The following is a 57,671-nucleotide window of genomic DNA, read 5'->3' as shown; positions in this document are numbered from 1 at the left end:
AACAGCTCAAAGCCATTTCAGGCAGCTTTAAACCCTAGCATTTGGTGTTTGGCGTTGGGTGTCAGTTAACCGATTAACCAGTTAACCAATTAACCAATGACCAATTAACCAATGACTAATGAACCAATAACTATTAAACCACAGCATTTCTTTTGCTCAGGGTAATACCCAGCGTCATGATGATACTCGAACCCAATACCACCAGGAATAGAAACGGCGTGCCTACTTCGGGTATTTTTAAACTTTCGGGCAGGTGCAAATACAATAATATACTGATTAAACCACGCGGTGCAATGTATAAAATAGGGCTGAGGCTTTCCCGCTTAATTAGTTTTAAAAACGCCAGCCTAATGAGGTAAATGGCGAGCAGGATGAAAAATCCGTTTGCGAGTACATTCTGGTTGTTCAGCTCGTTCAGGTTCATGGTAAAGCCAAATATCACAAAAAAGAAGGTGCGTAAAATGAAGGCACTCTCGGCCGAGAGCTGGTAGAGCTGCGATAAATCTGCCGAAAGGTTCTTGTACAAAAATACACTCCTGAACCAGGCATTTTGAATCGTATCGGCATTGTTTAGGAATAAACCCGTACTTAGAATGAGCACCAGCGAAGATAAATGGTACGATTGGCCAATGGCATAAACCAATATGAGGATGGCAATAATGAGAAAGAATTTAATGTGGTGTACCAGCCGGCCCATGATATAAAGCAACACCACGCAGGCAATAGCCGAGAACAGTATAATTAAAAAAGTGCTTAAACCCAGGCCTATCACCGCCGAAGTGCTGAAGCCATGGTTGGTAATGGCGAAGTTAAAGATAATTACCCCCAGTATATCGGAAAAGGAAGATTCGTAAATTACAAACTCACGGTCTTTATTGCCCAGGGCAGCGGCCGAAGGGATGGCAATGGCCGAACTGATTACACTAAAGGGAATGGCATTGGCCATGCAGGTGTATAAATCCTGATGTGTGATTTGATATATAATAGCCGTAATAACGGCAATAGAACCCAATAAAATGCTTAATGCCGACAGTAAAGCGGTACGGATGACTTTGTTTTTATGCTGGTCGTATTTCAGTTCGAGCGAGCCCTCGAAAACAATTAAAATTAAACCAACTGTACCCAGCATGGGTAAAATAGACAGGAAATTGAAGGTATGGATCTGGAGGTAATCGACCAGAAAACGCAGGCCTATACCCAGTAAAAGCAACAGTAAAACCGACGGTACTTTGGTTTTACTGGCCACCAAATCAAACAGATAGGAGAAGATCACCAATCCGCTTAAAATAATAAGTATGGTATAGGTTGTCATATTTTTCAGCCTAAGGTAAGCTGCTAAAATAAAACAAACAGATCAAGCACGAAGAAGTTTTATGTAAAAATTACGCTTTAAAGAATAGGGCTTTAAGTTCGCTGGCATCATCCGGATCCATTTTACCCCCTAAAACGAGGCGTAACTGGCGGCGGCGCAGGGCTCCATCATACAGGTCTATTTCCTCAGGTGTTTCGGGTATCAGCTCGGGTACAGGAATGGTACGTGCACTCTGATCAACCGCTACAAAGGTGTAATATGCTTCGTTGCTTTTCTGGCGTGCACCACTGGGAATGTTTTCTGCCCATACATCCAAACGTACTTCTACCGAAGTATTAAATGCGCGGGTAACCTTGGCCTCGATGGTAATTACGTCGCCAAGTTTAATAGGTTGCTTAAAAGAAACGTTATCAACCGATGCAGTTACCACAATGCGGTTGCAGTGTTTCTGGGCCGAAATTGCCGCTGCAATATCCATCCAGTGTAGCAGGCGACCGCCCATCAGGTTGTTCAGCGTATTGGTATCGTTCGGTAATACCAACTCATTCATGATGGTAAAACTCTCTCTGGCAAATTTCTTTTTTAAGCTCATTTGCCGGCAAAAATAAGGAAAATGTTGTTAAAATGGTATGTAAAAGAGGAAAGTCAGTCTATTTCAGCGGTGATCTGCGCAATTAGCGGGCAATTATGGTTAAGGTTTTTTCCCGCAGATGAAACGGATTTCCGCAGACTTATTGTTTTGTTCTTCAGCGGTGATTAGCGCAATCAGCGTGCAAGTTATGGTTAAGATTTTTTCCCGCAGATGAAACGGATTTCCGCAGATTTATTGTTTTGTTCTTCAGCGGTAATCTGCGCAATCAGCGGGCAATTATGGTTAAGGTTTTTTCCCGCAGATGAAACAGATAGTGCGCAAATTTATTGTTTTATTTTTCAGCGGTAATCTGCGCAATCAGCGGGCAATTATGGTTAAGGTTTTTCCCGCAGATGAAACAGATAGTGCGTAAATTTATTGTTTTATTTTTCAGCGGTAATCTGCGCAATCAGCGGGCAATTATGGTTAAGGTTTTTTGCCGCAGATGAAACAGATTGGCCTGCAGATTTATTGTTTTGCGGATCTGAAAAACCAATTGCGTATAAAACCTGTTATGTAATCAAAAATCTATTTGATGCAGAACCAGACCCTGATCCAATTTTTCCATTGGTATTATAACGAAGAACAAAAATTATGGACTAAAGTGGCCAAAGAGGCCAGTCATTTAAAATCACTCGGTGTAACCGCGGTGTGGTTACCGCCCGCCTACAAATCGCACAATGCAGCTTACGATGTAGGCTATGCCGTTTACGACCTCTTTGATTTGGGCGAGTTTGACCAAAAAGGCAGCTTGCCAACCAAATATGGATCGAAAGACGAATATGTACAAGCCATTGAAGCCCTGCACCAGGAAGGCATTGCAGCTTTGGCCGATGTGGTGTTTAACCATAAAGCCGGGGGCGATGAGCTGGAGAAAATTGCCGTCCGCACGGTTAACCCTGAAGACCGAAACGAGTTTACCAGCGATGTTTTTGAAATTGAAGCCTGGACGAAGTTTACTTTTCCGGGTCGTCAGGGTAAATACTCGGAATTTATATGGAACCATGAATGTTTTAGCGGGGTTGATTGGGCAGAAGATTTGCAGGAAACTGCCATTTACTCGATTCAAAACAGCTATGGAGAAGGTTTTGAAGCCGTACCTTCAACAGAATTTGGCAATTACGACTACCTGATGTTTAATGATATCGATTACCGCAACCGTGCCGTGATTGAAGAACTGAAATACTGGGGCGAATGGGTGGTAGAAACTACCGGTATAGATGGTTTCAGGCTGGATGCAGTGAAGCACATTAACCCCGATTTCATTATCGAATGGATCGACCACCTGAACCACAAATACAGCCGCGAATTCTTTATCGTAGCCGAAGACTGGAATGTGGAGGATATTGAAGGTCAGCTGGCTTATATCGAAACTACCGGAGGCCGCACACAGATTTTTGATTCGCTTTTACACCATAATTTTTTCCTGGCCAGCAAAGCCGGCGGCGAATTCGACATGAGTACCATTTTTGAGGGTACGCTGGTTCAGGTTAAGCCTGAGCTGGCGGTTACTTTTGTCGATAACCACGATTCGCAACCTTTACAGGCCCTGGAATCGTATGTGGAGTTCTGGTTCAGGCCATTGGCTTATGCTTTAATTTTGTTGCGTGTGCAGGGTATTCCGTGCTTGTTTTTCCCTGATTTATATGGCGGGATTTATGACGACAAGAATGAAGCGGGTGAGGATGTACATGTGGAGCTTGTAGGGATACCAGAGGTAGAAACGATGAGCAAAATCCGTACAGCTTTGGCTTATGGTGAGCAGCGCGATTATTTTGATCACAGTGATTGCATCGGTTGGACACGTGCCGGCGATGAAGAACACGAAAACAGCGGTTTAGCAGTGCTTTTAAGTACAGGAGAAGATGGTTTTAAACAGATGGAACTGGGTGCTCATTTTGCGGGTAAAACCTTTGTTGATGCTTTGGGCAACCGGGAAGAAGAGGTAACCATCGATGAAAACGGCTGGGCCGAGTTTTACTGTAAGGCAGGTAGTGTTTCGGTGTGGGTTTTGAAGGTTGGGTAGTGGGAATGGGGAGAGTGATTCGCTATAGGTTATCGTCATCTCGACTGAAGCGCAGCGAACGGAGAGATCTATAATTAGATTTCTCGGCTACGTTGCACTTCGCTCGAAATGACGATTGGGTTAAAATTTACAAAAAGTTATCTTCATTACGGTAGGCCGAAATTACGGCCAGTTCACCTTCCTTACCACCTTTCGAATTACCATGCTCCATCCCCATAACACCTTTATAACCTTTTTTATGAAGGTGTTTGAACAGGTTTTTATAGTTGATTTCGCCAGTGGTTGGCTCTTTTCGGCCCGGATTGTCACCGATCTGGATGTAGGCAATTTCATCCCAGCAGCGGTCGATGGTTTTGATCAGGTCGCCTTCGGTGCGCTGCATGTGGTAAATATCGTAAAGGATTTTACACGACGGGCTTTTAACAGCCTTACAAACGGCGTAGGTTTCGTTGGTTTTTTGCAGAAAAAGCTCAGGGGTATCGCTTAAAGTTTCGAGTACCATAATTAAACCATGTGGCTCAAACACTTCAGCGCCTGCACGCATGGCATCTATTACATTGGCAAACTGGTTGCCATAAGGTAAATTGCGTTCGTAAAAGCCAGGCACTACCGTCAGCCATTTGGCATTGCAGCGTTTAGCGGCTTCAACCGATTTTTTGCAGGTTTCTACAAACTTATCTTTAAACTCTTTTTTACCGGTAGTGAGCGATGTTTTCCAGTTATCACCACCATCAACCACAAACACGCCCATGCGCATGCCTAGTTTGGACAGGAGGTTTCCGATTTTTTCCTGTTCTTCAACAGGGCGGTTCAGGTAGCCGTTATCTTCTATTGAGCGGAAACCTTTATCGTACATAAACTGGATCTGATCTAAAAAGCTTTTGCCGGCATGGTTTTCGAACATGCCCTGGTGCGGAGCGTAATCGAGGTTAAAGGTCTTATCGCCAAAAGCAGTACTGGGCTTTTCGGCTGCAAAAGTATTGGTAATTCCTGCACCTGTGGTTATAGCACCAGCGGTGAGCAGGCTATTTCTGATAAATTCACTTCTTTTCATCGTTTAGTTTTTAAACTGAGGGGAGGGGATAATCAATTTTTTAAACCCTGTAGTTAGGGTGTCGGCTACGGTACCATCTTTTTTATGGTACACAAAATAAGCTTCGAGGTTTTTGTGGCGTTCAACAAAAGCCATAGCCTCTTTCAGGTGCATGGCCATCAGGGCATTATCATAACCATCGGCCGTAATGGCATCATTGGCATAAACGGTTACACTGATCATTTCGTTATCCAGCGGATAGCCGGTTTTGGGATTAATCAGGTGCGAGATTTTCTTTTTTCCGCTCTGGTGAAATTTGCGGTAATTGCCCGAGGTGGTGATGGCTCCTGTATTGATGGCCGCAATATGCCTGATTACCGGGGTTCCATCTTTATCAGGACCTTCAATACCGATTTTCATCGGTTGTCCATCGGGTTTTGGCCCTGCAATGCGAATTTCGCCACCCAGTTCGGCCACATATTGTTTAATACCTTTTTGGTTGAGGTATGCAGCAATAAGATCGACACTATAGCCTTGTGCAATCCCATTTAAATCTATCTGTACTGCTGGTTTGAGTTTAATGAGCCTGCCATCTTTTAATTTCAGGTTTTGCATGCCTACATTGGCCAGTATCGATTTAATGGTTGCCGGATCGGGTTCCGTTCGGTTTTCTTTAGGCCCAAAGCCCCAGGCCTGTACCAAAGGTGCTACCGTAATATCGAAAACACCTTTGGTATCCTGGTTAATTTCAAAGCTTCTTTTCAGCACAGCGCTCATAAAATGATCTAGTTTAACCCCGCTTTTGGAAGCGTTAAACTGATTGATCAATGTTCCCTTTTTGTAAAGCGACATGGATAAATCTATTTCATTCAATAAGCTGTCTATGCCCTGCTTAGTCGCCAGACTATCGCTGGCGTAATAGGTAATGGCATAATCTGTTCCCTGCGCGTAACCGCTTATTTTGTAAGGTTTAAGTTCTTGCCGAACTGTAAAACCTAAAAACAGGGTAATGAGCAGGAAAAGCAATTTATAAGGCATTACACTATCGGTTTAGATCACTTTGGCCTGTCCGGGCATCGCAATTGGATATAAACCTTTTTCATCAGGCATTAATTTAGGGTTGGCATCCCAGGCGAAACGCTCAGGCATTAAACTGATGTTAGATGCCAATGCCTCATCCCATTTAATGGTTTGGCCAGAATATGTGGCATAACGGCCAATAATGGCTGAAAAAGTACTGGTTGCTGCGTAATCTACGTTACTGAATTTATACTCTCCTTTTGAAACGGCATCGAATAATTCGTCGTGCTCGGTTTGGTATGGGTTAGCATTTCCTTTGGTATTGTGGTTATACAATTCTTTACCGCTGTAATCTTTCATGATAGCCTGGTTGCTGCCCGAAAGATAGATTTTACCTTTTGTACCCTGGAATGATTCATCAACACGGTTGCTGATGCCTTCGAAGTGCCTGCACTGACTGTGGATAATTGCGCCATCTGCATAGGTTAGCTCAATAGAGTGGTTATCGTAAATTTCACCATAATCTTTACCGGTACGCCATGCGCGGCTTCCTGTACCCTGTACAGAAATGGGGTGTGCATTTTTTACCCAGTTGGCAATATCGATGTTGTGTACGTGCTGCTCTACAATATGATCGCCGCATAACCAGTTAAAGTAGTACCAGTTTCTCATCTGGTATTCCATTTCGGTTTGGTTAGCGGTACGCGGACGTACCCAAACGCCACCACTGTTCCAGTATACCTGGCCGGCCATGATATCGCCAATGGCGCCATCGTTAATGCGTTTAATCGATTCGCGGTAATTGGTTTGGTAACGTCTTTGCAGACCCACCACCACGTTTAGTTTTTTCTTTTTGGCTTCTTCGGCAGCAGCAAGTACTTTTCTGATTCCCGGCGCATCTACAGCTACCGGTTTTTCCATAAAAATCTGTTTGTTTTGCTTTACCGCTTCTTCGAAATGGATAGGGCGGAAACCCGGAGGCGTGGTTAACAATACTACATCGGCTAGTGGAATGGCTTTTAAATAAGCATCGAAACCTACAAACTGACGGTCTTTTGGAACATCTACTTTTGCGCCGAATTTTGAACTTAACGATTGATAACTGTTATCCAGGCGATCCTGAAAAGCATCGGCCATGGCTACCAGTTTAATGTTAAATTTAGTGCTCAATGCCTGGAATGCAGCTCCGGTACCCCGGTCGCCACAGCCGATTAAGGCTATTTTAATGGTGTCAGATCCTGATGCGTAAGCTCCGGCCAATGGAATGCTGCTCAACATTGCTCCACCGGCAAGCATGGCTGTTGCCTTTAAAAAATCGCGACGATCTTGTTGATTAATTGGTTTTTTCATGTGTTTAGTTCTTTATTGTGGTTAGGGTGATTTTATTAATAGTCTTTAATAGGTAATTTGTTATAATAGGCATCAATTTCTGCCTTCGAAGGGGTTTTTACCGGTCTTACCAGACGCATGCCCACAAAAGGGGCTTCAGGGAACCACCAGTTGCTTTTTGGTATTTGAGGGTCTAACTGTTTCCAGCTTGGGTTTGATGCCAGTCTTGCGGTTGAGGTTAGGTTATTGGCTGTTTCATCGTAAGAGCCACCACGAACGGCATTAGGATAGAGCTTTTCTGGTGTGGCGACCGGGTTCTCGGCTATTTTACCTGCACTTTTTGCATAAAAATCGGGGATGTACTGATCGTAAGTCCACTCGCTCACATTGCCATGCATATCAAATAAGCCCCATGCATTTGGCTTTTTTAATCCTACCTGATGGGTTTTATTATCACTGTTGTCTTTATACCAGGCATAATCGCCGAGTTTGGCGGCATCGTTGCCAAAACCATAGGTAGTTTCTGAACCTGCTTTACAGGCATATTCCCACTCGGCTTCGGTTGGTAAACGGTAAAAAACACCGGTACGGACATAGAGCCATTTGCAAAATTGAATGGCATTATATTGGGTCATGGCTACTGCGGGCTGGTGTTCTTTACCCATGCCAAAAGTCATATCCAGATAAGGTTTGGTTGGGCGGGTTACAGCATCAACTTCGGCTGGAATGGCACCTTCACTGGCTTTTTTTTCGTAATCGCGGTACAGAAAAGGTTCGAAAATATCCCAGGTTACTTCATGCTTTCCGATCCAGAAGGCATCGAGTTTAACTTCATGTACAGGTTGTTCATCGGGTTTACCGGTTTTATTTCCCATTTTAAATTTGCCAGCAGGGATGGCCTGCATATCAAATTTTAATTTAGTCCCGTTAATAGATTGGGTGTACGAGCTGTTGGTGCTTTGTGCAAAGATTTGGGCACAAGGATTGGCTAATAATGCTACGGCAATTAATTTCTTAAACATATTTTTTGGTTAGAAACACTTATTATCTAGGTGTTTATCTGCTTATTCTGGTTTGCTAAAGTAAAGAACAACAGATAAAACAAAAGAAAATTAATGTAACAATAAAGGTAAGTATTGTAATATTAAAAGTCAAATTGACAATTAATGTGTTTGTGACGGTTTTAAAATCTATCGTCTGTCGCTAACTTTATTGCTGAGGTTGGTAAAGCCCACCAGGGTATCCCAACGGGCACCGGGACGGCGGTAATACACAAAAACCTGATAGCTGTTTTCGGTTTGGAAAAAGGCACCTTCAAATGGTTTGGTTTCCAGTGTCTTAGTGTCTTTGTTAAACCAGGCAAATTCGTAATCGTATAAGCCCTGTTTAAGCATAATGTTGCCATAAAACTGTTTGCGGCTGGCATCGTACAGCAGCTTGTTTTCATTGCTCATGGTGTAATTGTTAAAACGGCCAATTACATAAGCATCGCCATTAGCACTTGGTGCAGCTGCATTTAAAGTAAACAGTACGCCCATATATTCGGCTTCTGTTTTATCATCGCGGCCATCGGTATTGCGGATAAAAAAGTTTCCATTTTCATCGAACTGGTTACCAAAGGCACCAACGCTGCGGGGAGCATCCTGAAAAAGCATCACATTTACCGATTCTTTATCGCGGTAAATATCTTTTACATTATCGGCTTTGTATCGTAAACTCCGCGTATCGAACTTTCTGAATTCGTTATCGCCCCAAAAGTCATTGGTATTTAAATCGTTATATACCAATTGATTCGGGCGCACAAAGGCTGGTCGCGAGTTAACCTGTATGGTATTGGCATTGAAGTTCTGCATCACCACCGCTTTTAAGTCCTGGTAAGGGTTAGGGATGGGGAAGGCATGGTTAACCGTGAAATTAACTTTTTGCTTATTGTTGCGGTATTCTACCTGTAAGGAATTTGTTATTTCGGCTGCAATGGCCACCTGATTATCCAGAACATAAAAGCGCTGCGATATAACGGGTTTGTTTTTATCGCCATCTAAATAAACCTTTAGCACATAATTGCCGCCAATTTTAGGCTGAATTTGTGTATTGGGCAGGCTCAGTTCGTAATGGGTGTATTTTCTGGTGGTATTAGAAGAGTAGCGGTAGTTGATAATCCTGTCGTCGTTGAAGCTACCCAGGTAATCGATGGTAGAAATTTGTGAGGGTTTCCACTCCGCTGTACAATGCTCAATGGTGTACCAATAGTTTTTAGTGCCGGCGAGCAGATCATCAAAAGAAAAAGTAATGGTTTCTGAAGAGTTGAGCATGATAACCGGTAAACTCTGCTCTTTATTGCTGTTGTAGCACAATACGGTTTTGATATTGGGAAGGTAAATTTTGTTTTCGCTGGTAAACGTTTGATCGTTTTGGGCAAAGCTTAGCGTCGGAATAAAGAGTAAGAGTACTGCGATTAGTTTTTGCATGGTTAAAGCTACACAGTATTCGGCAGAGAAAAAAGGAATTTTGTGTGTGGGGCTTAGTTTAGCCACGGATGCAAGGAAAACACAGAGCCCTCAGAGTCATGCTGATCCGATGGCTATCGGATTTGCTTCAGCACCTCTCCAATATGAAGAGACCCTGAAATAAATTCAGGGTGACGACCATTTTAAAATGCCACGGAGGCACGGAAGCCACGGAGAAGTGTTCCGTGTAAATCGGTGCCTCCGTGGCTGATTAGTAGGCGTTGTGGTGAGAAACCGTCAGCTGGTAACAGCTGACGGCACTGCAAACAAAAAAGCCACAGATTTATCTGTGGCTTAATTTTATATCTGCGGCAAACTTAGCCCTCCAGTTCCATAATTTCGGTAGCCAGGGCTTCCCATTTGGTTTGGCTGTTGTCTAAATCCTGTTTAGCAGTCTGGTAACGGCTGTTGGCTTCGGCCAGTTTACCGGCGTTACTGTAAACCGCCTCATCGGCCAGTTCGGTTTCGATATTTTTAACCGTTGTTTCCAGTTCGGCAATCTGGGCTTCGATTTTCTTCAACTCATCGTTCAGCTTTTTTAACTGATTGGCCGTGTTAGGAGTGGTTTGCTTTGGCGCATCCTTTGGTTTTTCAGGCATTTTAACCGGAATAGGTTTCGATGCCGGAATTACACGCTTGCTATTCCACTCTTCGTATTCTTCGTAGGTACCCGGATATTGTTTAATCTTCTCGTTTTCGATAAACCAGATTTTGTTGGCTACGTTATCCAGGAAATACCTATCGTGAGATACGGCAATAAAAGTACCTTCAAACTGGTCTAAGGCCTGGATTAAAATATTAACCGACTGGATGTCCAGGTGGTTGGTAGGCTCATCCAGAATCAGGAAGTTAGAATCGGTAGTTAAAGATTTGGCTAGCGCCACACGGGATTTTTCTCCTCCTGAAAGTACTTTAATTTTCTTAAAAACATCATCCCCTGTAAAAAGGAAACAACCTAAAATACTACGCAACTCGGTATCACTGTGTTTAGGGGCAAAAGCCTGTAGTTCTTCTAAAATCGAATTCTCTAAATGTAACGATTCCAGCTGGTGCTGGGCAAAGAAAGTGGTAGAAACATTGTGACCGGTTTCACAGAAACCCTCAAACTTTTCTGTTCCGGCTATCATCCGCAGTAAGGTCGATTTACCTTTACCGTTTGCACCAATCAAAGCAATTTTATCACCTTTTTCAATTACCGCTTCGGCATCTTCGAGGATGTGTACATTGGGGTAATGCTTGGTAGCGTGTTCAATGCGCACCACGTGCCTGCCCGAAGGTTTAGTGAATTTGAAACTGAAATTAACCGTCGGGTTTTCATCATCCACATCTTCCACACGTTCCATTCTATCTAAAGCTTTCATGCGCGATTGTGCCATTTTTGCTTTAGAGGCTTTGGCTTTAAAACGCTCAATTAAACGCTCTTCCTGCTTAATTTTAGCCTGCTGGTTTTTAAATTCGCCTTTCTGAATTTCTCCGCGCAGTGCCTTTTCTTCTACATAATAGCTGTAGTTACCGGCATAAATGGTTAATTTCCCTTTACGCGATTCAACCGTGCGGTTTACAATTTTATCTAAGAAATACCTGTCGTGCGATACAATTACGATGGCGCCTTCAAAACCCATTAAATAGTTTTCTAACCACTTAATAGAGGGTAAATCCATGTGGTTAGTCGGCTCATCGAGTAATAAAATATCCGGATCTTGGAGCAGGATTTTGGCCAGCATAACACGCATGCGCCAACCTCCGGAGAAGGTATTTAACGGACGGTGCTGATCTGCTGTACTGAAACCCAAACCCGCCAGGATTTCGTTGGCCCGGTATTCGATGTTGTAACCATCTAAGGCCTCAAATTCCTGTTGTTTATCGCTTAGTTTAAATAAAACCTCTTCACTGTAATCGGTTTCGATTTTTTTAAGCAGTTCTTCAATCTCATCGTGCAGCTGGTTCTGGCGCTCGAAAGCTTCCATGGCCACGTGCAAAATGCTATGGTGCGATTCGTATGAAAGTAAATCCTGGTTGAGGTAGCCTATTTTCAAATCTTTCGACATGGAAATGGTACCCGAACTTGGCGCGTACTCGCCTACAATTAGTTTTAAAAGTGTCGATTTTCCTGTTCCGTTAGCGCCAATCAAGCCCGCTCTGTCGCCTGGTTTAATGTGCCAGTTGGCATCATCGTACAAGGCTCTCGATCCTATCAGGAATGTTAAATTATTTATTGAAATCATTTCGGCTGCAAAAGTACGAATTTTAAAAGGCTTTTTTAAGCCTGGTACTCAAATAGAAATGAATGCGCTTTTTAAAACGGTTTGCTTATAGGTTCATTTTAGCAGGGTATGGGGTTAAATAGCCCCGATAGAACGGATAGCCCGAAGTGGGGAGGATGGTGTGTAGTGGGCGGACTTTGAGTGATAGCGGGACAGGCATTAAAAAAAGCTGCTGCCACTGCGCTTCAAATAAGCAAAAGGATTGAGCTGGCTGAATTAACAAGGAATATGATATATTTATTACGATAGGACTTAAGAGGCGTAGCAACTATGGTGTATTTTTGGGCTACTCCAATAATTATGAACAACGAAAACATTAAAATAATCAGTAAAGAAATCCTTTCGGATAACTGGTATACCTTAAACAAGATTACTTTCGAGTACCGCAAAAAAGATGGCAGTATTGAAACGCAGAACCGCGAAGCCTACGACAGGGGGAATGGCGCAACGATTTTACTTTACAACAAGGCGCAGCAAACGGTTATTTTAACCAGGCAGTTTCGTTTGCCCACTTACATTAACGGCAATAGTGATGGTATGCTGATCGAAACCTGTGCTGGTTTATTGGATAAAGATAATCCGGAAACGGCCATAAAGCGCGAAACGGAGGAAGAAACGGGCTACCAGATTAAGGATGTTAAAAAGGTATTTGAAGCTTATATGTCGCCCGGATCGGTAACCGAAATCCTATATTTCTTTGTCGCCGAATACACTAAGGATATGAAAGTGAGCGATGGTGGCGGGCATCATGATGAGCAGGAAAACATTGAAGTTTTAGAAACCGGCTTTAGCGAAGCACTGAATATGATTGGCACCGGCGAAATAAAGGATGGTAAAACCATTATGCTTTTACAGTACGCGCAGATTAACCACTTGTTGGGTTAATTTAATCCTTGCTGCTGGCTTTAGCTGGCAGCAAGGATCAGTTTATTTTCCTTCAGGAGTTTCTTCCAGTTTTCCTTCCTTATTCCTTTTGAGCTTAACAACTGGTTTTTCTTGTGTGCCGGTAATGCTTAGTGGGATCCCAAATAAACCAAAAGGAGGAAGGCCCAAACGACCGCTTAAATTTAAACGCCCATCAAAACTCACCTGACCTTCGAAACGTGGCCTGAAACCTGCTACTTTCATTTTGGTTTGTTCGATGGTAATGATATTGTTTTTGATGGTCGATTTTACCTGTACATCTGATAAATCGGGATTGGTTAAGCTGTCTCTCTTGGTGGCTTTACTTACCGCGTTCATCATTTTGAAGCCCATTAAACTTACTTTTTTAAGGCTCAGTATACCGCCACCTTTTAATGATGGAAATACGGGGAACATCTGGTCGTTAAGCTTACCAGAGAGTTGGTAATCTAACCCTACAATACCTTTAACTTTTGATGCTGAGCTGGCCATTTCTCTAAACAGTTTAATTTCCTTGTAAGCCCGGGCAATATCAAATTCTTTTGCGGTTAAATGAAAATCAAATAAACCACTTTTCGGGCTTGTACTTTTGTATGAAGCATCCATACCTACCTGTGCGCCGGCAATGTTAAAGCCGGTTTGTTGTAAGCTTAGCGCACCATTATTAATATGCATGGTTCCCTTTGCATTTTTGATGTTCAGCCCATTGTATTTTACCTCATTGGCATTGGCCGAAAAAGTAACGTTCAGGTTATCGGGAATTAAAATTACACCATTTGAAGCCGTTGAACTGTTAGTGGCGCCATCTGAATACACCATAAATTCATCAGCCAAAATTTGCTTACTGCTCAGCTTAAAATTACCCTCGAGTTTGGCTTTATCATTTAAAACATAGTTGATTACGTTATTCAGGCTGCCGTTGAGTTTAAAATCAGACTGACCATAAGTGGCATTAAATTCATCAAAATTCATCTTGTCCTGGCGGAAAGAAAATACACCGTTTTTGATTAAAAAGCTTTTAGGGAATAAATCAGATTGGATATTCAAATCTTTAATACTCAGGGAACCGCTGTTTTGCAGTTTGCTATACCTGCCGGCCATGGCATCAGCCTGTAAACCTTTAAAGGAAACATTAGCGAAGATAACCCCATTAACCTGGTAACCTTTAACGGCAAAAAGCTTGTACATTTTACCGATATCAACCGTGCCTTTTGATGAAACGTTGTAGGCAATGTTCTCAAAATTATGCACGTCGGCCTTTAGTGTAAAAGGCTGACCTGCCATTTGAAAAGCAATCGGCTTAATGTTCAGTTTGGAGTTTTTTAAGGTTCCGTCGGTGTTAATCAGGTCGGCATCGATTTCAATCTGTTCTAAAGGCTGATCGAAATTTGGGGTTTTAATGCGGCCGTTATTGAGTTTAATACTGGCGGTGGTAACCGGGAAAAGCTTTTTGATTTTATTGTAAGGCCCCTTACTTTGTAGATCGATGTTCATGATGCCGCTTAGTTCGTAACCTTTAAGGGGATAAATGTTCTTGATATCGGCAAAGTTAATCAGCGATTTCAGCTGGATATCTACGGGCATATTTTCTGCAGTTTGCAGTTTGGCAAAGCCCCTGATATAGTTATTCAGCGCCTGGATATCGATATTTTCGATTGCCAGTTTGGTGTTTTTATAATCACCATCGGTATTAGAACCATTTATATTGAAGTTAACCTTATCAATAGCCGCGGGTAATGAAGGGTATTTGAAGTAACCACCCGTCATGCTCGCTTTTAGCGAAAATTTAGGCACGGTAGCAATAACGGTGTCTACCTGCCTGATGCCTGAACGTTGTACCTTTTTGGTGTATTTGCCATCGGCTTTGAGGTTGATATTTAAACGACCTTTGAGCTGCAGGTCATCCATATTCACCACCTTGGCCCATTTGGCCAAATCGATATTGGAGCGGGTATCGGTATAAATTTCGGGTGCCGATAAACCTTTAAGTTTGGTAACCGAAGCTACATAATCTTTACCTACGTTAAAATAAAGGCTATCCATATCAATCAGCAAACTATCGGGATTAAGACCAGGCAGCTTGGTTTTGAGATTTAAAAACAGGTTGCTGATTGGCTCGGGAGCATTGGGGTTTGAGATGTTACCATCGCGCACTTTCATGTTAAAAGCAAGCGTAGGCATGGTGTGTGTGGCTGCCAGGTATTTTCCAATAAGCGAGGCATTGATTTCGGCATAACCTTTAATTTTGGTTTTTTCTAACCTATCAGCAATTTCAGCGGGTAAGGCAGTGAAAATATTTTGTAAATCGGTTTCCTTTGCATTGGTTCTGAAGTCGATATCGTAACCATCTTTAAGGAAAGAAAAATGCCCCACAAAGCGGATGGGCAGCGAGTTAATCATCAGGTTATTCTCGTCGAAAATCAGGTTCAGCGAGTTGGTGTTTACCTTGGTAATGAGTTTCGCATTTATTTTTTTCTTGAGCAGATAAGGTGTATTGGCATAGTAAACATCCATTTGATCGATTGAGAGATTGCTCTTCAAATCGAAAATGGCATTGCTTAAATCGCCTTTTCCGGTATAATTAAGCCCTTGTGTGCGGATAATCATCGGAATAGACTTATCGTTATAAGTCAGGTTGCTGTTATTGATAAAGATACCCTCAATTTTTATGGCTGTTGCACTTTGTGCTTTAGGAGCAGTACTTTCTTTTTTGCTTTCATACACATTGTAGTTCGCATGACCTTTTTCGTCGGTAAGGATATTTATGCGTGCATCATCGAGGTAAAACTCATCAATTTTAACCTGTTTGGAGAATATCGAAAGCAGGTTGATACCCAGTGCCAGTTTTTTAGTATAAATCAACGTATCCTGTTGAAAAGGAGCCGATCCTTTCAGTAAAAATTCGTTCAGGTTTAATGTTAAAGAAGGGAAGTGGTTGAAAAAAGAAATATTGGTACTTTGAAACTTTACTTCGCCTTTTATGTTTTTATTAATGATTTGGGTAATCTCTTTGTTAACGGTTTGTGGGATTAAATAAGGGATAATAAATAAAAGTGCCAGTAGTGCCGCAAGGGTTATGGCCGTGATTTTTAAGAACTTTTTCAAGATATTAATATAAAGCGAGTTTCGGTTGCAAAGATACGCTTTAGATGAATTAGGAATAAAGATTTAACATTTTTTGTTTTACTGAATTTTTTAATACCTTTGTTCTGTAATAATAAAAGTTACAGTATGAATAGCAGTCATTTTTCTATATCGTTACACATTTTAACACTCCTCGATAAAGTGAACGGGCAGCTATTGAATTCGGAATATATTGCCGGAAGCATTAATTGTAACCCTGTTTTAGTACGGAAAGAGCTGGCTAATTTGCATAAACATGGTTTTGTACAAAGCAAAGAAGGGAAGGGCGGTGGCTCTACTTTAGCGAAAAGGCCAGCTGATATCAATCTGGGCGAGGTGTATAAAGCCGTTAAACAGAAAGGTTTGCTGGGCGAAAGCAAAAACGAACCTAATCCCGATTGTCCGGTAGGAAAACAAATTACCCAGCAGTTGAATAAATTGTATAACGATGCCGAAAATGCTCTGATTAAAGATCTCTCTTTAAAAACTTTGAAAGATTTTAGTCTGGGTTTTGATTAAAAAAATTTGATTTAAACTGTAATAAAAAATGTTACAATTTTGTAAGAGGAAACGGTTTGCAGTTGGCAATTTTCAGTTGGATCATGCTATTAACTATGAACTATTGACCAATGAACAGTTTTCAGTTGGCAATTAGTAGTTTTCAGTTGGATTGTGATATTGACAAATGAACCAATGACCAATGAACGAATAAGGAGTTCTCGGTTGGCAATTTTCAGTTGGACCATGCTATCAACTATGAACTATTGACTATGAACCAATGACCAATGAACCAATGACTAATGAACAAAAAATAAAACAATAAGCAGTGAGGGAGCTTAAAATCAATGTAATCCCCCAAATCTGTATAATCACTTAATAATATGAAAATAGCATTAATAGGAGCCTCAGGATTTGTAGGCAAAGCCATTCTAAATGAATTGGTAAACCGCGGAAATGAAGTAATCGCCATTGTGCGTGATACTGACAAAATTGAAAGTTCGGATGAAAAAGTAACGAAGGTAGCTGCAGATGTACTGGATACCGAAAAATTGACTGCCGCTTTAAGCGGTGCTGATGCTGTGGTAAGTGCTTTTAACGCCGGCTGGACAAACCCAAACTTATACAACGATACCGTTAAAGGTGCTGAGGCCATTCAGGCTGCGGTTAAAGCATCGGGTGTTAAACGTTACATCTTTATCGGCGGGGCAGGTACCTTGCAAATTGATGGGCACCAAATTGTAGATGGACCAAATTTCCCTGCCGAATATAAGCCGGGTGCAACTGCAGTGCGCGATTATTTCAACACACTGAAAAAAGAAACTGAACTGGATTGGTTGTTTTTTAGCCCGGCTATAGAGATGCACCAGGGCATCACCACTGGTCGTACTGGTAAATATCGTTTAGGCAAAACAAGTCCGGTGTTTAATGAAGCTGGCCGCTCTATTCTTTCGGTAGAAGATCTGGCCATTGTAATTGTTGATGAGCTCGAAAATAATGCGCATCACCAGGAGCAGTTTACCGCGGCATACTAGGGGAGCTGTTTTATTAACAATAGGTTGATAGTTTATGGTTCATAGTTTGACTGCCGAGTGATTTGGCTATTCAGCTATCAACTATGAGCTATCAACCTACAGTGAAGGTAATGCCAGGGTTTTGAAGATAGGAATCGACCTTTTCCATTTTTTTTATATTTTACTTATCTTCGTGGCATGTATCGCTTAATTAAACCAATATTCTTCAAGTTTGACCCCGAAAATGTACATTATTTTGTAGTAAAGCGGTTAAAATGGTTTAACGATAAGTTTCCTTTGGGTAAAACCATCATTCGCAGCAGCTTTGATTTTAATGTTAAAGGTCTTGAAAAAGAAGTTTTTGGGATTAAATTCCGAAATCCTGTTGGTCTTGCTGCCGGATTTGATAAAAATGGCGAATATGTAGAGCCCTTAAGTAATCTGGGCTTTGGTTTTATCGAGGTAGGTACGGTTACCCCAATGCCACAACCCGGAAATGATAAGCCACGGATGTTTCGTTTGCCAAATGATGAGGCTTTGATTAACCGTATGGGCTTTAATAACAAAGGAGTGGATGTAATGGCTGAGCGTTTACGCCTGCTAAAAGATAAGCATCCCGATATTGTTGTAGGCGGTAACATTGGTAAAAACAAAGCTACACCTAATGAGGATGCCGTAAGCGATTACATTAAGTGTTTCGACAGGCTTTTTGATGTGGTAGATTATTTTGTGGTAAATGTAAGTTCGCCAAATACACCGGGTCTGCGTGAGTTGCAGGAAAAAGAACCTTTAAAGAATATCCTCAATACCTTACAACAGCGCAACCTGAAAAACAATATTTCCCGGCCGATACTACTTAAAATTGCACCCGATTTATCCGATGCGCAATTAGATGATATTATCGAGATTGTAGCTGAGACCAAAATTGCAGGTATTATTGCCACCAACACGACCATTAGCCGCGAAAATCTGGCTACTGAGAAAGTATTGACTGATGAAACTGGCGGTTTAAGTGGTAAACCTGTTAAAGTGCGCTCAACCGAGGTAATCCGCTATCTTTCAGAAAAATCGAATAAAGCTTTCCCGATTATTGGAGTAGGAGGTATTCATTCTGCTAAAGATGCGCAAGAGAAGCTTGATGCAGGTGCCAGCCTGGTTCAATTGTATACCGGTTTTATCTACGAAGGTCCAGGCTTGATTAAAAACATCTGCAAAGCACTGGTAAACGTTAAAGCGTTAAGCTAGTTTTCTAGTGTAAGGTTATACGCTCAGTTCCTGGCTGGTAGTTTATTTTTTCGTTTTAGTTTTTATCTCACGTTTTTTGTCTGAAATTGATTTTACTATGGTTAGCCCGCGTTTAATCAGTTTTTTATCCTTAACTTTTGCTTCTGCATTGAGGTAAGCTTCTTTCATCAGGTCTTGGATAAAAGTTTGAGGGAAATTTTCTTTACCCGTTACCAAAATATAACGGTATTGATTTCCTTTTCCTAAAAGTATGTTGTTGGTATCTGTAAGCTCGCTACCCCAGTAAAAACCGAAATGAACATTTTTGCTTGTTCGTCCAACGGCTATTGAACAAAAAGTATGTCCAACCTTATCTGTTGGCGACCAACCGAAAGCAAGGGCATTATAATTGTCGTATATCAGCTCATTGGTTTGTGGGTAAAGTTGCCAGACAAAATCGCGCAGCCACATCACCAGGCTCGTAATTTCTTCGCCAAAGGGCTTTAAAAATATTAGCAGGTCTTTTGTTTGTTCTTTACTCATACCTTATGCTATTGGTTGTGCTTTACCGGGTTGTGGAGCAATATTATTTCTGTCTGCTCACCATTTCATTAATCCATATCGGGGCAAATGGAGAAGTACATCCTTTAGAAACCGGGTAATCGCGGTAAATGCCCAATTTTTCGCCTATGGCTAAAGCGCGTTCGCGATAGGCAGGATGGTTGATGCCAATGTGAGCTAAAGCAGTGTTCATGGTCCACTTGGTTTCTGGTGCCTCGTTGGTCATTTCGTTTTCAATACGGTTCAAAAGGGCAGGGATATCTAATCCTTCTGGTGCCCTGGCAATACGCCCGCTGGTTAAGCTCCAGCCTGCGCGGGCCAGCATTTTATCTCCGGAGTTCATCCATTTTTCGCGAAATTGTTCCTTTTCAGGGTATTCTTTAACTACGTAATTATAAAACCAGTCGGCAGCCCAGGCAAACTGTTCCGATGCCACCATTTTCTCTATTTCAGCTGGAGAAAGCTCCTTGGGTTTGAGGATTAAAATGGCCAGCATGCGTGCATCGATGTTACCGGTTTCCCAAAGTTCGAGCGCCAGCGCATGGTTGGTTTTAATCTTTTTGGCGAGGGTTCTGATATCACCCATTTTTACACCGTAAAGATCCTCGCGGGCGCCGTTTTTGATGTGCTGTTTACGTACTTTCTCGTCGGCAAGAGATTCGAGCTGCTTTAATACTTCGTTGCTGTTCATGTGCTGTAAAAATGGTGAGTTTATAAAGTTAAGATTTTTTAATTATTACAGCATCTCTATAATGGATGTTCGAATAAGAGTCAATGAAACAAATGCGATAGCTATCGGATCAAAGTGACGGCTGGGGGAGGTTTGATAGATTTTTGGTGGGGCCTTCGACAGGCTCAGGATGACAATTTTATTTATGATATCGGATCAGTGTAATGAATGGTATAATCTTAAAATAAAATTTATGAAAAAAAAGCATCTTTCATTACAAAAGATGCTAGTTATATTAATGATGTTAAGTTATTTTTTGCGTTTTAATCTTCCTTCCAAAGATTTTATTTTTTGATCTTGCTCATTAATCTTTTTATTAAGATTAATGATGTAGAGTGTCATTTCTTCTGTTTTTTGCAATAGTTTTAGTTGAAATTCTTTCATTTCTAATCCATTATTGATCATTTCTTTTTCAGATGCAATTTCGGGTAAATGCTGTTTGGTGGTAACAAATTTTTCAAGATCATCAAGTGGCATTAATTTGTAATCTTCGCTGAAAACAAAATCGCATCCTTGACTTACACATACTTTTACTTCCTGCGCTCGTATAGTACCTCCTACATCTAGTTTTACTGTTGGATTGGCAACACTGATGCCTACATTTCCGTCACCGCGTATAATAAAAGGAATGTAGTTGCCAGCCCCAATGTCTCTAACTTTAAAAAACGAACTTCTTAAGGCGTTTTCGCTGGTGCCAAAAGAATACACATCAATGTCTAGTCCATTGATTTGATCCATACTGCCCGGAATATTTAAAAGTAGTTTGGAGCAGTTTAATGCTTTTGCGCTAAAGTCGGTGTCTGTGTTATTCAGGTTTCCTGAATGCCAAATTCTATTCCAGCCTTTCCATGCATAATCCCATCTGCCAAAATAGAGTTCGTTTGTTGAAATTGGGTTAGTAATACTGGTGTAATTATTGGCGTCGAAGCCAAAATTCAATCCTTGATAATATGAAGAACCCAGTGTATTGTTTGTTGGGGTAACTGAAATCCATTGTCCATTAACAGTTGAGAAAGCATTGAGATTAGTTTCTACATTATCTTTCGAAAATTGAGATTTTGCAGAAAATGCATTGAGTAGGATAATGATTAAGATTGATAAGCGTTTTTTAGTTTTCATGTTTTTAATAAATTGGTTTATTTGAATATGTAAAAAATAAGGCACAAAAAAAAAGCATCCTTTGATCAGAAGGATGCTTTAAAATTTTTTGTTGCTAAAAACTATTTTGCCAAAGCAGCTAAAACAGCATTGTTTTTAGCTAATTGATCGTTTTTAGGTTGTGCAGAACGGCTTCCTAACTCGATGTTAGTTGCTCTTTTTAAAAATGCTACCTCTTGGTGAGCTGTATTTTTATTTCTTCTGTCTTTTCTTTTTAATCTGGTAACTGCCATGGTATTAACCTTTTATTATTTTATTTGTACAAATGGAGGTCGAGAGCGGATTCGAACCGCTGTAGAAGGTTTTGCAGACCTCTGCCTAGCCACTCGGCCACTCGACCTTAAATTCAAGGCTGCAAAAATAGTAATTATTAGTTAGCCCGCAAATATTATCTCAATAATTATCCAATTTAATTTCGAACTCGCACTAATTCAGCACAAAAGATTGCAGCACTCACTGCTACATTTAAAGATTCGGCTTCGCCAACCCGCGGTATGGTAACCGGTTTGGTTATTTTTTGGATTACTTCTGCCGATATGCCCTTGCCTTCATTGCCCAAAACAATTAAGCCTTCATTACCCCATTGGGTGTGATAAATCGATTCGCCATCTAACAAAGCCCCAAAAACCGGTACCGCAATATTAGCCAGTAAAGTTGGCAGGTCTTCTTCATAAATATTAATTCTCGCAAGCGAGCCCATAGTGGCCTGCACTGTTTTGGGGTTAAAAACCTCAACACAGTCTTTCGAACAGATGATTTGCTTAAAGCCAAACCAATCGGCCGTGCGGATAATGGTGCCCATATTACCAGGATCCTGTACGCCATCCAAAACCAAAGTAAACTGGTTTTTCAATTCGTTGCTGTTTAAGGTTTTGTTTTTGGGGATATGAACCAGTGCTAAAAAACCTTGTGGCGTTTGCAGCGTACTAATCTTGTCTAATTCAGCGTTGTTTACTTCAAATAAGTTTATATTTGCGGGTAATTTGGGTAACAAATTGTATTGTTCGCTGTTATAAAATATAGTATGAATGTGGTAGCTTGACTGAAAAAACTCCTGAATGGATTTGATGCCTTCAACAATAAATAAACCATGTTCTTTACGGTACTTTTTTTGATGTAACGACTTTATAAAACTAATCTGTGATTTTGAAAGCATACCAATACTTAATGAATTTTAAACTGAAAAGTACTGCAATATTACTATTTATTATTCTTTTAATTCAGGCCTGTTCATCAACTAAATACATTCCCGACTACCAATCGATTGTTAAAAAGGTAAGGATAGACAGCGTTGACGCCAAATTTGAAGAACAGGCATACAATTACGTTCAGAAAGATATCAGGCCAGCCTCTAAGTTGAGTATTAATGTGCCTTTGTACAATTTGTTCAATACGAGGGATGGCCGTTACAAAACCAACGATATTAAACCATTCGGTTCTCCGCCTGCAATTCTGGACAGTACCCTGGTAGAAATTTCGAGGACACAGATCCAAAAGTTTTTAAAAAGTAAAGGTTATCGTCAGGCCGATGTGAATGCAAGCATTAAAGTGGCCAATAAAAAAGCAGAAATTGTATTTACGGCCAAGCCGGGTCCGGCCTACATGGTTCAAAATATAAGCGATTCTATACCTAACGCGAATATCCGAAACCTCTACGAATCGAATAAAGCTAAAATTAGCCATTTGCATAAAGGTATGCAGTACGATGAGGATTCGTTAACTTACGAAAGGGAACAGATTTACCGGATTATGAAAGAGAATGGTTACTTCTATTTCCTGCGGCCTTACGTAACTTTTGATGTTTTTGGAGCCGAACCCAGCTCTAAAACCAATAAAATTGATTTAAACCTAAATGTGGCCGATCCCGAAAATGGTAGTCACAAACAGTTTAACATTGGTTATACCCACATGATTATTGCCCCCAATCCGGAAGGATTCCCGGATTCAGTAAGGTATAAATTGAGTAAGGATACCTTGAACGGCATTATTTTTACCGATTTTTCTAAACGTTATAGAAGAAACCCGATTGTACGCTACGATTTTCTGAAACAAGGCGAACTATACGATATCCGGAACGAAAACCTGACATACGACCGCTTGTACGAACTGAATGTGTTTAAAAATGTTAAGATCGATTATTTCAGGAGAGACAGTACTTCCAATAAAATCAATACCGTAATTCAGCTCATTCCACAAAAGGTAATGAGCAACAGGGTAGAAGGAGAGGTGCCTTTTAATGGTGGAACGGTTGGTTTTACCATTGGTAATACTTATACCAATAACAATATTTTCAGGGGTGCCGAGCGTTTCGAGCTCCAGGTTAAAGGCGGTTTACAATCACGTATTGGCAATGGGGCAAAGGTATTCAGCGATATTTACCAGCGCGATTTCTCGATCAGTGCCAGTATTTCGGTACCCAGGTTAATGATCCCGTTCTATAACCCTGTTTTGGGTGGTAATGGCATGCCGCATACTACTTTTGCTTCCAGTTACATTTATGCATTGCAAAAAGATGTTTCCGTAAGGCGGATTTTCATCAATTCGATTACTTACGATTGGTTTGAAACCAAATCTAAACTGCACTCATTTACACCTTTAAACTTTGAGTACCGTTTTGGTAACCTGGATCCAAATGTAGACTCTGCTACGATAGTAAATAACATTTATTATTCTACATTGCTAAACCGCAAGGATTTGACCTTAGGTATGAAATATACTTATACGCTAAATGCCGATAAACTAAATCAATATCGCACTTTTGTGTATTTAAGAGCAGGAATGGACATTGCGGGTAACTTATTGCAGGGAATTTCTAAATTAACCGGAGCTAAAAATGACCCCGCCAACGATGATCCTGCTAAGATATTTGGCTTACCATTTAACCAGTATATGCGGCCGGAGGTAGATATCAGGTGGTATAAACACTTAGGTGGCGACAGACAATTTATAGCCCGTTTAAATACTGGTGTGGCCTATGCCTATGGTAACTCTGTTTTAAACGGTATTCCTTTTGAAAAGCAGTTTTTTGCCGGAGGGTCGAACGGGATAAGGGCTTGGCAAGCCAGAACACTGGGGCCTGGAAACTACAACAGAGAGGTAATTAGCTCTGAAGCTTTCCGGAAGGCATTTTTTGGACTGGACCAGTTGGGTACCATGCGGCTTGAAACAAACTTTGAATACCGCTTTACTGTTGCCCGAAACTTTTTCGGTGCTACTTTAAAAGGAGCTGCATTTGTGGATGCCGGCAATATCTGGAATATTCGTAAAAGTGAATCAATCAGCGCCCAAGTTCCAGCATTGGATGAATTGACCATTTTTAAACTAAATAAATTCATTAAACAAATTGCGATTGGTACAGGGGTGGGTTTGCGCTACGATGTGCAGTATTTTGTGTTCAGGTTTGATGTCGGTTTAAAACTTAAAGACCCACAGTTTATCGGATCTGAACAGTGGGTAATCGGCAAATTTTTATCTGGTGCCAGAGATTTTAAAAATGCCTATAATTTAACCCATGCCCCCGATACTTACCGCTTTTTACAGTATAATTTCGGGATTGGTATGCCGTTCTAATTAATCGAACAGACTTGGGATTTTAGGTTTATCAGCAACATTTTTAAATGCAAATTCCTTATAGGGTTGCCACTTCTTGTCGATATGTTTATAAACGGAGAAAGCAGCAACCTGAAATTCGCGTTTAAACTTGCGGTCTTTAAAATCGCTTAAAATATCTTTAAAAACAGGTGGCTTCAGGTCTCTGAAAGCGAGTGTGAGGTGCGGGTTAAACTTGCTGCTGTCTTTTTTATCCAGCAGTTTTAAAGGCAATAATTCCTTTCTGATTTGTTTTTCCAGATTCATAATGCCTTCATTCCGTTCTACGTCTATATAAAAAGTATGCTCAGGAAAAGCATTGAAGTTTTTTAATACCTGATTAAAGGGCTTGAGAAAAGAAGCGGCATCGAGCGCATTGAAAAACTTCTTTTCTGCTTCTTGCGAAGATAGTTTTACCGGAGGATACAAAGTAATGTGTGCCGGCCGCTTTAACGATTCGTGTACGTTAAATTTGCCCGAAATGTAATTTCTGATCTCATCTACATCTTCAACGATAGATACGGACGGAACTAAACACACTAAAAAAAGATTTTCCATAGCGGTAAATTTACTAAAAATATTAGTAAAATGAAATAGGGAATTAATGTCGTTAAAAACGACAGGATATGAACACGCCCGTTGGAAACGGGCGTGAGCATTAATATTTGAGGGATTGTAAATAACTGTCAGCTGGTAACCGGTGACAGCACTAATTTATCAAATGAGGTTCTTTAAGCCATCAAAAATACTTTCGAAAAAGGTAGAAAGGTTAAGGCCATTGCTGTGGTTGAAATAAACAAATATTAAAAAAGCGATAACCACAAAAATGATGAGCTTACGGAAGGCAAAGGCGATAATAATCAATACAATGGGGATAATGAAGAGCCATAAACTGCTGATGGCATAAGGACTTAAATCGCTATCCTTTTTAAACACATAAACGAGCTTGCTGTGGGTGCCCGAATCGTTTTGGTGCTTAATGTAAACAAATGTCGATTTATCGATAGGCAAAGGCAGTACAGCTATACCATCGTTAAACTTTAAAACCTGTGTAAAGCCACTTACGCTAAAGGTATAGGTGCCGTTAATGTTTTCGTTGGGGTTATTGAGCGAATCGGCAGCTATAATAGCCAGCTTATTGTTTTTAAGCAGGTTTTCTTTAACCAGAAAATTATTGATGGCAGCATTTTGCGCCAGGCCTGAAAAACCAATTAAACAGAGGGAAAGCAAGAATAAGATTCGTTTCATTCGATAGAACGTTTATTGTAAATTAAATAACCGATATGCAATAATACACCATTTCTTTTAACTGCATCATTATATAAATTATAACTTAAACTTACCGGCCCCAGCGGAGAATGGTAAACCAGGCCGGCAGTAGCGGCATACCTGATTTTTGTAATGGCTTTAGCATAATCTACATTTTGCAGGCCGTTTAGTTCAAATTCTTTATGCGGTAAAAATAAATAACCTTCCAGTCTAAAATCAAGATTTTTTTTCACATTGTAAATGTTTTTAATACCGCCTGCAGCGTAAGTGGTAGCCCTGAATTTATCGAGGAATAAAGACCGGCTATCCTGTAGCGGATAAAATGCCGGAGCTACCAGCAGTGTTGAATAATAATTACTAAAAAGCGGCTGATTGGAAATTACGCCTTCAACAATATAGCCAAATGTGTAGCGGTTAAGGTGAAGGAAATAGTTTTCCTGCGTAAGTTTAATGCTTCCCCAATGGTGTAGCTGGCTGCTTCCGGGTACTTTAACAAAACCGGGCGTGTTGCGGAAAATATTGCCAGGGGTATAGTTTTCGCGCCCTGTAGTATAATTAAAACTGAGGGAGAAACTTTGCCCGCTGGTGGCATACTGTTTCCGGTTAAGCGAGTTTTTCTCGAAGTTTAACGAAGCCCTGAAACCGTTAAAGGTGGTTTGATCTAACAGATCGCCTACAGCAAAAGTATTGTTGGGGCTATACCGGTCGTTATTGTTGATAAAGGTAGAATGCAGTACAATTTTGGTGTTGTAGTTGAGTGGCATACCCATCATTAAATCAATCTTCCTGTCTGATTGTTCGATGTAAATTGGGCGAGGGTTTTCGATAAAAATCTGGCTGGTATTATAATAATTCCAGTGATTATAAGTAAGTTCTCCTGCTAAAAATAAAGGGAGTTTTGTTGGGTAATCGATACGGCCATTTAACTGTACCGATTCGTAAAAACGGCCCGAATAGAAACTGGTACCAAAAGTGTACGATTTGCGGTTAAGGTAATTGTATTCGGCACCCAAAAAAACATTGCTGATGGGCCGGGTCGAAATATTGCCGCCCAATTCGAGTTTGAAACTCTTTTTAGGCTGTGCCACGACTTCGAAAGTATAACTATCTGTTGCCGGCTGATAGGAGATTTTGGGATATACGGTTTCGAAAGTCTGGTCGGCTACCAGTTTGTAATAGCCGCGCTTAATGTCTTTTAAATCGAAGGTGGCTTTATCACTTTTAAAAAGCCGTTCTACATATTTTTTTTGCTGACTGTTTACCCCTGAAACAATGATATTGCTGAATTTGAGGTCGGGTTTACGGACATTGAATTTTTCCCTGCGCCGAGCCAGTTCTTCATCATTTACCCTGCGGCTAATTAAAGCTTTAATGCGCGGCATATCGGCCATGGTGGCATCGTAACCCTTTTTTATCAGTTCGGCTACCGGAGCAAAATTGGTTACGCTGTAGCCGGCTAAATTGGGCTGGATGTAAACCCCGTTTTTGCCAATCATGGTAGAATCTGATTTGGACAGGAACATATACACCAAAAAACGGTTCATTAAACGGTCGTCGATATTTTTAGGGTATTCGTTATAGGTTTTAGACGAAACGTTGGCACCGATTACAAAGTCGGGTTTAAAATCCTTTTCCATCACATCGGCAGGGAAATTATTGTAAAGCCCTCCGTCAAAAACATATTTTCCGTCCAATTTAATCGGGCGGTAAACAATTGGAACGGTCATGGTTGCCCTAACGGCTTCGGCCAGGCTTCCTTTGCTTACGGTGATGCTTTTTTGCGATAAAACATCAGCTGCCATACAGCGAAATGGTACAAAAAGATTGTCGAAATTATCTTTTGAAACCGCAGAAGCCTGCGAAAACAGTTCGAGAAAGGCAAAGTTTAAGGGAATATCGTTAATCAGGTTTGAGCGGAAACTAAAATGGAAACCGGTATCGATAGCCACTTTTGCCGTAAGCATGGAGGCATTTGGCGCTCTTTTTTGAAAATAAAAGGTATAATCGCTGGTGTAACGGCCATTTACCCAGTTTTGAAAATCATCGCTAAGGGCAATCTCTTCTATTTGCGCCGGACTATAGCCCGAAGCATACATGGCCCCAACAATACCACCCATTGAAGTACCGGTAATGTAATCAATCGGGATATGGTTTTCTTCCAGTGCTTTTAACGTCCCGATATGAGCCAGGCCTTTTGCGCCTCCTCCGCTAAACACAAGACCTACCTTTTGCGCGCGCAACTGGTTACAGCACAGAACGAAAAGTATCAGCAAAAATCTTTTAAAAGTTACCACACCTAAAAATAGGGTTTTCTTTTAAATTAATTCAATATGAGGATATTGTAGGTTAAAAATGATGCAAAACTTACCCAAAGGATATAGGGAATGAATAATAGCCCCGCCCGCTTGTCTATTCTGTAAAATGTAACAGCGTTTATCACTATAACAATAAGCAGCAGAATAATTTCGGCCATGGCAAAACCTATTTCGTGCAGGTAAAAGAAAATGAACGACCAGGCCAGGTTAAGCATGAGCTGGATTAAATATATGGCTACTGTCCGCGGGAAATGCGTAATCTGATCGCGTTTTATCCACACCAGATAGGCCGCAATACCAATAAGAATGTATAATGTTGTCCAAACAGGAGCAAAAAGCCAGTTTGGTGGGTTAAAAGCAGGTTTGTTTAAAGTCGGGTACCAGGTTTTAACGGATTGGGCAGTAGCCCAGCCGCCCAATGCACCTATACCAAGTGTGATGGCTATATTGACAATGAAAGCAAGAGGTTTAAATTTCATGGGATGGTTTTCAGTTTAAACAATAATAAATCCCAAATGTTTCCCGGCGTATTGGCGGCTACGCATTTTTGAACAAAAAAAAGCCCCTCAATAAATCGAGGGGCAGTTCTTATAATTGTTTTAGACGACTTATTTTGCTAATGTATTTGCAGTATTTTTGTTCCAGCTGCCAAAAGCATTTTTTGCAGAGGCTTTTGCTGTACTTAACTGCACATCTCCGGCAATGGTTAAATAGGTTTTTTCAGGAGAAATCTGGTTGTAAAAGCTTTGTACATCGGCTAATGTTAAAGCATTGATAGATTTTTCGTTCACGGTTTGGTCGTAATCGTAATCCTGTAATTTTAAACTGGTAATCAGTTTGGCCTTAGCTATATCGAAAGTTTTTTGATCTAAAGTTGCATTTTGGATCAATGCAGCCATTTTTGTCAGATCTTGCTCCAGATTAGCATTGGTTGTAGCCAGTTTACCGCTGTTATCTTTAAAGCTGATATTGGCATTTTTGGCAACACTTTCGTTCAATACCGCATTTAATAACTCAACTACACCATCTTTTTTACCTTCAAAAGCTTTTGCATCCAGTGTAAAACTAGAGTAAGCCTTAGGCGATCTGTCGTTTTCAGAAATAATGATGTTCATTCCGTTTTTAAGTTTAAAATCAACAGGCTCTTTAAAAGTCTGTGCTTTAACTGTATAAACCGATAGGAGAGATAGCGTTGAAAGTGTAATTGTTTTAATGGTGTTCATTTTATTTTTTTATTTTTTATGATTTACAAATTGTTTTTAATTGTTTAACAAATGTACGTTTGAATGATTTATTCGGCTATATCCAGGCGGTAGAAAGGCAAAAATCCTAGACGAACGGGCGTATATACGTGATGAAACGGATGACAGATTTCTGCAAAGATAATTTTTATTCATTTTGTTCATTATTTATTCATGCAAAATATTCCTCAAGGTTATGCTTAGTTTTATTTATGACGCTAAGCTGATAATATGAATTGTTTAATCGTTGATGATCACGCCATTGCGCGGCGTACGGTCAGCCATCTCTTGCAAATAGAACCATCGTTAAAGCTGGTTGCTGAATGTGAAAATGCAAGCGAAGCTTATCGCAATCTTGCTGTTCACAAAATAGATTTATTGTTACTGGATATCGAAATGCCCGGCATATCGGGGATTGAATTGGTAAAAGGCCTGGGCGAAGCAAGACCACTCATTATATTTATCAGTGCCAAAAAAGACCATGCAGCGGAAGCTTTTGATTTAAATGTGGTTGATTTTATTACCAAACCCATTACACCCGATCGTTTTTTAAAAGCAATTACCAAAGCAAAGGAAGTTTACAATAGCAGCAACCTGTTTTTGGGCAATAAACAAGATGATTTTGTTTTTATTCGTGATGCGGGCGTAATCAGGCGGATCAGGCTCGACGAGATAAACTACCTGGAAGCCCAGGGCGATTATGTAAAGATTTATCAGAACGAGAAAACCTACGCTGTTCATTCTTCATTAAAATCAATTGAAGAAAAGCTGCCCGCTAAAATCTTTATTCGTGTACACCGTTCATTCATCGTTAATATTGGCCGGGTAGATACTGTTGAGGGGAATACCCTGATTATGCATAAAAATTTTGTGCCGGTATCTGATGCCTATAAAGCAGCTCTGAACAAGCGAATGCAAATCCTGTAACCGACATGAGCAGTGCAACAACGAAAGCGTCAAATCCGGGTGCCGATGTTTTGGTACTACAGCTGCAAAATGCCGAACAGCAACAACTGTTGGCTTGCCTGAAAGAAAATGATGTAAGCTTTGAAGTTGTGCAAAGTGAAACTGAAGCTTTCCAAATTCTGGAACAAACAGCTTTTAAACTGATTATTGTAGATCTGGCCATACTCGAAAACAGTGAATTTAGCCTTGTAAATAAAATACATGCGCAAGTGAGCTTAAATATTCCGGTTGTAGCTATCATTCCACATGATTCTGAAGCATTACAAAGCCATTGTTTTGAAGCAGGTGTAACCGGATGTTTTACGAAACCCATTTCGAAGATTGAAGTAATGGGAATCCTCACGCAGTTTTTGCAGGCCGAGACATTCCAGCGTCAAACCGCCGAAAACGAATCGGGGTATGAAACCATTGATTTAACTTACCTGAAAGAGGTGAGTATGGGGGATGTGGATTATGAACGGGAAATGACCACAAAGTTTATTGAAATTATTTCAACCGATCTGGAAGCATTAGATTTCTACCTGGCTGCCAACCGCTACAACGAACTTAAAGGTGTTGCCCATAAAATGCTTTCGACTATTTATGTAATGGGACTGGGCTCGAAAATGAGCACCCATCTGCATGCCATTGAGTTTGATCATTTAAGTAAAGCACAACTGGTACAACAGGTGCAACTGGTTGCTACCATCTGCAAAAAGGCAAAAGAAGAAGCACAGGCATTTTTAACCAGTTAAAGTTTGCCCATGCTTTATTTCTGTCGTTTAAGAAGCGTACTGATGATCAGGGTTCGAACTTAGTCGTTTGTTTCCAATAAAATCTTTTATCTCCCTGATGGTTTCTTCTGGCTCGCTGATATGCGGAAAATGCCCGGTTGCTTTCATTACCACCAGAAAATTATCGGGTGTGTTTTTATGGATGTACTCGCCTGTCGTTAATGGTGCCATCATATCACGTGCACTTTGTAAGGTAAGGCTTGGTATTTTTAATTTTCTTAAATTATCTCTGCAATCGGTTTTAAAAGTAGCCATTGCAAAGGCCAGGGCTACACTGGGTTCGGTAGATTCGAAACATTCCTGTAAAAAATCGGCTAGTTCTGGTTGCGAAGGCTTATCCATGATTACTGCTGCGATTGCTTTGCTCCAACCCAGATAATCGGAGGCAATGTGTTCAAAAATGGTTTCGATATCTTCGGCATTAAATCCACCAATATAATCTCCGTCGTTTAAGTACCGGGGCGATGGGCCAATGAATATGAGTTTTTTAAAGGCTTCAGGTTGTTGCAGTGCAGCAATCATGCCGATCATGCTGCTTACAGAATGGCCAATAAAAATGACATCCTTTAGTCCGAGGGCTTCAATAATATCGATTACATCGCAGGCATATCCTTCTAAAGTAGCGTATTTCCGTTTGTCGTACTGGCTCAAATCCGATTCACCTGAGCCAACATAGTCGAAAAGTACTACTTTATAATCTTCGAGGAATGCATTGACAATAAATTTCCATGAGTTTTGGTCGCAACCAAATCCGTGCGCAAACATAATCACCTGGCTACCTTCGCCAATGATTTTTACATTATTTCTAATCAGTATGGAATGCAATTGAGTATGATTTAATAAATTCTAAGATTAAGGTAGGCAATGTTGTGCTTATTTTATAAAAAAAGAAATAATGAACAATATGTAACGATAATGCATGAACAAGCTGTTTTTTGGATGTAATTATTATCTTCGTTAACATCCTTACTAAAACGATTAACCAAATATGAAGAAAAACATTACCCTGTTGCTTATTGCCTGCTTTTCAGTTTTTTACGCGAATGCGCAGGTAAACCTCAAATCATTTAAAAATAATGGAACTACTGTTGTTTCCAATAAAAAAGAGCTGGTTTTAACCTGGCCGGCTGGCGAAAGTGCTGTAGGGAAAATGATTTTAAACCTCGATAATGCGAAACCTTTGTTTACCAGTTTGCAGTTTGGCAAAAAAGGGGCGTTAAAAGAAATTGCAACCAATCTCGATCCGGCATTTGTACTTAGAGTAGGGAAACGTACTTTAAGCCCTTCGAGTGGGGGCTGGGATGTGTTTTTTGATCGTGTACCCACAAGGCCTTATACCACCAACCTCGTAAAATTTGAAAAAGGAGCAACCAGTGTAAGCACACAGGGTGCTCAAACCATTGTTAAAATAGCAAGTGTGAGCGCCGAAACTTTTAAAGGTGCTTTAGAAATTACCCTGTACAACGGCAGTCCACTGTTTAATGTGGCTGCGGTAGTGGCTACAGCAAAAGATTCGACAGCGATTTTGTATGATGCCGGATTGGTGAATAAAAAGGAAGTTTGGGCCAATGTAGCCTGGTCGGATGTAAAAGGAAATATTCTTAAAGATAAAGGTGTTAAAACAGATGCCAGTAAAAACCTGGAGGTAAAATACCGTACCGTAATAGGCGAAAACAATGGCGGAAGTTTAGCACTTTTCCCGGCGCCGCATCAATATTTCTATCCTTTGGACGAGGCCTTTAACCTGAAATTTACCTGGAAGGGTAGTAATTACTTAAACCTCATCCCTGATTTTGGTATCGGTATCAGGCAGGATCCTGTGGGTGATAAACGTTTTGTGCCCTGGTTTAATGCGCCACCCCATACTGCCCAAAGGCTTAATTTTTTCTGTTTACTGAGCACTGGCAAGGCTGATGCAGCGTTAACGGCAGTTAAAAAGTTTACCCACAACGATAGTTATGCGGTGTTGCCAGGTTATAAAACCATGGCAAGCCATTTTCACAATGAGTTTATTTCTGATGTGGTGTTGAGTGGTAAGCCAATTCCCGAAAAGCCTGAATTTGTAGATGTGCTTAAAAAAGCAGGATTAAACATTGTTAAACTGGCCGAATTTCACGGGCCTGGCCATCCGAAAGGACCAGATTCGATCCGTTTGAAAGAACTGGATGCTTTGTTTACCCAAACTAAAAGATTATCCGATCCCAATTTCTTATTGTTGCCGGGCGAAGAAGCCAATAATTTTTATGGCGGTCACTGGCTGGCATTTTTTCCTAAGCCGGTTTACTGGATCATGTCGAGAAATAATGATAAACCTTTCGAAACCAACGACCCGAAATATGGAAAGGTTTACCGCATTAACGATAAAGCCGAAATGTTAAAGCTCCTGGAAAAGGAGAAAGGTTTAGCATGGACTGCTCATGCCAGAACAAAAGCATCAACAGGTTATCCGGATAAATATAAAGATGAAGATTTTTTTAAGTCGGAAACTTTTATGGGAGCAGCGTGGAAAGCCATTCCGGCGGATCTCTCTTTGCCCACCTTAAGTAAACGTGTATTGAACCTGATGGACGATATGGCCAACTGGGGTTTGAAAAAACATGTAATTTCTGAAGCAGATATTTTTACCATTACCGAGCAGAACGAGATGTATGCCCATTTGAATGTAAATTACCTGCAAATGGATAAGGTGCCCAATTATGCCGATGGCTGGCAGCCCGTTTTGGATGTGATGCGCAAGGGGAAGTTTTTTGTTTCATCAGGCGAAGTGCTCATCCCCACATTTAGTATTAACGGAAAGGGGGCCGGCGAAACGTTAAAATTAGATCAGGCCGGCAAAGCCAATGTGAGTATGCAATTGAACTGGACATTTCCGATGAGTTTTGTAGAAATTGTATCGGGTGATGGGCAAAAAGTTTACCGTGACAAGATTAATTTAAATACCACACAGGCTTTTGGTAAAAAAGATTTTAAATGGCCGGTTAATTTAAAAGGCCGTAAATGGGTTAGGGTAGAAGCCTGGGATATTGCTACCAATGGTGCTTTTACGCAGATGGTTTGGCTGGAATAATAACTTCTTTGCCAATTGTCATTCTGAGGGTTAATTTATTTTATAAAAATCAATATAAGTGACAGCCTCTTCCGGGGTCGTCATTTCGAGCGGAGTGCAACGTAGCCGAGAAATCTGTTTAAATAGATTTCTCCATTCCGCCACCTGTGAAAACCGGTCGGCTCCAGTCGAAATGACGGTTTTCTATGGGGTCTGTCAATGGTAGTGCAACGAAGAATGTTTATAATAAACTAAACCACAGATAAAACGATGCACAGAGATAAAGATGTTCATTGTCCTTATTTGTAAGCTATCTACGGATACATTTTTTACAACTCATTTTACAATAATCGTCATTGCCAGCTTGATCCGATAGCTATCGGATGGCAATCTTAATGCGAATGCTGGTTATAGCTACCGTTGTAAGATTGCTTCCCAGAAAGTCGGGACAGGCTGTCGTTCCTTCTCGCAATGACGAATTTTTATTTGGATCCCTCCATAGTCCTCGTTACAAACGAGGACTATGGTAGCGTTCAGAATGACAGATCGGAGATCAAACCGCATCATCTTTAAACTTCCGGATGGCCAGGTAGAAAAAAGTAAGTGAATACAGCCCTGCCAGTAAACCAGCAGATATTGCCGATGGAGCGATACCAAAATCGTGGTTATTTGGAAAAGCGTAATGCAGTGCGAGCATACAGGTAAATACAATGGCTATGGTGCACAAGCTGTTTAACCCCGCTTTTTTTAAAATAAAAGGGTAACCTGTAATCTTTTCATCGAGTTTATAATGAATGGCTTCAGCATGCTGCAGCTCCTTAATTTTCTTTAGGATATCGAGCGTAATCATAAAGGGCAGCAGCAAAGACATAGGCAGTAAAAAACGGGCTAAATTTTGTTCACCGCTAAATAAATGCACTGCGTTTTGTGTTTTGAAAGCAAAATAAGGCACTACAGTATTGAGCACCGTATTGGGGATCAGGTGTATCAACAGGTTTTTGCGTACAAACTTATGCCAGTTTGATACTTTAGCCTGGGTATCTAATTCCAAATCAGACATTGGCCGGTTCATTTAAATTTTCCTGCATCAGTTTCATGGCTTTATCGCGTACCTGCCAGGCATCAAATTCCCTGAAAAAAGACTCATTAGACATGAACGAGAAATCCATTTCACCATTAAATGTACTCACCACTAAAGTGTTTGCATTACGCCAGGGAAAAGCAACAGTAGGGCTGTAAATGGTAATAATACTAAAATTTTGATAAGTTTTAGGGATATTTAACAAGCCCATGTTGCTCAGGGTAATATCGTGTTTGCCTTTGGTTGTTTTTAAAAAGCCAATCATTTTATTTACCGATGAGTGGAAATACTCGCTCATGTTCAGGAGATCATAAACTTTCATTTGAGCTACTTTAGCTTCCAGATCGGCCTTAAGTTCGCGGGCTTTGGTCCAGAACATATTTTCCTGCGGATGGAGCTTTAACTCCACAATGGGGGCAAAAGCAAACATGGTATCTGTTTTAATGGCTGGAACGAAACGCCTGATATCAACCGGGCAGATTACCTTTCCATGGGCTTTATCACCGCGTACTTGCTTAAATGCTTCCATAAAAGCTACACAAATTGCCGCATGTACCGAAGTTTGTTCGGCCTTACATTTTTGCAAAAGGTTTTCGGTGTCTGCAGCATTCATTTTCCAGTTAATGGCATAATTAAGTTGATCGCTGCTGTGGTAGGAGGTCGATTTAAAAAAGAAAAACAAACGGCCTAGTGTTGCAAAGATTTTTCCTTTAAAATGGCTGACTTTAGAGGGAGTAAAATCATCGGGCAGCAGTTCTTTAACTGAGCTAAAAGAAGGGTAAGGCAACAATTCTTGTTCAGGATCATCTATCAGCGCCATCAGTTCGCGCATTAAATTTAAAATGGTGGTTCCATCACAGATGCAATGTGGAAGCACCAGAAGTAAATCTGATTCAGTTTCGCCTTGTAGCCAAACTACCCGGGCCAGCGGCTCGCTGTTGTTGTTAAAAAGTTTATACCATTCTACTTTCGATTGCTGCAGCCAATCCTGATCGGAAGTACGTACCGAAATCCTCACCGGAATTTTTCCGATATTTTCGTTTAATACAAAGTAAGGTGCTTTACTGCTGATATCGATATTCATGCGCAGCAGTGGATGTTTTTGCTGGATTTTATAAAGTGCAAGGTGTAAATGCTCTCCGTTAATTTTGCCAGTTATTTTAGCCCCGAAAACACAGTTTAAGGGTGTTTTTGCATCAACATGCATAATTCTTTCGCCTAAAATTAATCTCCTTTTCATGCGGTAGCGGTTAAAATTTCAATGGGTTGTAAGATTTGGCTTTTAAGGATGGATATCACCTGCTCTTTGATCGCTTCAGCTTCAACAAATGGAACATAACCTTCACTGGCTACAAAAGTGAAATCCATTTGGTTGCGGTAGGTGGAGACAATCATGGTGGTGGTATTGCCCAGCGGGCCCATTACCGAAGGACTGAAAATGGTTTCTACTTCAAAATGCTGGTACTGGTGTTCAATGGCAATACGCCCGAGGTTAGAAAACATACAATCGTTACTCGATTTGCCGTACTTTAACAGGTTGGTAAAGTTCTGCAGCGCCGGATGACAGGATTCCATCATCATCATTAAGCTGTAGGGGTTAAGTTTGGCTGATTTGGTATCAACAACTGCTTGCAGAGTTTTTACCTGGCTTAAAAAATCCTTTTCCGGAAGAAGCGAAAGAACAATCATCAACCCGAAAGCAAAAATATTGTCTTTTTTAATCAGGGGATTAAAATTCCGGATATCGACCGGGAGCGATATTTTATTAAAGGCTTTTTCTTTGCGCACATTTTTAAATGCCATTAGTACGACCGCGCTGAGCAAGGTATTTACAGTAAATTGATTGGCTTTGCAGAATTGTACAATCTGACTCGTAAGTTCCTCATCAAATTTCCAGTGGAGCATAAAATCCCTTTTCCGTTCTACAGCTATTTTTTTCAGAGGAATGATCCACAAAGCAAGCGTCGCCATTTTGCCAATGATACTATTTTTGGTACGGTTGCGGTAGCTGTTCAGGATCTTGCCTGGGATTACGTCTTCAATTCCCATAATCGGGATTTCGCTGCCAATATGGCTATCCGGATCATCTAACAATTGCAGCAGCTCGGTTAAAATGGATAGGGCTGCAGTACCATCGCACAAACAGTGGTGAAAAACCAGCAGAAATTCGGAAACCAGATTACCTTTAACCCACACCACACGAAAAAGCGGCGCTGCTGTTGCATCGAAAAGCGTTTTCCACTCCTGGGCTGATTCCTCTTCCCAGGTTTGATCATCCAAGCGTTCAACTATCCTTATCGGTACCTTAAAATTTTCGGTGCGGTTGGTTACAAACCAAGGCTTTTTATCCTCGTCAAAACGTATGGCAGCCGATAACCAGGGATGTTTCTTCTGGATCCGGAATAAAGCAAATTTTAAATCTGCTTCGTTTATATTTCCTTTGATTTTGAAAGGTATAATCACGTTGAATGGGCTTGTGCCATCTCCGTACAACATTCTTTCGCCAAACAGGAGTTTTCTTTTCATATTGGTTAGTGTTATAAAGTTGATCGTCACCCTGAATTTATTTCAGGGTCTCAATAATAGGAGAGATGCTGAAATAAATCCGATAGCTATCGGATGGGAATCTGGATGCAAGCCGCTTTAAGATTCCCACTTTCGTGGGAATGACGATCCCAGCCAGAGGTTTATTAAACCGTTTCTAATCTTGTTGTTTTTGCAAAATCTTCTAACAATTGCACCGCTTTATCATTACCTCCGGCATCTATAAAGGTTTGTCTGATTTTCTGGGCTGCTTCACGGTATTTCGGGTTCTCTAAAAGCTCAAAAACGGTGGTACGCAATTCATCTGTACGCAAACGTTTATAGCGGATGCTAATACCACAGCCTGCCTGTTCAATCAATTTAGCCGTGTGGAAGTGATCGTAAGCAATAGGCGTAATCAGCATGGGCAAACCATTGGTGAAGGTATCGTTTACGGTATTAAACCCACCGTGGCAAATTACCGCATTCATGTGTGGCATCAGTTCTGATTGTGGGACAAAACCGTTTACAATAAAGTTATCGGGCCATTTTTCAAAAATATCGGGATTGGTTGCCGCTACAATGGTTACGGGCTGGTTTTCGAAAGCAGTAATCAGTTTCTGAAAAAATGCCGCACGAATATCGACCAGCAAAGTACCTAATGAAACAAAAATTTTAGGTGTGGTAACCTGTTTTAAACGTTCCCAATCGAAAGGGGCTAAATTGGGACGGCCTTTCACCGGACCAACAAAATGCATCTGCGGTGGTTTTTCTTCAAAACCGGCAAAGGTTTGCGAGGTAAAAACCATATTCAATTGGTGCGAATGGATGTGGATATCATCACTGTAAATGCCCACTTCTCTTTGTAAACCTTTTATCAGGTTTTGCTGCCATTCAAATATTTTTGGTGCACTATTGGCCGTATCGCCCATTACATCGGGTGGAACAGGGGTAGTGGTAACAGAAGGAATGCCTTTTAAATGCGCGCACAACGCACCGGCAAAAGTGATACAATCGTTAATGATCACATCGGGTTGCCAGCGGTCTACAAAATTGTTCAGGCCTTTCATCATCATTTTGGCAAAAGGTACATAGGTTTCTTCCAGGGCGAGTTTCATCACCTCCGGGCCAGAACAGGCAGGTCCATCATCCTGACGTTTTAATATGCGTTGTATTTCATCCTGATATTCTGCCAGGTCTGCTTCGGGGTAAATGAATTCGCCACCTTCGGGTAGGTGTGTTTGTGCCAGCGGGGTTATACCCAACCATTTTACTTCGTGGCCGCGGGCCAGTAAGCTTGCACCAATGCTCAGCGTTGGGCTAATGTGCCCGAAAAAAGGTGGAACAACAAAAAGGAATTTTGACATAGGATATTAGCTGATGAGTAGGTTTGAGGTTTTTTGACTTAATGCTTCCAATAAACCGGCAGCACTTGCTGTTCCGCCGGCATCGGTAAAAGATTGCTTAATTGCTTCGGCAGCTATCTTGTAGCTGCTTTCTTGCATTACTTTGTTTACGGCTTCTTTAAGGTGGCTGGCTTTAAAACGGTTAAAATTGAGTCGTTCACCTGCACCAACCCTGAATACACGTCCGGCCACATGACTTTGGTCATAAGCAATAGGAATCACCACCATTGGCAGGCCGTGCATTAAAGTTTCGCAAACTGTATTGTGGCCGCCATGGCAAACCACTGCATCAAGATGGGGCAGGAGGTCTAGCTGGGGTACTTCGCGTTGTACAGTGAAATTGGCAGGCCAGGTTTCGAATAAATCCGGATCGGATACAACCACCACGTGCAGATTTTCATTTGCAAAAGCTTCGGTTACTTTGGCGAAGAAATTTTTCTTGTGCTCATGATCGAAAGTGGTGCCAATACTCACCAGTATTTTAGGTTGGTTATTGGCATGGAAAGCTTCCCAATTGAAAGGAACATGAGTTTTACGGCGATTGAAAACCGGACCGATAAATTGATAATGTTCGGGCAATTCCATCTCGCCAAAAAATGCTTTCGAGGTAAATACCAGTGTTGCCAAAGTAGAGCAGGCAATAGAGCTGGCTTCGTGTATGCCGAACTCTTTTTGCAGTGCCACAATCTGGTTTACTTCCCATTCGTGCACTTTGGGCAGCTCATCCATTACTTTAATGGCTGCCGGTGCAGTAACCGAGGTTACATAAGGGTAATTTTTATTGGTAGCAGCAATCGCTCCGGCAAACATCTGGTTGTCGGTAATCACCAAATCGGGCTGATACTGATCGAGGAGACTTGCAATGCCTTCGTAACTGTGCCTGTTGAGCGGAATGAGTACTTCTTCGTATAGAAATTTGATGCTATCAATGCCGTACACGATTTTTTTGGTAATGATATCGAGGTATTTTTCTGAATCTTTTTTCTGCTGATCGTTTTGGTCGTAGCGGATAACGAGCAATTCGCCGCCAGCGGGAAGTTTGGCGCCTAAAGATTGGTCTAATGTGATCCAGGCTACGCGGTGCCCCCTTTCGAGCAAGGCTGTGCCCATGCTGAGCGTGGGATTGATATGACCAGTTAGGGGAGGAACAACAAATACGAATTTTGCCATTGATGTTTAATTAGGTGTTTCCTTGAAAAAATGAAATAATGCTTCTGCAATAACCAAAGGCTCCTGAATCGGGATGTTGTGATCGCCCGGAACTGCAATTAACGACGCCTGATCCATTATGCCTTCCAGTTGCTTACCTGCATTGAGGCAGTTAGAATCGGTTCCATAGAGCAATAAAGTTGGCTGTTCAATGGTTGGAATTGCCGCACTAGCAAAAAAGCCCTTTTCCAGTTCCATATCGGCTTTGATCGAAGTCTGGTAAAACAGGTACTCGTACATGCGGTGGTTGCGTTCCATTTGCCTTTTACCCATTTTCACTTTGGTGGTGTCGGTAAAATTTTCGACATAATGCTCCAGAAATTCGCGGCTGTACTCGTCAATAATCCCACGGGTTTTATCATCGTTGGGATCTGGTGCTTCTATAACCGCCAGTTTATGAATGCGCTCAGGAAAGCGGATAGCCATTTTTAAGGCGATTAGCCCACCAAAACTGTAACCGCCTAAATGCACTTTTTTAAGCTCAAGCGCCTCCATTAAATGCAGCAGGTCGTCAGTCATACTTTCAAGGTCGTAGCCCTCCAAAACCTTTTCGCTCATGCCGTGGCTTTTTAAATCATACAGCACTACATGAAATTGAGTGGCGAGCAAAGGGGCGATGTTAAAATAATAGACAGAGAGGTTACTGAACATCCCGTGAATGAGGATGATGGTTTCAGCCGCACCTTTGTTGAGCTCCTGAATATGAACCGATTTGCCGTTTACAGTTAAGATTGGCATTCTTCGATGTAAGAAATGATCATACCCAGGTTTAAATTAATCAGCTGGTCTAAATCCATTGCCGATAACCAGCCGGTAAAATCAATCTGTTCGCCAAAATGGGCTTTAATTTTCTCTGAAAAAGACACGATTTCGATGCTGTCCATCTCCAGGTCTTTTGTAAAAGAGCTTTCAGGGCTGATATCCATTTCTTCAACAAATTCCTCTCCGATTACTTCGGTGATAAATTTTTTCATGAGATCAAAAATCTCTTCGCGGCTCATTTTTGTAGTTATAGTGTCCATCCGATGATATAGTTTTTATGTTTGATTGTTTTAATGATGATGTTATTGATGGTTAATTCTTCGCCATTTACCACCTCAACGGTATAGGCTTTAGGGTTGCCCTGCAGGCCTTTGCCCAGGTATTTGCCATATGCTTCTTTGGCTACCCAGAAGCGGGTGGCCCATTCTGTTTTATCGCGGTCGGCCAGTAAAGCCATTTCGTGATCGTTAAAAACCAGATCGAAAAAGCCCGGACTACGCTCTTCTATATTTTCGATGTCGATGCCCACTGGCCGACCCAAACGGGCAATGCCCACTGCATCGGTTCCTTTATGTGCAATAGAAATTTCAATGCCTTCGGTTAAACCTCCTTTTACATTGGGTTTGTTCACATCGTCGGCATAGATCTCGAAAGTAATGGGATAACAAGCCTGCTGTTTTTGGGTATTCAGCAGGTTGCGCACCGCATCTTTGGCGGCCACGCGGCTAATCATCCAGGTTCTGCGCTTGTTGGGCAAAAGGTTGTTATGGTGTTTTTTTTCGGTTTGGTTAAAGTACCTTTTCAGGATAAAATCCCAGGAAACTACACGCGAATAGGCATTCCCAAAAATGAAAACCCCGGGGGCCACTTCTGTCGATAAACGGTTGTGTAGTGGCGACATTGAAACATTCCAAAGCGGCTCATCTATTTCCAGTCGACGGTTTTGCCAGCCGGTTATGATGAGCCAGGTAAGGCCATTTCTTTTCATTACAATATCTGCCGTAGCGAATTCATCGTTCAGCTCAGTCAATACACAAGTACATTCGAACGTGCCTTGTTGGTCGGCCATATCGCCAAAAAATTCTATTTCCTGAATTTTAACCGGGAAGGCAATCCTGTCTTTTGCTAAAGTGAGTTGCAGCCATAAGCCAAACAATTGTCCGGCGTTATCTAGTAATGAACCTTTTCCTCCGGATGCTTCAATAATTCCGGTTATACCTTTTTCGCCAACAGCCACCAGTTTTTTGATGCCCTGATAAAGGGGGCCATGGAACATGTGTGCATCGTAAATCTGCTCTGTTGTGCGGTCGATATCCAGTTTTTGGCCAATATCGAAATGGCGGTTAGGCACCTGGTTGAGTTGTGCTGCCAGTTGAACTTCAGCGTTGGCAAAACGTTCGAGGTTCAGGTAAACCCGCTGTGTATCTCTCCACTCGCCAGTTACGGTTTCGCGGAAAGGTTTAACCACATTCATCCACTGAAAAACGCGCATATTCATGATTTTCTGCACTTTTTCTGCCGGCGATTGCGCATTGGCAATTTCGGCAAAGACTTCAAAAATCATCGTCATTGGAATTACCGGGTCCATATCTTCTACCGTTGGCCAGCCTTTTGGTTGCCGCAAAAGCGAGTGATCGATCAGGTAAGGGGAATTATCCAGGCTCACATCAAGCGTTTGGCTAAAAGCTTTCCTTTCTGGTAGCTGCGGTGCAGGTGGTAACCATTGGCCGGGTTGATCGGTTTGTAGCGCTGCATTTTCGAAAAGTTCGAGCATCTCGTTTTGCATGCTGATCATTTCGAGCACGTTGTCATTAAAGGCCTGCAAAACCGGATGTTTAGCCGCGATTGCAGGTTGAGGTGGAGCTGCCTGCGGCTGTTTTAGGGTTAGGCCTTTAAGCGTTTGCAGATTGTGAATAATGGGCGAGCCCAGTTCGAGTTTAATGCCTTTGTTTTTTTGTGGTTGGGCAGATTTAATTTGTCCTAGAAAAGCCGATCCAACTGTTTTTCCTTCAATAAAAAGAGCAGCCAATACACGTTGCAATTGTGTAATACCCGAACGGATTGGTACATTGGCACTAATGGTGCTAAAATCTTTTCCTTTTAGCGTATCATCAATAAAACCGACTAAGCCACCAGAGCCTACCTGAATAAAAACACGCGCACCTTCTTGGTACAGTTTTTCGGTAAGTTCGCGGAAACGGACTGGTTTAATAAGGTGCTCGGCGCTCAGCTGGCGGATGGCTTCAAAACCTTCGGGATAGGTTTCAAGTGTAGTTGCCGACCACAGCGGCGTAGTGGTTTTGCGGAATTGCATATCCTGCATACCCGCTAAAATCAATTCCAGCTTATCTGCTACAAAAGGCGAGTGGAAACCCGATTGGAAAGGCAGAATCTGGTGAAAGATTTGCCTGGTCTTTAGAATCGGAACCAATTCTTCGAGCGCGGTTTTACTCCCGCATAAAATAACCTGTTGCGGGCAGTTATCGTTAGAGAGGTATAAATTTTCAATTGTATTCAGGATAGGTTGCAAGGTATCTAAACCACAACCCACCGCAATAAAACGCGAATCTTTCAGTTCGAAAGTTTCGGGGTTGAGCACACTCAGTAAGTGCATCACCGAGCTTTCTTCGGCCAATTCTGATGATCGCGCAGCTAGCCATTCGCCAAGGCTGTGCCCGGCATTCATATCGGGTTTAATCCCCAATTGTTTTAAAGCCTGATCCAGTACACTGCTTTTGTTCAGTATTTTTAGCGCTTCGCTCAGCAGGCCGTCGCTTGTTTCATTTTCGTCGGTTGTGATATTAAAATATTGGGCCACCGATTTAAATTCTCCTCCGGCGAGGCCATCTAAACCCGGAAATACGAAAGCGATTTTTCCATTGTTGGCCAACAAAGGCGCATTGGTGTACCAGATGTCCTGTTTGTTGCGCCAGGGAGCGTTTTTGATCACTATTTTTAAGGCCTTGGCCAACCGCTCGGAACTTGGGTTAAATACGGCCAAACGGAAATTTCCGGAGCCGATACTGAAATCCTGATTTTCGAGCGAAGTGATTAAAGCTTCGTGACTCGGCCTGGCCAGGATCAAAACTTCGTCTTTTTTGGGTATATCGAAAGCACTTAAAACCACATGGGCATTGATACCACCAAAGCCAAAAGCATTAACAGCGGCTAGTTTGGGCAATCCCGATTGATCCCAGTCGGTTGCATTTTGAACGGCAGAAAAGCGTGTTTCGGCGAGTTGAGCTAAAGGCTCAGTGCAATGCAAAGTGGGTGGGATAATGCCATGATATAAGGCCAAGCTCGATTTAATTAACCCTGCAATTCCTGCTGCGGGCATGGCATGGCCAATATTTGATTTAACAGAGCCGATGCCGGCTTTTGGAAGATCAGCATCGGTACCAAAAAATTGTTTTAACGTTTCTACTTCGGTTTTATCGCCCAGGGGTGTTCCGGTTCCGTGGGCTTCCAGATAGCCAATGTTGCTGTATTCGAGGCCCGCATTTTCCCAGGCCTCACTAACGGCTTTTAACTGGCCTTTAACCGAAGGGCTCATCACGCTGGTGCCACTGCCATCGCTGCTAACACCAACACCTTTAATAACCGAATAAATTTTATCCTGATCGCGGATAGCATCTTCGAGGCGTTTCAGTACCACAAATCCGGCACCTTCACCAATAATTAATCCATCTGCACTTTGATCAAAAGGTTTTATTTTAGCCTGTTTGGATAAAGCACCCAGTTGCGAAAATATACTCCAGAATGCCGCGTTTTGGCCCAGGTGCACGCCACCTGCAATAACCATGTTGCAACGGCCGCTGTTAAGTTCCTGCACGGCATGATCTACTGCAATGAGCGAGCTGGCACAGGCTGCATCTAAAGTAAAGGCCAAACCGCCCAGATTGAGCCGGTTGGCTACCAGAGAGGCTACAAGGTTTGGAATCAGGCCCATGGCGGTATCGGCACTGAAACGGCCTTTACGCAATTGAAATTCGTGCTTCACCTTTTCAAGCTCTGTTTCAGTAAGCTGGGGCATCAGGTCTTTTAAAATGCTCGAAATCTGCTCGCCGGTGCGTACAATTTCTATCGCACGGGTTGCCCCAGGCCCCACATAATTGCCTTTTCCGATAATGATTCCGGTTTTATCAAGTGTATACTTTTTTTCGAATACTCCTGCATCTTCCAGCGCCTGATGAACCAGGTCTAGCGTAAGCAGGTGGTCGGGTTCGGTACCTTCAACAGCTAGCGGCAAAATGCCAAAGCGTTGCGGATCGAACTGGTAATCGGGAATAAAACCGCCACGGTTACAGTAAAACCGGTCGACACCGGTTTCCGGTTTTCCAAAATGGACTGGATCAATGCGGTCGGCAGGTACCTCCTGTGTCGAATCTACCTTGTGCAGAATGTTTTCCCAAAAGGTTTGCAGATCCTTTGCACCAGGAAAAATGCACGACATTCCAATAATGGCTACATCACTTTTTTTCATATTGCTGTGGAGTTGCGCCATTTTAAGTCCAGGTGTTGCCAGCCATAATTAATACCTGACTTTCTTTACCGTATTTCAGTTCGTTCAGGAACGTTTCCATGCCATCCTGCAAAGGAATAAGGGCAATGCCTCTACGCTGGTATTCCTTTTCAAGCGTTGGCGAAACCATGCCGGCACCTTTCCATGGCCCCCAGTTAATGGCCATTACCTTGCCCTGTATTTTTTGCTTCAGGGCCCAGGCGTATTTATCCATCACACTATTGGCGGCCGCATAATCGGTTTGACCGCGGTTTCCGTAAACAGAAGCGATGCTTGAGAAAAGGATTACGAATTGGGTTTCGGGGCGCAGTTTTTCGGCCAGTACACGTAGCGGTGTTACTTTGGTATCGAAAACACGGCCAAATGATTCAGGCGTTTTGCTGTGAAAAAGCTTATCTTCCAGTAAACCTGCACCATGCACCACACCATCTATGCGGCCGTGTTCATCGTAAACCTGATTGATTAAGCGGGTTAGGGCATCTTCATCTTTCAGGTCTAACGATTCGTAAGCTACTGTTGATCCACCTTCTTCCAGCATCGCAATACAGCGTAAAATCTGGTTGTTTTTGTATAAACGATTGGTTTCCTGTTCAATTTCGGCTGGTTTTTTAATCTCGCCCTGCGCAATCAGGTATTTTTTAATTTCATCTTTGGTTTTAAAGCCTGAAGTAGCTTCGTTGTTTAAACCTACCGGACTTGCTGAGCGGCCAACCAAAATGTATTTACAAGGGTAATCTTTAGCAAAGTGGATCATCAGTTCGGCGGTAATGCCTTGTGCGCCACCCAATACCAATACTACAGCGTCTTTATCCAGATGGATGTGCGCATCGGTTTCGGTACTTAACTGCGTAGGGATTAGCTCCATAATGTGGCGTTTGTGATCGTTGTAGATAATCTCCGAAGGTTTATCCGGATTTAAGATTTCATTCAGCGCCATGTTCGCAATTTCATCGGCCGACATTTTAGTCTCCAGGCTAATGAAACGACATTTAGTATGCTCATATTCGCGGTCGAGGCTTTTGAAGAAACCTGAGTAGCCCTGGTAATTTCTCAGGAAAGAAATATCAGACTGATCGTTAAAATAGCGTTTGGTATCGGCAATCAGGTACACCCATTTAACGGTCTCGAAATTGAGCTTCTTAATGGTTGCAAAATGATCAAGAATGCCCGATTTATTTTGTGCCTCAAACATGTTCATGATGATAAGTCCCTGATAGCCTTCCAGCGGATCGTCGAAATTCACTACATCGGCAATAGCGCCATGTTTTTCCAGAAGCTTTTTGATTTTAAGGGCCTGTCCGCCACCATCATCGGTTAAAGCAAAACGCTGTCCCTTTAAAATAGCTGCTTCGGTAACGGTTAAGGCTGCAGGAGTAAGCTCAAATCTCAAACGCGATAATTTTTCTTTAACGGCTTGATCGTCGATGCTCTCCTCAATAAGCTTTTTTGCTTCGATAAGCACCTCCGAGCTTTCAGCTTCTACATCGGCAATCCAGTTTACCAGGCTGCTTAAGGTTTTAATAGCAGCCAGTTTTTCGGTTAAATCATCAGCTTGTTCACCTGCACTGCCGAAACCAATTTTTTCTTTTAACGAAGCAATAATCTCCATCCTTTTGATTGAATCGATACTTAAATCGGCTTCAAGGTCTAAATCCATACCGAGCATTTCTTTCGGATAACCGGTTTTTTCGCTCACCACGTCTAAAATAACCGAGGTTAGCTGATTTAAGGAAAGCTTAGCCGGTTCAGTTGAGTTAACTGCCTGTACTGGTTGTGGGGCTGCTGGCGTAGCTGTTTTAGCCTGCGAATTTTCTGTAATCCAATTCACCAGACTGTTTAAGGTTTTCAGTCCTGCCAGTTGCTCCATAATTTTATCTTCGGGTAGGTTAAGCTGGGCAAAACCACCCAGTTCGGTACGCAAAGCACCAATAATTTCTACCCTTTTAATCGAATCGATACTTAAATCTGCTTCCAGATCCATTTCCATGCCGAGCATTTCCTGTGGATAACCGGTTTTATCGCTCACAATTTGTAAAAGCACCAGTTTCAGGTCTTTTTGCTCCGTTACCGGGGCAACTGCCTGCAGATTTTGAACAGGTTGTGTTAATTGCTGTGCAGCCGGGATTGTTTCTATACGGATAGGTTGTGGCGCCTGATAGGTATTTAATGGTTGCTGATACTGGATTTGTGGCAGGGCAGGAGCCTGGCCTAAAAAGGAAAGCATTACATCGCGTTGCGCCTGAATCAGCGCTTTCATGCTTTGCAGGTATTCCTGCATCATCAGGTCTTTGGCCGAGCCGGATACCTGTTGATTTTCTATTGGGGTAGTAGTGTTATTCATAAGCATAATAGGTTTAGTAATGGGAGTTGCGCCATAAGCAGGGAGCTTGCCGGTTGATGGAACCGCATGCTGGCCGTTTACCTGCCAGATGGCCGGGCTTTTTTTGTATAATTCGGGCTCATCGATTTTTATCAGTTTAGCATCGCGGCCCTCAAAAAGTTTTTCAATTAATATTTCGCGACCTGTAGCCATGTAGCCTGCCAGCGTACCTAACAGGTGACTTAATTTGTTTTGCCCCTGATCTTCGGCGTGTAAAATCACTTCATCCTGGCCAATGCAGGCTTTGGTTAAGCCGCTTAACACTTTGCCTGGGCCAACTTCAATAAAAATGCGCGCACCTTCGGCATACATATCTTTCAATTCATCTACAAAAAGAACAGGCTGGATCAGGTGATCGGTTAAACGTTCTTTAATGGCTGCGGCTTGGGTTGGATAAGCTTTTGCGGTAGTGTTAGACCATACTGGTGTATGCAGGTTGTTAAAGTTTACCTGAGCGAGTACATCCTGATACAATGTTTTTGATTTAGCCACCAGCGGACTATGAAATGCACAAGCTACTTCTAACGGGCGGAAAGAAACTTTGGCTTCTTTTAGCGCTGCAGATAGTTGCCCGATAGCCGCTGTACAGCCTGCAATAACGCACTGGGTAGGGGCATTGAAGTTTACCGGATAAATTTCTTTGCTATCTCCGATCAGTTGTTTTAGATCTTCGGGTTTGGCACTTACAGCCAGCATGGTCCCCGGATCGCCATTTTCCACCGCATTTAAAATAGCCAGCGCCCTTTGCGTACTTAAATGCACCAGTTCTTTCTCATCAAAAGCACCTGCAAAACAAAGCGCAGGTAATTCGCCATAACTATGGCCGGCAACCATATCGGGTACAATGCCCAGCGATTTTAAGAAATTGGCAATGGCGAGGTCGACAATACCCAGTAAGGGTTGTGCCATGCGGGTATCTTTAATGCGTTCTTTCTGCGCTTTTGCCTCAGCCTCTGTAAAAACGGTATTCGGGAAGAGTATTTTTTCATATTCCGGATGATCTTTTAACAATTTCCTCATTTGCGGGAAAACCACAAAAAGATCTCGGGCCATGTTTACGCGCTGACTGCCTTGTCCCGGGAACATAAAAGCTACTTTACCATCATGTTTTTTGGTGAGGTAAGTGTCTTTGCTTTCTACGCCCGATAAAACAAGGTCAATTTTCATCACCAGGTCTTCAGCATGGTTGGCCACAATACTCAGTTGAACAGGCTTGCCATCGGCAGTGGCCAAACTAAAAGCAATATCTTTCAGCTCGATCTGATCGTTCAGCTCCAATATGTTTTTAACCTGAATAATGCGGTTTTTAGCTTCTTCGTAAGTATCACCCCTGAAAACGAAAAGTTCAGAAGGCCACGATTTTAAGATGGAATGCCCCGTTGTGGTATTTTTGCCGCTTTCGAGTACAGCGTGGAAATTAGTGCCACCAAAACCAAAAGCACTTACGCCTGCATAACGTTTGTCATCCATCCATAAACCGGCTTCGGTATGAAATGCAAAAGGACTGGTTGCTGCATTATAGATGCTATTTGGGGTTTTGAGGTTAATGGTTGGCGGTTTTATCCCGTGGTAAACCGATAGTGAAGTTTTAATCAAGCCCGCAATACCAGCAGCACATTTGGTGTGACCAATTTGTGTTTTAACCGAACCCAAATGCGTTTGACCAGCGGTTGCTCCCGATTGGTTTAGCATATCGGTCAATGCGCTGATTTCTGTTTTATCGCCAACTACCGTTCCGGTGCCATGGGCTTCTACCAAACCCAGTAACGAAGGCGTAATTCCGGCCTGACTATAAGCCCTTTCGAGCGCATTTACCTGTCCGTTTTTACGCGGCGCGGTTAAACCAAGGCTTTTCCCATCGCTTGATCCGCCTACACCTTTAATAATCGAATAAATGGTATCGCCATCTTTTAGCGCATCTTCGTATCGTTTTAATACCACCATGGCAATACCTTCGCCCAGTGCAATGCCATCGGCTTCGGTATCAAAAGTGGCGCAACGGCCTTTTTTAGAAAGCGCGTGCGTGCTCGAGAACATCAGGTAATCGTTAATGCCATTGTGCAGGTCTGCGCCTCCCGCCAAAACCATGTCTGATTTCTCTAAAAACAGCTCCTGGCAGGCAAGATCAATCGCTGCAAGTGATGAAGCGCAGGCAGCATCTACTGTGTAATTTCTACCGCCCAGATTAAGCCTGTTGGTGATTCTGCCCGAAATTACATTCGCCAAAATGCCTGGGAAAGAATCTTCAGTTGTTTTAGGTAAGGCAGCATCAACCTCGGCTGGCATTTCGCCAAAAACCTGTTTGTAATAGCCCCTGAAGCTATAACTGTTGGCCAGGTCGTTTCCGCCTTCGGCACCGATAATAACCGAAACATTTTCGTTATCCATGCCACCATCAGTATATCCTGCATGCTGTAAAGCCTGTTTGGCTACCAGTAAACTGAGCAGCTGGGTTGGTTCGATAGCTGCTAAGGATTGTGGCGGAATACCAAACTCGAGCGGATCAAAATCAATTGTAGGGATAAAACCACCCCATTTGGAGTGCGACATATCGCCAGCGGTTGAATCGGGGTTATAATAAAGTGCTTTGTTCCACCTTTCGTCGGGTACTTCGGTTACCGAATCTTTACCCAGAATAATGTTTCGCCAGTATTCCTCGAGGTTTTTAGCCCCAGGGAAAATACAGGCCATGCCCACAATGGCCACATCAAGGGCCTGCGATTTATTTTCGGGAGGAGCAGGCAAAGCCGCATTTAAAATATGGTTATAGTTTTGATCGGCAACATCCTGGTGAAGCTCCAGCAGTGACATGACGTTCTTGTGCATTGTTGCAACCTGACCGATCATGTACATGCCCAAATCGGTTTGTCCGGCCTGGTCAATTTTAACCAGTTCATCGCCACGTCTTTCTATTCCTTTGGCTGCAATACGCAAACGGCCCACATTCAGGGTTTCGAGTTTTGACCAGATTTCTTTTTTATCCAGTCCGGCGGCCTGCATTTTTTGTTTTTCTTCGTTAAAGAAGCCCGCGAAAGCAGAGTTTAAACAGCGGGTTTCATGCCCTGGAGAGGTTTCTAAAAGCACCGTTTCGCTGGCATTTAAGGCTTCCTGCTGAAATTGGTCTAAAATAGCGCCAGTGCTTACCGCTTCTCTAGTGTAGAGGTAGGCTGTACCCATCAATACACCGATTTTCATGCCTTTGGCTGCCAATGGAGCGGCCATCACCGAAATAAAGGCGGTAGAAAAGGCATCATGAATACCACCGGCAAAGAAAACGCTGATGCTTTCGGGATTTTCTTCTTTTAATAAGCGTTCAATCTGTTTTTCCCACAATACCATGCTGGAAAGCGGGCCTACATGACCGCCACACTCGCGGCCTTCAAATACAAAGCGTTTGGCCCCTTCCTTCAAAAACATATCCAGCAGCGAAGCTGAAGGCACATGTAAAAAGGTTTTGATGCCTGCTTTTTCAAAAGGTTTGGCCTGCGAAGGACGTCCGCCGGCAATTAATAAAACGGGAGGTTTGGCATTTAAGATGTATTGCTGTTGTTCATCTCGAAGTTCCTGAGGAGCAAAACCTAAAATACCTACGCCCCAGGTTTTTTCGCCGGCCAGTTTTTTGGTTTCTTCGATCAGGTTTTTAGCCGGATTGCCTTTTAACAAAGAAAGGGCAATAAACGAAAGTGCACCTGCTTCAGTAACGGCATGGGCAAAGGGAGCCACATCGCTTACCCGGGTCATTGGTCCTTGGGCAATGGGGTAGGTGATGTTTAAATCCTGGGCTAATGCATTGTTGGCTTTGATGATATTAATGGCTTTTGCTTGTTTCAGGTGTCCGTAAATGGCCTCCTGAAGTCCAAAAACCAGCTTATTAAGCTTTTTATATTTGTTTACCAGATCAATAGATAAAGCGATATCCTGCCCCATTGGGAGATAATGCTTTTCCAGATCATAACCTTTAAAGTATTGTTGCAGGGTGGAGTAAGCAGCATCATCGGCCAGTACGGGCGAATTGGGGCGAACCAGTACGCGGCAACCATTAATTAATTTGGTTTCTGTGCCACTTAATTTTCCGAAGATGTTTTTAAGTGCTGCAGGCGCCTGGCATTCAGGAAACATGGCCAATTGGCTATCGAGAATAATACCGGCTGCACCTTGGGCCATTACCGAAGCTGCTGTATGGATGCCGATACCGCCCTGAACCCAAACCGGCAGATTACCAACGGCCTGAATTACCCGCTGAAAAAGGATGAAAGATGATTCGTAAGCTACACAGCCTGCCCCTTCATTTCCTTTTACAATAATGCCCGCTGCACCACTTTGCCCGGCGGCTAAGGCCGTTTCTAGATCAAAAACCTGGTAAAGTATTTTAGCATGTGCTTGAGTGGGAATTGTTAAGCCATAAGGTGCAATAATCAGGCTTACCTGCTGGGGTAAAGGAATACCTGCTAATGCCTGCGAATGGATGCAGACCCCAAAGTCGGAGACCCCGGATTGTATGGTTGATTGAAGGGCTAGTTCGGCTTCTTCAAGGCAATGCCCCAGACTAAGTACCGGAAAGCTGCCTGCTTTTTGTAAATCGTAAACCAGTCTACTATCGGGGATTTCGAAAGGCGTTACTCCAATGATGGCGTGTTTGTTCATGGCTTTAGATTTGAATCTTCTACTTTGTTTGGTGGATGACTTATGTGCGGTATAATGGTTCTTTATACCGGCTTTTAATACGCAGTATTACAGCTTTTTAGCGATGAATTTACTGTGTAGTATTAATTAGACCAAGGTACAAATTGGCCGATTTAGATTACTGAAAATGTAACTGAATGAATGAACTGAATAATTAAGAAAGACTAAAAGGTTCGTTATAGATAAAATGAATTTTCTGAACAGGAATGATGTTGTTTAAGTTAATATGGAGTGTTTTTTGAGTTTTTTAAGCTTTAGAAGCCAGAAATTAAACCGTTATTGATTTAATATTATCAATTGGTTAATTTGTTAGGTTTATTTGGGAATGGATTGGGGTATTTAATCGTTATACTCACGGTTTACGGGAAGAGTAATTGCTAATCATGCTTCTTTCTGGAGATTTTTTGGTGTAAATTCTGTTTTCTTTGTCATTTTTTGGTATTAGCGACCGGTCTGAAATCTTTATTAAAAAAATGGTGAAAAAACAACGAGTAGTTTTAATACTACATAATATTGTTTTTCATAAGGGTTGGTTAGACTGATTTTATCATTTTTTTAGCAGCTTGGTTAGCACTAAGTGTATTAAAACTTCAGCAATTAAAAGATCTGGGGATTAGTGGTTTAATTGGGAAATGTTTTCATATATTCGTGTTATAATCGTCTATATGACGTTTAATTTAACCAGATTCAAAAAGTTATTCCGGCAAGGTGTTATCATTGCGGCCGGCATCAATTTAAATTATGAGCATTCAGCAATTTATAAAACCATTTGTTGTGTTAGGGTTATTGACTAATTTGTCGCAGGCCCAGCAGAAAACCAATTACAAATTTGATTTCGGACCAGGTAAGGTGGCTCAGGGCTACACACAGGTTTTACCTACAGATACCTATAGTAAAGAAAAAGGATGGGGATTTGATTTTGACTCAAAAGTTAATGCTGAAGATAATGGTGGGAAAAATTACCTGACTAGCGATCTGGTTAAAAGCGATAAGCCCTTTTATTTCTCTGTAGCCTTACCAGAAGGCAATTATAAAGTTACGGTTACCCTTGGCGATCCTAAAAATGCAGCGCTCACAACGGTAAAAGCCGAATCGCGCAGGCTCATGCTCGAGAATATTAAAACCACAGCTGGTCAATCGTTAAGCAAAACCTTTGTGGTAAACATTAAGGATAAAAATATTATCGGTGGGCAGGTTGTCGGCCTAAAACCCCGCGAATTGACGAAACTCGATTGGGATGATAAACTGACTTTAGAGTTCGATCAGCAAACGGCTTTGCAGGCCATCGAAATTACTAAGGCAGAAGATCAGGTGACGGTTTTTCTTGCAGGAAATTCGACTGTGGTAAACCAGGACGATGAGCCATGGGCATCATGGGGGCAGATGATCCCAAGGTTTTTTAAGCCTGGCGTAGCCATAGCCAACCATGCTGAATCGGGTTTAACACTGGGCTCTTTCGCCGGAAGCAGGCGCTTAGCAAAGATCCTGAGTATCATGAAGCCTGGCGATTACCTGTTTGTTGAATTTGGTCATAACGACCAGAAAGAAAAAGGCCCTGATGATGGGGCATACAAATCTTACACTAATAGGCTGAAAACCTTTATCAGTGAGACAAAGAAAAAAGGTGGTATTCCGGTTATCGTAACCTCTACCAGCCGTCGTTCTTTTGGACCTGATGGTAAAATTGTAAATTCTTTAGGCGATTTTCCTGAAGCAGCACGTAAAGTGGCTGCCGAAGAAAAAGTGGCTTTAATTGATTTAAATGCCATGACTACTACTTTATTTAACACCCTGGGCGAAGAACCTTCAAAAAAGGCTTTTGTACATTATCCGGCCAACAGCTACCCCGGTCAGGATAAAGCGCTGGCTGATAATACCCATTTTAATCCCTATGGCGCTTACGAAATTGCACAATGCATTATTTTAGGCATTAAAGAGCAGAAACTGGGCATTGCAAAATATCTGGTTAATGATCTGCCGAAATTTGATCCGGCTAAGCCAGACGATGCAAACAACTGGCACTGGCCCGAAAGTCCGAAAAGTAGTGTGGTTAAACCCGATGGCAACTAACAGATGAGGAAGATGAAAACCATACTTGCATTTTTGCTTTTTTCTTCGTCGGTTACTGTTTTTGGGCAAACTGCTTTGCAGCCTTTTGCTTTAAACGAAGTTAAATTGTTAGCAAGCCCCTTTAAGCAGGCGCAGCAAACCGATTTAAAATATATGTTGTCGCTGAATGCCGATCGTTTGCTGGCTCCTTATTTAAGGGAGGCAGGATTAACACCCAAGGAACAATCCTATGGTAATTGGGAAAATACAGGCTTGGATGGTCATATTGGTGGTCATTATTTATCGGCTATTTCTTTAATGTATGCTGCTACCGGCGATGTACGTTTAAAGGAAAGGTTAAATTACATGATTGCAGAGCTGGCCAAATGCCAGAACCAAAACGGTGATGGTTATCTGGCAGGCATCCCCGGCGGAAAAGAAATCTGGAAGCAGATAAAAGCCGGAAATATCCAATCTTCGAGTTTCTCGCTTAATGGCAAATGGGTGCCTTTGTACAATATCCACAAAATTTACGCTGGATTGTACGATGCTTATGCCGTTGCCGGAAATGAACAGGCCAAACAAATGTTGATTAAATTAACCGATTGGTGCGTTAATTTAGTAGCGGGTTTATCCGATCAGCAGGTACAGGAATTGCTTAAGAGCGAGCATGGTGGGTTAAATGAAACTTTTGCCCATGTGTATGCAATTACGGGCGAGATCAGGTACCTAAAACTTGCACGGCGCTTTTCTGATCAGAAGATTCTGCAGCCGCTTTTAAAAAATACCGATGCTTTAAATGGCCTGCATGCCAATACACAAATTCCCAAAGTAATCGGGTTTGAGCAGATTGCATTACTCGATAAGGATACGGCCTGGGCCAATGCTGCTAATTTCTTCTGGAAAACCGTTACCGAACACCGTACTGTGGCCATTGGCGGAAACAGTGTGCGCGAACATTTCCATCCGGCAAATGATTTTTCATCTATGACCGAATCGCGCGAAGGTCCGGAGACCTGTAATTCGTACAATATGTTGAAACTCACCAAACAGTTGTTTCTGGCTAATCCGTCAAATACTTATCTCGATTATTATGAACGTACGCTTTACAACCATATCCTTTCTTCTCAAAGGCCTGAAGGCGGTTTTGTGTATTTTACGCCGATGCGCCCGGGGCATTACCGAACTTATTCCAGTGCGCAGGAAAGTTTCTGGTGCTGTGTAGGCTCCGGACTGGAGAATCATGGTAAATATGGCGAACTGATTTATGCCCACAAGGCGAACGACATCTATGTTAACCTTTTTATCCCTTCGGTTTTAAACTGGAAAGAAAAAGGTATTCAGCTTACACAGCAAACACTTTTCCCCAATGCGGAAAGTACTACCCTTAAACTTCAGTTAAAAAATAAACAACGCTTTGCCATGCATTTTCGCTACCCATCGTGGATAAATAAAGGTAAAATGGAAGTTTGGGTAAATGGCAAAAAAGTAGCTTTTAAAAACGATAACAATGGTTATGCAGCTATTGATAGGAGCTGGGCCAATGGTGATGTGGTTAAACTGGTATTGCCCATGCACACCAGTACCGAATTTATGCCTGATGGCTCGGATTGGGTCGCTTTTCTACGTGGTCCGGTTGTATTGGGTGCTACGCTGGATAGCCTTTCACAGCCCAATTTAACCGCTGATGGAAGCCGTATGGGACACATTGCTTCCGGTGCATTATTCCCGATGAGCGATGCGCCCCTGGTTACGGGGGATAAGGAATCGCTGGCTAAGGAAATTACTTTAACTGAACCCCAAAGTTTAACTTTTAGTGCTAAGCATGCCATTTATCAGCCCCGTTACCATAATTTAAAACTGGTACCTTTTTACACGCTAGCCGAAAAGCGTTATGTAGTTTATTTCCCATACAGCACCACTAAGGATTTACCTGAAAGGGCAAAAGCAATTAAAGCAGCTGAAGAGGCGAAAATGAAAATTGAACAGGAAACAGTTGATTTGGTGAATACCGGCGAGCAGCAGCCTGAATCTGATCATAACTTTAAAGGAGAACAGACCGATAACGGCACTTTTGAAGAACGCCATTTTAGAAACGGTAAAGGCTGGTTCAGTTATACGCTTAAAAATAAAAACCTGCAGGCTAACAAGCTAAGTCTGACCTACTACGGAAAAGAAAAAAACAGAAGCTTTTCTATTTTGGTTAACGGTATCGTTGTTGAACAGGTGAAGCTGAGTGGCGATAAGGGAAATGTTTTTTATACACAGGAGTACCGTATTCCGAAGGAATTGTTAAAAACCGAGCTGGAAGTGAAGTTTGTGGCAGACGCTGGCTCAGCTATAGCGAATGTGTATGAAGTGAGGCTGGTGAAGTAGGAATTGGTTAAGGTGGTCTGTGCGGACACAGACCACTAGATTATCGTCATCCTGAACTCCCGCCTGGCCAGTCGGACAGGTGTTTCAGGACCTCACTGTTAATGGTTTTACTCGAGATTGAAGAGATGCTGAAACAAGTTCAGCATGACG

At 42.0% G+C, this 57,671-nt stretch carries 41 protein-coding genes and 1 tRNA gene (1 of these 42 running past the window's edge); 12 read left to right on the top strand and 30 right to left on the bottom strand.

The genetic code is table 11. The features are described from left to right. On the top strand, positions 1-38 hold the end of the coding sequence (locus tag OC25_RS20000) for a hypothetical protein (RefSeq protein WP_156131540.1). Its footprint begins 526 nt before the window's first position; only the last 38 of its 564 coding nucleotides appear in the window; the start codon falls outside the window, past its left edge; its stop codon occupies positions 36-38. A gap of 95 nt (positions 39-133) precedes the next feature. Here the strand turns inward: OC25_RS20000 and OC25_RS19995 are convergent, their stop codons facing one another. Together OC25_RS19995 and OC25_RS19990 are read right to left on the bottom strand one after the other, a co-directional pair. Next, entirely contained in the window at positions 134-1,312 is a 1,179-nt protein-coding gene (locus OC25_RS19995; RefSeq protein ID WP_039479805.1) for a cation:proton antiporter domain-containing protein, read from the bottom strand. Positions 1,313-1,382: 70 nt separating this feature from the next. Beyond that, positions 1,383-1,904 (bottom strand): acyl-CoA thioesterase, encoded by a 522-nt coding sequence (locus OC25_RS19990; protein WP_039479804.1) that lies wholly within the window; start codon positions 1,902-1,904, stop codon positions 1,383-1,385. Positions 1,905-2,478: 574 nt separating this feature from the next. Between OC25_RS19990 and OC25_RS19980 the strand changes: the two genes are divergently transcribed. Beyond that, positions 2,479-3,969: an alpha-amylase gene (locus OC25_RS19980; RefSeq protein WP_039479800.1), complete on the top strand. Its 1,491-nt coding sequence runs from the start codon at positions 2,479-2,481 to the stop codon at positions 3,967-3,969. A 127-nt stretch (positions 3,970-4,096) separates the two neighbouring features. Here the strand turns inward: OC25_RS19980 and OC25_RS19975 are convergent, their stop codons facing one another. The 6 genes from OC25_RS19975 to OC25_RS19950 all read right to left on the bottom strand — a co-directional run bounded on the left by OC25_RS19975 (position 4,097) and on the right by OC25_RS19950 (position 12,083). After that, on the bottom strand, positions 4,097-5,023 hold the full coding sequence (locus OC25_RS19975) for a hydroxypyruvate isomerase family protein (RefSeq protein WP_039479799.1): 927 nt from the start codon (positions 5,021-5,023) through the stop codon (positions 4,097-4,099). Between the two features lie 3 nt (positions 5,024-5,026). Further along, positions 5,027-6,040 (bottom strand): FAD:protein FMN transferase, encoded by a 1,014-nt coding sequence (locus OC25_RS19970; RefSeq protein WP_039479797.1) that lies wholly within the window; start codon positions 6,038-6,040, stop codon positions 5,027-5,029. Positions 6,041-6,052: 12 nt separating this feature from the next. Then, positions 6,053-7,372, bottom strand: coding sequence for a Gfo/Idh/MocA family oxidoreductase (locus OC25_RS19965; protein WP_039479794.1), 1,320 nt, complete (start codon positions 7,370-7,372; stop codon positions 6,053-6,055). Between the two features lie 35 nt (positions 7,373-7,407). Beyond that, positions 7,408-8,373 (bottom strand): formylglycine-generating enzyme family protein, encoded by a 966-nt coding sequence (locus OC25_RS19960; protein WP_039479792.1) that lies wholly within the window; start codon positions 8,371-8,373, stop codon positions 7,408-7,410. A 168-nt stretch (positions 8,374-8,541) separates the two neighbouring features. Continuing rightward, positions 8,542-9,819 (bottom strand): type IX secretion system plug protein, encoded by a 1,278-nt coding sequence (locus OC25_RS19955; RefSeq protein WP_039479790.1) that lies wholly within the window; start codon positions 9,817-9,819, stop codon positions 8,542-8,544. Between the two features lie 356 nt (positions 9,820-10,175). Next, positions 10,176-12,083, bottom strand: a complete 1,908-nt coding sequence (locus OC25_RS19950; RefSeq protein WP_039479788.1) for an ABC-F family ATP-binding cassette domain-containing protein — start codon at positions 12,081-12,083, stop codon at positions 10,176-10,178. A 339-nt stretch (positions 12,084-12,422) separates the two neighbouring features. Between OC25_RS19950 and nudK the strand changes: the two genes are divergently transcribed. Continuing rightward, on the top strand, positions 12,423-13,007 hold the full coding sequence (gene nudK / locus OC25_RS19945) for a GDP-mannose pyrophosphatase NudK (protein WP_039479786.1): 585 nt from the start codon (positions 12,423-12,425) through the stop codon (positions 13,005-13,007). Between the two features lie 42 nt (positions 13,008-13,049). On the opposite strand, the gene OC25_RS27055 is transcribed toward nudK, so the two are convergent. Then, entirely contained in the window at positions 13,050-16,130 is a 3,081-nt protein-coding gene (locus tag OC25_RS27055; RefSeq protein WP_052266337.1) for an AsmA family protein, read from the bottom strand. A gap of 126 nt (positions 16,131-16,256) precedes the next feature. Here OC25_RS27055 and OC25_RS19935 point away from each other — a divergent pair, with 126 nt between their 5' ends. The 3 genes from OC25_RS19935 (at position 16,257) to OC25_RS19925 (ending at position 18,904) form a co-directional block, all read left to right on the top strand. After that, complete coding sequence (locus OC25_RS19935; protein ID WP_039479785.1) at positions 16,257-16,667, top strand: Rrf2 family transcriptional regulator; 411 nt, start codon at positions 16,257-16,259, stop codon at positions 16,665-16,667. Between the two features lie 362 nt (positions 16,668-17,029). Next, positions 17,030-17,680 (top strand): NAD(P)-dependent oxidoreductase, encoded by a 651-nt coding sequence (locus OC25_RS19930; RefSeq protein WP_039479784.1) that lies wholly within the window; start codon positions 17,030-17,032, stop codon positions 17,678-17,680. A gap of 177 nt (positions 17,681-17,857) precedes the next feature. Further along, complete coding sequence (locus OC25_RS19925; RefSeq protein ID WP_039479782.1) at positions 17,858-18,904, top strand: quinone-dependent dihydroorotate dehydrogenase; 1,047 nt, start codon at positions 17,858-17,860, stop codon at positions 18,902-18,904. A gap of 42 nt (positions 18,905-18,946) precedes the next feature. Here OC25_RS19925 and OC25_RS19920 read toward each other — a convergent pair whose 3' ends face one another. The 6 genes from OC25_RS19920 to OC25_RS19895 form a co-directional block, all read right to left on the bottom strand. Beyond that, complete coding sequence (locus OC25_RS19920) at positions 18,947-19,426, bottom strand: hypothetical protein (protein ID WP_039479779.1); 480 nt, start codon at positions 19,424-19,426, stop codon at positions 18,947-18,949. Positions 19,427-19,469: 43 nt separating this feature from the next. After that, positions 19,470-20,135, bottom strand: a complete 666-nt coding sequence (locus OC25_RS19915; RefSeq protein ID WP_039479777.1) for a DNA alkylation repair protein — start codon at positions 20,133-20,135, stop codon at positions 19,470-19,472. Positions 20,136-20,423: 288 nt separating this feature from the next. Next, positions 20,424-21,293 (bottom strand): TMF family protein, encoded by an 870-nt coding sequence (locus OC25_RS27050; RefSeq protein WP_052266336.1) that lies wholly within the window; start codon positions 21,291-21,293, stop codon positions 20,424-20,426. A gap of 101 nt (positions 21,294-21,394) precedes the next feature. Beyond that, on the bottom strand, positions 21,395-21,565 hold the full coding sequence (locus tag OC25_RS19905) for a hypothetical protein (protein ID WP_029275070.1): 171 nt from the start codon (positions 21,563-21,565) through the stop codon (positions 21,395-21,397). Between the two features lie 33 nt (positions 21,566-21,598). Continuing rightward, positions 21,599-21,672 (bottom strand) — tRNA-Cys (locus OC25_RS19900). Positions 21,673-21,741: 69 nt separating this feature from the next. Next, positions 21,742-22,488, bottom strand: a complete 747-nt coding sequence (locus tag OC25_RS19895; protein WP_039479773.1) for a TrmH family RNA methyltransferase — start codon at positions 22,486-22,488, stop codon at positions 21,742-21,744. 11 nt (positions 22,489-22,499) lie between these two features. On the opposite strand from OC25_RS19895, the gene tamL reads away from it, so the two are divergent. Beyond that, positions 22,500-24,902 carry a translocation and assembly module lipoprotein TamL gene (gene tamL / locus OC25_RS19890; RefSeq protein WP_245222100.1) on the top strand — a complete coding sequence of 801 codons (2,403 nt, stop codon included), beginning with the start codon at positions 22,500-22,502 and terminating at the stop codon, positions 24,900-24,902. Here tamL and OC25_RS19885 read toward each other — a convergent pair whose 3' ends face one another. From OC25_RS19885 to OC25_RS19865, 5 genes are all read right to left on the bottom strand, one after another. Continuing rightward, entirely contained in the window at positions 24,903-25,478 is a 576-nt protein-coding gene (locus OC25_RS19885) for a 2'-5' RNA ligase family protein (RefSeq protein ID WP_039479771.1), read from the bottom strand. A 159-nt stretch (positions 25,479-25,637) separates the two neighbouring features. Continuing rightward, the gene (locus OC25_RS19880; RefSeq protein ID WP_039479769.1) at positions 25,638-26,168 is read right to left on the bottom strand and encodes a hypothetical protein; all 531 of its coding nucleotides are present in this window, start codon (positions 26,166-26,168) and stop codon (positions 25,638-25,640) included. Then, entirely contained in the window at positions 26,165-28,429 is a 2,265-nt protein-coding gene (locus tag OC25_RS19875; RefSeq protein ID WP_245222098.1) for a patatin-like phospholipase family protein, read from the bottom strand. Before OC25_RS19875 ends, OC25_RS19880 begins: the two co-directional genes overlap by 4 nt. Positions 28,430-28,509: 80 nt before the next feature. Next, on the bottom strand, positions 28,510-28,983 hold the full coding sequence (locus OC25_RS19870) for a TspO/MBR family protein (RefSeq protein WP_039479768.1): 474 nt from the start codon (positions 28,981-28,983) through the stop codon (positions 28,510-28,512). A 129-nt stretch (positions 28,984-29,112) separates the two neighbouring features. Continuing rightward, complete coding sequence (locus OC25_RS19865; RefSeq protein ID WP_039479767.1) at positions 29,113-29,727, bottom strand: peptidase M16 family protein; 615 nt, start codon at positions 29,725-29,727, stop codon at positions 29,113-29,115. 249 nt (positions 29,728-29,976) lie between these two features. Here OC25_RS19865 and OC25_RS19860 point away from each other — a divergent pair, with 249 nt between their 5' ends. Together OC25_RS19860 and OC25_RS19855 are read left to right on the top strand one after the other, a co-directional pair. Then, positions 29,977-30,672, top strand: a complete 696-nt coding sequence (locus tag OC25_RS19860) for a LytR/AlgR family response regulator transcription factor (protein WP_039479765.1) — start codon at positions 29,977-29,979, stop codon at positions 30,670-30,672. Positions 30,673-30,677: 5 nt separating this feature from the next. Then, entirely contained in the window at positions 30,678-31,445 is a 768-nt protein-coding gene (locus tag OC25_RS19855; RefSeq protein ID WP_039479763.1) for a response regulator, read from the top strand. A gap of 27 nt (positions 31,446-31,472) precedes the next feature. Here the strand turns inward: OC25_RS19855 and OC25_RS19850 are convergent, their stop codons facing one another. Next, positions 31,473-32,309 (bottom strand): alpha/beta fold hydrolase, encoded by an 837-nt coding sequence (locus tag OC25_RS19850; protein ID WP_039479760.1) that lies wholly within the window; start codon positions 32,307-32,309, stop codon positions 31,473-31,475. A 163-nt stretch (positions 32,310-32,472) separates the two neighbouring features. On the opposite strand from OC25_RS19850, the gene OC25_RS19845 reads away from it, so the two are divergent. Beyond that, entirely contained in the window at positions 32,473-34,551 is a 2,079-nt protein-coding gene (locus OC25_RS19845; protein ID WP_039479759.1) for a CehA/McbA family metallohydrolase domain-containing protein, read from the top strand. A gap of 532 nt (positions 34,552-35,083) precedes the next feature. On the opposite strand, the gene OC25_RS19840 is transcribed toward OC25_RS19845, so the two are convergent. The 9 genes from OC25_RS19840 to OC25_RS19800 all read right to left on the bottom strand — a co-directional run bounded on the left by OC25_RS19840 (position 35,084) and on the right by OC25_RS19800 (position 53,057). After that, entirely contained in the window at positions 35,084-35,590 is a 507-nt protein-coding gene (locus tag OC25_RS19840) for a hypothetical protein (protein ID WP_039479757.1), read from the bottom strand. Beyond that, positions 35,583-36,851 carry a phthiocerol/phthiodiolone dimycocerosyl transferase family protein gene (locus OC25_RS19835; protein WP_039479755.1) on the bottom strand — a complete coding sequence of 423 codons (1,269 nt, stop codon included), beginning with the start codon at positions 36,849-36,851 and terminating at the stop codon, positions 35,583-35,585. Before OC25_RS19835 ends, OC25_RS19840 begins: the two co-directional genes overlap by 8 nt. After that, the gene (locus OC25_RS19830; RefSeq protein WP_280740797.1) at positions 36,848-38,167 is read right to left on the bottom strand and encodes a condensation domain-containing protein; all 1,320 of its coding nucleotides are present in this window, start codon (positions 38,165-38,167) and stop codon (positions 36,848-36,850) included. Before OC25_RS19830 ends, OC25_RS19835 begins: the two co-directional genes overlap by 4 nt. Positions 38,168-38,301: 134 nt before the next feature. Next, entirely contained in the window at positions 38,302-39,501 is a 1,200-nt protein-coding gene (locus OC25_RS19825; RefSeq protein WP_039479752.1) for a glycosyltransferase, read from the bottom strand. A 6-nt stretch (positions 39,502-39,507) separates the two neighbouring features. After that, on the bottom strand, positions 39,508-40,710 hold the full coding sequence (locus OC25_RS19820; protein ID WP_039479750.1) for a glycosyltransferase: 1,203 nt from the start codon (positions 40,708-40,710) through the stop codon (positions 39,508-39,510). Between the two features lie 6 nt (positions 40,711-40,716). Next, the gene (locus tag OC25_RS19815; RefSeq protein ID WP_039479748.1) at positions 40,717-41,487 is read right to left on the bottom strand and encodes an alpha/beta fold hydrolase; all 771 of its coding nucleotides are present in this window, start codon (positions 41,485-41,487) and stop codon (positions 40,717-40,719) included. Further along, complete coding sequence (locus tag OC25_RS19810) at positions 41,475-41,771, bottom strand: acyl carrier protein (RefSeq protein ID WP_039479746.1); 297 nt, start codon at positions 41,769-41,771, stop codon at positions 41,475-41,477. The genes OC25_RS19815 and OC25_RS19810 overlap by 13 nt, the downstream gene beginning before the upstream one ends. Further along, positions 41,759-45,994, bottom strand: a complete 4,236-nt coding sequence (locus OC25_RS19805; protein ID WP_039479961.1) for a type I polyketide synthase — start codon at positions 45,992-45,994, stop codon at positions 41,759-41,761. Before OC25_RS19805 ends, OC25_RS19810 begins: the two co-directional genes overlap by 13 nt. A 22-nt stretch (positions 45,995-46,016) precedes the next feature. Further along, the gene (locus tag OC25_RS19800; protein ID WP_039479744.1) at positions 46,017-53,057 is read right to left on the bottom strand and encodes a type I polyketide synthase; all 7,041 of its coding nucleotides are present in this window, start codon (positions 53,055-53,057) and stop codon (positions 46,017-46,019) included. Between the two features lie 813 nt (positions 53,058-53,870). Here OC25_RS19800 and OC25_RS19795 point away from each other — a divergent pair. Further along, positions 53,871-55,166, top strand: coding sequence for a rhamnogalacturonan acetylesterase (locus OC25_RS19795; RefSeq protein ID WP_245222096.1), 1,296 nt, complete (start codon positions 53,871-53,873; stop codon positions 55,164-55,166). A gap of 12 nt (positions 55,167-55,178) precedes the next feature. Next, positions 55,179-57,521, top strand: coding sequence for a glycoside hydrolase family 127 protein (locus OC25_RS19790; RefSeq protein ID WP_245222094.1), 2,343 nt, complete (start codon positions 55,179-55,181; stop codon positions 57,519-57,521). Positions 57,522-57,671: the final 150 nt, after the last annotated feature.

This window comes from Pedobacter kyungheensis, assembly GCF_000812965.1.
GTDB classification, from domain to species: domain Bacteria; phylum Bacteroidota; class Bacteroidia; order Sphingobacteriales; family Sphingobacteriaceae; genus Pedobacter; species Pedobacter kyungheensis.
The sequence above is the reverse complement of the archived record's forward strand: the minus strand, read 5'-3'. Positions and strand labels throughout refer to the sequence as shown.

Bases quoted from the DNA above. Each gene is read 5' to 3' on its own strand.
- OC25_RS19995 (WP_039479805.1), bottom strand. From the start codon at position 1,312: ATGACAACCTATACCATACTTATTATTTTAAGCGGATTGGTGATCTTC.
- OC25_RS19990 (WP_039479804.1), bottom strand. From the start codon at position 1,904: ATGAGCTTAAAAAAGAAATTTGCCAGAGAGAGTTTTACCATCATGAAT.
- OC25_RS19980 (WP_039479800.1), top strand. From the start codon at position 2,479: ATGCAGAACCAGACCCTGATCCAATTTTTCCATTGGTATTATAACGAA.
- OC25_RS19975 (WP_039479799.1), bottom strand. From the start codon at position 5,023: ATGAAAAGAAGTGAATTTATCAGAAATAGCCTGCTCACCGCTGGTGCT.
- OC25_RS19970 (WP_039479797.1), bottom strand. From the start codon at position 6,040: ATGCCTTATAAATTGCTTTTCCTGCTCATTACCCTGTTTTTAGGTTTT.
- OC25_RS19965 (WP_039479794.1), bottom strand. From the start codon at position 7,372: ATGAAAAAACCAATTAATCAACAAGATCGTCGCGATTTTTTAAAGGCA.
- OC25_RS19960 (WP_039479792.1), bottom strand. From the start codon at position 8,373: ATGTTTAAGAAATTAATTGCCGTAGCATTATTAGCCAATCCTTGTGCC.
- OC25_RS19955 (WP_039479790.1), bottom strand. From the start codon at position 9,819: ATGCAAAAACTAATCGCAGTACTCTTACTCTTTATTCCGACGCTAAGC.
- OC25_RS19950 (WP_039479788.1), bottom strand. From the start codon at position 12,083: ATGATTTCAATAAATAATTTAACATTCCTGATAGGATCGAGAGCCTTG.
- nudK (WP_039479786.1), top strand. From the start codon at position 12,423: ATGAACAACGAAAACATTAAAATAATCAGTAAAGAAATCCTTTCGGAT.
- OC25_RS19935 (WP_039479785.1), top strand. From the start codon at position 16,257: ATGAATAGCAGTCATTTTTCTATATCGTTACACATTTTAACACTCCTC.
- OC25_RS19930 (WP_039479784.1), top strand. From the start codon at position 17,030: ATGAAAATAGCATTAATAGGAGCCTCAGGATTTGTAGGCAAAGCCATT.
- OC25_RS19925 (WP_039479782.1), top strand. From the start codon at position 17,858: ATGTATCGCTTAATTAAACCAATATTCTTCAAGTTTGACCCCGAAAAT.
- OC25_RS19920 (WP_039479779.1), bottom strand. From the start codon at position 19,426: ATGAGTAAAGAACAAACAAAAGACCTGCTAATATTTTTAAAGCCCTTT.
- OC25_RS19915 (WP_039479777.1), bottom strand. From the start codon at position 20,135: ATGAACAGCAACGAAGTATTAAAGCAGCTCGAATCTCTTGCCGACGAG.
- OC25_RS27050 (WP_052266336.1), bottom strand. From the start codon at position 21,293: ATGAAAACTAAAAAACGCTTATCAATCTTAATCATTATCCTACTCAAT.
- OC25_RS19905 (WP_029275070.1), bottom strand. From the start codon at position 21,565: ATGGCAGTTACCAGATTAAAAAGAAAAGACAGAAGAAATAAAAATACA.
- OC25_RS19895 (WP_039479773.1), bottom strand. From the start codon at position 22,488: ATGCTTTCAAAATCACAGATTAGTTTTATAAAGTCGTTACATCAAAAA.
- tamL (WP_245222100.1), top strand. From the start codon at position 22,500: ATGAATTTTAAACTGAAAAGTACTGCAATATTACTATTTATTATTCTT.
- OC25_RS19885 (WP_039479771.1), bottom strand. From the start codon at position 25,478: ATGGAAAATCTTTTTTTAGTGTGTTTAGTTCCGTCCGTATCTATCGTT.
- OC25_RS19880 (WP_039479769.1), bottom strand. From the start codon at position 26,168: ATGAAACGAATCTTATTCTTGCTTTCCCTCTGTTTAATTGGTTTTTCA.
- OC25_RS19870 (WP_039479768.1), bottom strand. From the start codon at position 28,983: ATGAAATTTAAACCTCTTGCTTTCATTGTCAATATAGCCATCACACTT.
- OC25_RS19865 (WP_039479767.1), bottom strand. From the start codon at position 29,727: ATGAACACCATTAAAACAATTACACTTTCAACGCTATCTCTCCTATCG.
- OC25_RS19860 (WP_039479765.1), top strand. From the start codon at position 29,977: ATGAATTGTTTAATCGTTGATGATCACGCCATTGCGCGGCGTACGGTC.
- OC25_RS19855 (WP_039479763.1), top strand. From the start codon at position 30,678: ATGAGCAGTGCAACAACGAAAGCGTCAAATCCGGGTGCCGATGTTTTG.
- OC25_RS19845 (WP_039479759.1), top strand. From the start codon at position 32,473: ATGAAGAAAAACATTACCCTGTTGCTTATTGCCTGCTTTTCAGTTTTT.
- OC25_RS19840 (WP_039479757.1), bottom strand. From the start codon at position 35,590: ATGTCTGATTTGGAATTAGATACCCAGGCTAAAGTATCAAACTGGCAT.
- OC25_RS19835 (WP_039479755.1), bottom strand. From the start codon at position 36,851: ATGAAAAGGAGATTAATTTTAGGCGAAAGAATTATGCATGTTGATGCA.
- OC25_RS19825 (WP_039479752.1), bottom strand. From the start codon at position 39,501: ATGTCAAAATTCCTTTTTGTTGTTCCACCTTTTTTCGGGCACATTAGC.
- OC25_RS19820 (WP_039479750.1), bottom strand. From the start codon at position 40,710: ATGGCAAAATTCGTATTTGTTGTTCCTCCCCTAACTGGTCATATCAAT.
- OC25_RS19815 (WP_039479748.1), bottom strand. From the start codon at position 41,487: ATGCCAATCTTAACTGTAAACGGCAAATCGGTTCATATTCAGGAGCTC.
- OC25_RS19810 (WP_039479746.1), bottom strand. From the start codon at position 41,771: ATGGACACTATAACTACAAAAATGAGCCGCGAAGAGATTTTTGATCTC.
- OC25_RS19805 (WP_039479961.1), bottom strand. From the start codon at position 45,994: ATGAAAAAAAGTGATGTAGCCATTATTGGAATGTCGTGCATTTTTCCT.
- OC25_RS19800 (WP_039479744.1), bottom strand. From the start codon at position 53,057: ATGAACAAACACGCCATCATTGGAGTAACGCCTTTCGAAATCCCCGAT.
- OC25_RS19790 (WP_245222094.1), top strand. From the start codon at position 55,179: ATGAAAACCATACTTGCATTTTTGCTTTTTTCTTCGTCGGTTACTGTT.